Raw genomic sequence first — 57,671 nt, 5'->3', positions numbered from 1 at the left:
ATGAAAACATATCCCTTTCAAACCTCCACACCCAACATCACTTCGTCAACTTTCTTAAAGAATTCAATCTGCTCACACAGCTGGAATTACTTGGCTGCCTCATTGCCACGCGTACTATCGAGCTTATCCATAACTCACCGGATGAGCAGGAACTTTTACAACGCAGCCCAGTTCCGGCTGATGCGCTTTCAGCTTATCACCAGATAGTTGAACAACTTCGCAAATCGCAAACGCCAGAAGAGGGATTGGTTAAACTGGAGCAGGATGCACGCGGCGCACTTCTTTACTTAAGTCTCAACTTTACACCGAGCCAGCATTCCATCGCCTCCATCCCGGAAAAGCTATTCACCTCGATAAGTAGTATCCGCAAGTCATTCAAAAAATACATGGATGAACATATGCCGCAAACATTCATTACATACAGTAGGGAAAAGTATGTGCATACGCTCACCATCATGGACAACATCGCATACGGTCACATCAAACTCGATAATGCAGGTGCTGAAGAGCGCGTTCAGCGACACATGAACCAGTTACTCATTATTGAAGGTGTACTGGAGCCAATCTTGGAAATTGGTCTGGACCACAACGTCGGCAACATGGGTGAGGATCTCTCCGGTGGTCAACGCCAAAAAGTCGCCCTTGCACGTGCCTTCCTCAAACAACCACCTATTTATATCTTCGATGAAGCCACATCAGCACTCGACAACGCGTCACAGACACGTATCCAGAATATTATGGAACGAATGCTGAAAGGCAAAGCGACCATACTCTCTGTGGTACACCGTCTCGACACCTTGCCGGGGTATGACAGTGTGGCTGTGCTGCGCAGTGGCAAGCTTGTCGAAAAGGGTACCTACGAAGAACTTATGGAGAAAAAAGGATCCCTTTATGAACTTGTGCATGGAGCGTCTTAACTGTTCATCACTCTTATGCTTACGTTCATTGTAAACTGACTGATACATAATTCAGGAGATAGTATGGATACCACCCAAAAGCCCCCGTCCTGCGAATATGATCGAAATTTAGAATTGCTGCTTAAGGCAGAAATTTTTTCAAAATTTCCAATCGAACGTCTTCGTTCGTATGCCTTGCTCGTAAAGCGCATGAATTATCAAGCCGGTGGATACGTGTTCCATCAGGGAGATACAGACAATAAAGCCTACTTGCTCGTGCAAGGTTCACTTTCTATCACTCATACCTACTCAGACAAATCCAGCACACACGGCACAATCACCCAAGGACGTGTATTCGGTACATTGGCATTACTTGCAGATACAGAACGTCTTTTTTCTGTCGAAGCCGTTGTCCCTTCAACCTGTCTTATTCTGCCACGTCCCAAAGCGTTAAGTGAGCTTGATAAAGACCCTGAAAATGCAAAAACGTTCATAAAAATTATCACAGATCGATTGAGCCATTGGGAAAAGAATTGTTTAGTAGAAGCAGCAACAATTGAAAGTTGCCCGTGCAAATATGGAGTAAGTTTGATTTAAAAAAAGGCAGCACTGCTATTTTGTATGAATTGACAGTCAAAATTTTACACCACGCTTTTTTTCAAATTCATACATAACCAGCAGTAACAATTCAGTATCCCATAGGCATCACTGTCTTTTGAACAACTGACACTGCTATTTTAACTTGCAACCTGCATTGATTGAGTATACAACCTAATCAAGCTATCTAATGTAGCTAAAAATTTCTCTCTGCAGCACCTTCGGGTGCGCTCATTGCCACTCCAGTCTGTCATCGACTAGCCCGCGTTTGACAGACTGCTTACCGAGAGAACAGCGGTCTTCCCTCTGTCTTTAAATATATGCCTGCAACATATATGGTATCTCTCGGTCGGCGAACCGACTAGCCCACACCTTGTCGGTTCGCCAACCCTTTTCCCCAATAGTTCCCTAGTGGACAAAAAAAGCCGTATGCATTGCATACGGCTTTTTTTATATCTCATGTAACTTACGCAGTTATGTTATCGACATGCAGCTGCACATTTTTGAACAAGACTTCTCAGGGCACTTCCAACTCGCATACCCAAAACCTGAGGTTTTGATAACGGCTTCCGTATTGTTTTTTCTAACACTACCCCGTTACGCTCTGCTATAATCATACGTGCTGCAAGCTCAGTCACATTACCAGTAAGCATTGTACACTGCGCAAAATGCTTTGCCGGATCATCTTTGAGGTGACGCGTGAGACTGCGACAACAGGTGGATTTATGATTTCTCACAAACGCATCATGTAATTCTTTTCCGCAGTCCCGTGCGTGTGCATTGCTTGTGGCAATACGTCCTTTTCCGGTAAACATACCTACAGAAGCAAGTCCCCCAGCAAGAGCACCACACATACAGCCAGCATTACCTACCCCCATACAGAAGGTTGAACCAAGGTTGATTGCTTCCTCTTCAGAAAGGGAGCCATCAAACGCATCGTTCAGGGTAAACAATACGGCTTCGGCACACAGCAGAGCTCGTGTCTCAAAGAGATTCTCCGCCTGAAGTTTCAGCTTACCAACAGTAGCTTCAACTTCAGGAGATAGTTCAGCGTCAGCAAATGACGCATCAGTGTACTTATTTAATTTCATCTACAGGGTATCCTGCTTCTTTCCATGCTTTAATACCACCCGGGTGACGGTATACATTGGTGTAGCCAAGTTTGCGTGCCCACATTGCACCGTTATGAGAACGGGTACACTTCACAAAGCCGCAGTAGAAAACAAGCATGCGATCTTTATCTGCACCAAGAAGTGCTTCAAAATCAGCCTGAGTTTTGCCTGCGGTTTCGTTAGTATCCCAGCTAGTCATATCTGGAATAGGAAATAAAAATTGTTCTGCAGCAGGAATGTGGTTCTTTTTGTAAGAAGCTTCGTACGGCATTGTGTCAATAACAAGTAAGTTGCCTTTATCCAATGCATCTTTCAATTCCTCTGTAGAGATTACATTGTAATCACCACGCTGAACTTCCTTAGCAAGCTTAATGGACTTAGTTTCGAGGTCCATTTCAGATTCACCAATACCCATGAATCCGCTTAACATAACAACCCCAACCAACAACACACAGCATACAAAAATCTTACGCACAGCATACTCCAGTTTGAAATATCTTTTTAGTAACAGCGACTACGAAATTTTAGCAGTCTGTTTTCTTCGCATGGAAGAAAAAAATAAAAAACAACAGGCAGCCAACAGACCCACATCCCGTATGAATGCCTCTCGCAATGCACTGCCATCATCATAGCCAGCAGGAACTTCACCCGCAGCAAAACAACCGCAGTCTGCAATAACAAGTCCTTCGTACATGGCGTAGCTAAGCACTGCCATAAACACTACGGTCATGGCAGTGATCGCAGTCAAACTCCCGCGCACATTCCAGACAAGCCCAGCACCTGCCAGAATTTCAAGCACAGGAAGTCCAACTGCTACATATGGAAGCAGTTCCAGTGGAACCACGCCAAATTCTTCTATGATGATCGCAAACCCACGTAAATTCCAAAGCTTTCCGGCTCCCGCATATACAAAAACGGCACCGAGAAAAATGCGCACAACCAACATAATGGTAGTGCGTTTTACAATACGTGGAAAAAATTTATCGAGCAGATACATACTCATTGTTTTATCATCCTGAAGTTTTTAATCAAATCGATAATCCTCATTACAATCACCACATTGGATCAGTTTTATCTATGATAGCGGTAGTATTTGCAGATAGTATGGCAGACTAATGTTTTTGCAATTTCGCTCACACAGCAGTATACATTGAAAATGGCTGAAAAGAGACTACGAGAAGGATACACAACTGGCTCATCAGCATCGGCTGCTGCCGGTGCAGCGCTCCGTTTACTGCTCAAACAGCAGACGGTTACAGCGCTTGAAATAGCCCTTCCACCGTTTTTACGAGAAAACGGGGCTACAGATGCGCCTAAAGAACGACTGACAATCCCTGTTTATGCAGTTCACCTTGAAGAAGGTGGCGCTGTCGGCAGTGTTATAAAAGACGGTGGCGACGATCCTGATGCAACCAATGGGTTACACATTGAAGCACATGTTTCGTTACTTCCTGACAATGCAGAGATCATTCTTGAAGGCGGGAAAGGGGTTGGCAAAGTGACACTCCCCGGATTACCCGTACCGGCAGGAAATCCTGCAATTAATCCCGAACCACAGGAACAAATAAAAGCAGCAGTACGAGAAGCATGTGCCGAGGCCAACTACACTGGCGGCGTGCGTGTACGTATAGAAGTGCCGCGCGGTGAAGAGCGGTCCAAGAACACCATGAACTCACGATTGGGAATCCTCGGTGGAATTTCTATTCTTGGAACCCGCGGAACCGTAAAGCCGTTTAGTCACAGCTCATGGAAGGCAACCATCCTGCAAGGGATGGATGTTTCACTGGCAGCCGGTGTCGATTACATAGGCTTTTCTACAGGCAGACGCAGCGAGCGGCTGCTTATGGAAACTCTGCCGGAGTGGAAAGAACTCGCCTTTGTACAGGCAGCAGACTTTGTTCAGTTCTCACTGGAGTCAGCGGCAAACAAAAAGTTCAAGCGCGCAGCGTGGTCTTGTTTCTTCGGAAAACTGGTCAAATTGGCGCAAGGACACGCATACACCCACGCCAAAACTGCACCTGTTGATTTTCTACTACTCGCCCAATGGTGTCGCGAAGCAGGTATCGCCGATTTATTGCTTCCTGAAATTGAGGGAGCCAACACGGCACGGCAAGTACTCGACATCATCAAGGACGATCCAAACAGGGAAACAGCTCTGCGCCACGTAGCCACCATAGCACGTGACATTGCGCAGGCATGGGCTAAAAACTCCGTAGAAATTACTGTCTATTTATTTGATTTTGATGGCACACTGCTCACAGTTGTGTAATGTTACCAGAGCATTGCAACCGGAAACCTGCTGGAGGGATTATGGCTATTCACGTTGTAGGTCTTGGAATTGATCCTGACACGCTTCCTGAAATTCATGAACAGATTATCACAACCGCTGATGTGCTCGTGGGCGGAAAACGCCAACTGGCTGCCTTTGACGAACTTGATGTGGAAACCATTCCCATTACAGCACCATTGTCCAATGTTTTTGATGCCATGTCCGCCAGCTACAATGCTCGTAAAGAAGTTGTTGTTATTGCGGATGGCGATCCGCTATTCTATGGAATTGGTGACAGAATAATCAAAGAGTTCGGTTCAGAAAACGTCGTTGTTCACCCTAATACAGCAACCGTACAAGCCATTGCATCCAGAGCCAACGTTTCTTGGCAGAACATGCGAATGGTGTCGTTACACGGGCGCAACGACTTCACCCCGCTATTCACATCACTCATGCAGTGTGACCATGTCACTGTACTTACAGATGATACAAACATCCCAGCCTTTATTGCCCAAAGACTGCTCGACAGGGGCATCTCGTGGTTTCACATGAGTGTCTTTGAGAACATGGGGACTAGCGAAGAAAAATTTTCCAATTACACTCTGGAAGAAGCAAGCAATCTCAGTTTTTCCAGACTTAATGCTATTCTGTTAGAACGCGTCGGGTCTCCTGCCCAGCCATTGAGATTAGGTATTCCAGACGCAGAATTTGCGACTGAGCGAAAGCTTATTACCAAACGTCCCGTCCGCGCAGCATCGCTCGGCATGCTTGAATTGGAACCACATAACATCATGTGGGACATTGGAGCAGGGAGTGGTTCTGTCAGTATCGAAGCCGCACACCTTTTAGCGAAAGGTGCAGTCTTTGCTATTGAACGCAAAAGTGAACGGATTGATCTTATCCGAGAAAACCGTACACGTTTCGGTGCCATCAATGTGGACGTACGGCATGGCGATGCACAGGCAACCATTGAAGACTTACCGACACCGGATAGAATTTTTATTGGCGGCGGATTAGGTTCCGAGAACACCCTCCTCGCGCCACTTTGCGAACGACTGAAAGACGGCGGAGTTATCGTGGTTAACTGTGCTCTGCTCTCAAGCCTTGAAGCTGCAAAAAATCATTTTAAAGCCGCAGACTGGAAATACGATGTGACCATGATTCAAGCAGCCGCATCAAGCCCGCTCGCTGGAGACGTCCGCCTCGACAGCATGAATCCGATATTTATCATCAGCGCACACAAACCTGTGCCTGAAAAACAATCAGACTAGAATCAAGCGACACGGAATATTTATGACGACCACACGTTCTGAATGGAAGACAGCGCCAGTATGGTTCATTGGTGCAGGCCCCGGTGATCCTGAACTTATCACCCTAAAAGGTGCCCGCATGATTGCAGAGGCAGACCTTGTACTCTACGCCGGTTCATTAGTACCGACAGTCATAATTGAAGGTGCAAAAGAATCTGCAAAGATCATGGATTCTGCACCGATGAATCTGGATGAAACGCACGCAGCAGTTATGGAAACTGTACACAAAGGCGGCACTGTTGCCCGTGTTCATACCGGCGATCCAAGCCTCTACGGTGCCATCCGCGAACAGATGCGTTTACTGGATAAAGAAGACGTCGGCTACGGAACCATACCGGGAGTGACTGCAAGTTTTGCAGCCGCGGCAGCATCCGCAACCTCCCTCACCGTACCGGAAGAATCACAATCAGTGATCATTACCCGCCTCGAGGGTCGCACCCCTGTTCCGGAAACGGAAAAGCTGCGCGACATGGCAAAACATCGCTGTGCAATGGCAGTCTACCTTTCCGCAGCACATCCGGAGCGTCTTGTTGAAGAACTGCGTGCCGGTGGGCTAGAAGATGAAATCGTAGTAGTGATCGCCTACCGTGTCGGCTGGCCTGAACAGAAAATTGTACGCACCAACATTGGCAACATCTGCGCCACTGTTGCAGAGCACAACCTCACACGTCAGACAGTTTTCCTTGTACTCCCCGGCGAAGACAACAAAGAACATTTCTCTAAGCTCTATGATGCAGGCTTCCTGCATGGCTTCAGAAGCTAAAAAAACAACGGGCAGGGTAACCTGCCCGAAAAAATAATCCTTCCGACAGTTTTTTCTAAAAAACGGTCAAGAAACACAAATTGCTTCGTGGTAAAGGGAACCAGATGAACACGAAGAAAGTACATATCCGCGACCAAATAGCGCAATCACAACGGTATATTGAGAAACATCTCGATTCAACCATTCCACTCGAATATCTAGCAACTTCATGTGGATATTCTGCCCTCTATTTCCACTCTATTTTTACAGGAATAGTCGGAGAAGGAGTTAAGGAATACCAACGCCGTCTGCGCCTACAACGTGCCGCGAACCAGTTACTTTTTACTGAAACATCCCTAATAGATATAGCTCTGGATGCCGGATATGAATCCCAAGAAGGATTCTCACGTGCATTCAAAAAGCGGTTCTCCTTTTCACCACTCAAATTCAGAAAATTGCAGTCTGACTACAATTTTCTAGCTGGAGGCAAAGTCATGGATACCCCCATTCAGCAATCCGACCCAACCGTTACAATCAAAAATTTCGCCCCAATAACCGTAGCCGCCGTTCGTCACACCGGCCCATACGCAGAATGCGCCAAAGCCTTCACCACTCTCTGCAAATGGACACGCGAACAAGGTCTCTACGGCACCTACCGGCAAGTAATCGGCATTTCGCACGATGATCCACGGACAACTCCAGCAGAAAAGCTACGCTACGATGCTTGCATGGAGATTCCTGAAGATTTTAACGTCACAGGTGATGCGCAAAAATACACCATTCATGGTGGGCGCTACGCCTGTTGTGTGCATAAAGGATCCTACCGCAACATTCCCGAAACTTTTGTAGCCATGCTCGGCAGCTGGTTCCCCGAGTCCGACGAAGAGCTCACAAACCACCCCCCACTTGAAGTCTATCTCAATTGCCCATCCATTACTCCAGAAGCTGAGCTGCTCACCGAGCTACGGATTCCGCTTAAATAAATTGTTAAAGAAAGAGAAGAAGAAAAAGATTGCCTTTGGCGAGTCTTCGACGAGCCTCCGGCGGCTTAAGACCCCTTTAAAAAGGGCTTCTTAAGAATCTCCTAAACTTTTTAACTGCGATTTTAGCTCGTTGCTTTAGTAGCCTCGCGGCTATGCCCCACTAACTTTCCTTGCAACTAACTTTTGTACCACACTAAAAGCTCAGCCCTTCTCTTTAAGAATGGGTAATAAAGATTTTACCCCTCCTCAGTAAATGTACAAAAAAAGGCTGCCTTACATGTAAGACAGCCTTTTCGTTATCAGAAAGGTAATGTGGATAAGCCGCGAGGTAGTGTAAAAAACGTGCTAACCTCGCAGGAAAAAGTCTTTGGAGATTTTTAAGAATCCTTTCTACAGAAGCGGTAGCTGTTCTCAAAGAATGAGAGATTACAGATAGCGACAGTGTAACAGGTTCTTAAAGCCCCGCTGGCAAGCGCCGCCGGAGGCATAAAAAACGCAGAAGACTCATCAAAGCCATCTCACTTGCTATCAGCACTGATGCGAATAAAATTCAAGCTCCGGTGCTGAGGGAATTTCTTTTGCTTCAGCGAGTCTCTTGAAGAACAGGCGTAGGCCTTTTTGTTCTTCTTCACCCAGATCAAAAACGAGACTTTGGAAATACTGTGTAAGCCCTTCAATATCCATGTATCCGGCTTTTTCTGCGAGTTCGATGACGTGCTGAATATTTTCATCACCCCAGTTCTTTGCATTTCTGAAAAGTTCTGCTGGATCTTGTGTAAAACAGCCGGTTTCTACTGATTGGCGAGAAACAATCCAAACACCGAAAATAAACGGAAGTCCTGTCCACTCGCGCCATGCTTCACCGAGATCGAGCCGGTATGGGTAACGATCATCATTTCTGAGGCGAAGTGCTTCGTCACCGATACAGAGCGCGGCTGTCGGCAGCTCACCTTGCTCGATGTGATCTGACACAGACCCTGTTTTATAGGACACATTAAGCTTGAGGCAATCGCGAAAGAGCATACGTAACAGTGCTGCTGATGTATGCGACTGCGCAGTTGTGAGAATTTCTTCCCCACCGAGTTCTGAGATAGGCTTTTTACTAATAAGAAGCACACTCATAACTGGCCCAGCACTACCTATGGCAATGTCGGGCAGCAGGAAATATTTTTCAGGATGCCTTGCGTACTCGAATGAGGAACACGAGGACACATCAAGCTTTCCTGCTTCCATCTGTTCATTCAATTCTGCCGGAGTACCGTATACGAGGTCAAAATTTTCACCAAGTATGCCGGTTTCCAGTGGATGATAGATTGGAAGCACGTTTAAATAACGAATGCGACCGACTTGCAATTTTTTTGCAGATTTCTGCACGAGCTAGACTTCCTTGTCCTCAATGAGGGAATAATCCATTGTGCGCTGCTTTGGAGTAAATCCTGCTGCTTCAACAATAGTATGAATTTCCTCACGAGTAAGCTGGAAAGAGGTACCTGCCGCTGCAACAACGTTTTCTTCGATCATTAATGAACCGAAATCGTTTGCACCGTAGGAAAGAGAAAGCTGGGCAATCTCTGGTCCCATTGTTACCCATGATGCCTGAATGTTGTCGATGTTATCGAGAACAATACGAGACATAGCAAGCACACGAAGATAACCGGCGCTTGGCTCAGGACGGCAAGAAATGTTGGTATTACCCGGCTGGAATGTCCAAGGGATGAAAGCTGTAAAACCGTTCGTTCTATCCTGTACTTCACGTACAGCAAAGAGATGCTCAATACGATCTTCAGGCTTTTCTTCGTGCCCGAACATCATAGTCGCGGTTGTATTCAAGCCTTGGTAATGAGCTTCTTCCATCACAGCAAGCCAGCGGGTTGCGCTACACTTGTTAGGAGAAACATGCTTACGAACTTCATCCACGAGAATCTCAGCACCACCACCTGGAATAGAATCGAGACCTGCAGCACGAAGCCGCGCGATTACGTCTTTTACGAGTAATTTTTCGTTCTCAGCAAAGAAAACGATTTCAGGCGGGGAGAATGCATGAACGTGAATGGAAGGATATGTCTTCTTGATCCAGCGGATCATGTCTTCGTAGAATTCCATGGTCAGGTCAGGGTTATGTCCACCCTGCATAAGAATCTGTGTACCACCGAGTGCAATGGTTTCTTCGATTTTCTGACCAAGTTCTTCACGAGAAATTACGTAGCCGCCGTCTGTGTCTGCTTTTTCAGGAGCAACATAGAAAGCGCAAAAACGACAGGCACAGCTGCAAATATTGGAGTAATTAATATTACGGTCTGCAACATATGTAACCATGCGTTCAGGATGTTTTGCAAAACGTACATTGTTCGCAAGGTATGCAAGGGTATGCAAGCTTGCTTCATTGTACAGAACATTCGCTTCGCCCTGATCGATTCGATCACCGCGAAGTACTTTCTTAGAAACTTCGACTACGGCGTCGTTTTCATGAAATGGACTATGAACAAACATGGTTACGACTCCTGCTCTGCGTTAACTGGCTTAAAGAAACTGTTGCGACGTACCGAATTAAAGCCGGAACGAACAATCATCTCTTCAAGCTGCGGAATTGTCATAGCCTGATCAGAAGCAGCACCTGCATCGTGACCAATTTTTTCTTCAACAATAGTTCCGTCCAAATCATCAGCACCAAAGTGCAATGCAGCTTGCGCAAGCTTTACGCCAAGCATAACCCAGTATGCTTTAATATGCGGAATGTTATCCAGCATAAGGCGGCAAATAGCGATAGTACGGAGCTTATCAAGCCCTGTATGTTTACCTTTGCGCTCTTCAGGCAATTCAAGCATGCTGTTTTCTGTAAGGAACGGAAGCGGAATAAAACAGGAGAAGCCGTTGGTTTCATCCTGAAGCTTACGCAGTTTATCAAGGTGATCTAAACGATCATCAATTGATTCAAGGTGCCCGAAAAGCATTGTACAGTTTGATGTAATACCGAGTGTATGCGCCTCGCGCGCCACATTCAGCCACTCATCACCTGTTGCTTTTCGTGGACAAATTTTTTCGCGTACTTCAGGTGCAAAAATTTCTGCGCCGCCGCCCGGCATGGCTTCTAAGCCAGCAGCTTTTAAACGCTCTAACACTTCCTGAGTAGAAATATTTTCAAGCTCAGCAAAGTGTGCAATTTCTACAGCGGTAAATGCTTTTACAACAATACCGGGGTAGGTTTCCTTAATGCGTCCAATGGCTTCTTCAAAAAAGCTCAAAGGAAGCTTAGGGTGACAGCCGCCGACGATATGTACTTCATCATACGGAAGACCATCTTTAGGATCGAGCTTAGCTACAATGTCATCTAGACTCAGACAAAATGCGCCCTCTTGCTCGTCTTCTTCTTTCTGGTAGGCACAGAATAGACAGGCATTTACACAAACGTTTGTGTAATTGACGTGACGGTTAAGAACATAATACGTGGAATCCCCATGCATACGTGTACGCGCATGATGCGCCAACGCGCCAAGGGCGTTTATGTCTTCACAGGCAAACAGTTTTCTTCCGTCTTCAATGGACAGACGATCACCGTTCATGACCTTTTCAAATACACTGCCCAATCCAAGACGGGCATAGTAATCAGCATCTAACATAATCACGGTCTCCAGATGTCTACTAAAAACAACCACGCACCATGCGTTATCGAAAGACAGTATCGCGATGTACTGTTGTTACCGCAGTGTGAAAAGTAAATTAAAACGTTCCAATTTACCTAACAAACAAAGCACAGTATAAAAAACGTGCGGCAACTTGTGTGTGTGGTCTTCGGCGGGCTGAGTATCTGCTTGCATGCGAGCTATGTCAACCGTAAGAATACACACAAACAAACCCCACTAAGTGCGTTACCTTTAGAACAATAAGCTCCTATATATCGGAGGTTTTTATGCAGTTGGAACTCGGCATCTCCCCTTGCCCTAACGACACATGGATTTTTTACGCCCTCGCGAACAACAAAATCGATCTGCCCTTCGACATCACAATGTACATGGCAGATGTTGAAGATTTAAATATCCGAGCACGCAAAGGCGATATCGCCGTAACAAAACTTTCCGTCGCAGCCATGACTGACTGTCTCGACGACTACATTTTGCTCCGCACCGGTGGCGCTCTCGGCAGAGGCTGCGGTCCGATCATCGTTACCAAAAAAGACGCATGCTTCCAGTCCGCAAGAGAACCAGACAAAAAGGTTGCCATACCAGGCAAGCTCACCACTGCAAATATGCTCCTATCGCTCAATAATTCACTCAAAGGTGAACGAGTAGAAATGCTCTTCGATGAAGTCATGCCAGCAGTGCAAGCAGGATCAGTAGACGCAGGTGTTGTCATCCACGAAGGACGCTTCACTTACGAAAAATTCGGGCTCAAAAAAGTTCTAGATCTCGGTCAATGGTGGGAAAACACAACAGACCTTCCTCTGCCGCTTGGCGCAATCGCCGTACGCCGTGACCTCGGTATGGACGTAGCACGTCAGCTCGAAAAAGCTATTCGTGCAAGCCTCGCTTACGTGCAACAGAACCCCGAAGAAGCTACCGCATACATTAAAGAACATGCACAAGAAATGGACGACAGCGTTATCAAAGAGCACATAGCGACCTTCGTTAACGAGTTCTCAATGGAACTCGGAGCGGACGGCGAATACGCCATACAGCTTATGCTTGAAAAAGCATTTGAAATCGCTGGCAAACCAATGCCAGATCTTCCTGTTTTTGTGACTGACTAGCCTGTCGTGTGTTAACAGCAAATTATGATGAACTACCTGTATACATGCCTCTTCCCACTTGTTAATGCGTACAGTGAGTGAAACAATTTGCTAAGTTCTTTAAGTGAAACTGGAGATGATAATGGTGAGCAATGAATTTCTTTTAACAACATTACTTGTTGTATTAATGCCTGGTACTGGAGTTATCTATACAGTATCAAACGGCCTTTTCGGGGGAAGACGATCCGCACTGGCAGCAGCGTTAGGTTGCACCGCCGGTATTATTCCCCACCTGCTTGCAAGCATTTCTGGACTTTCTTTACTTCTTCATACGAGCGCCCTTGCTTTCCAAACGATAAAGATAATCGGAGCAGGTTATCTACTGTATATGGCGTGGGTAATGTGGCGTGACCCCAATGCCCTTAAATTTGAGAGTGCTGGTAAAGAGCAAGGTGTATGGAGAATCGCAGTAAGAGCGATGCTCATTAATATTTTAAACCCTAAACTGTCGCTTTTCTTTTTGGCTTTTCTCCCACTCTTTATTTCCGCGGAGGAAACCTCGCCAACAGTGCAGATGTTTGTCTTGAGTGGAATTTTTATGGGGCTTACGCTGTGTATTTTTGCACTCTACGGACTGTTTGCTCACAGTGTTCGTTCTTACGTTATTAATTCTCCGAACATTATCCGTATGCTACAACGATCTTTTGCATTCGCTTTTGCTATGTTTGGTGTAAGACTAGCAATGGCAGAGAGATAAAAGCTCGCCGGATTTCTTCCCAAATCGAGAAGTGAGCATTTATATTATTCTCTGTAGTGACTAAGAAACAAGTCAAGAGGAACTAAAAGAAGCCAACTCCTTAAGCATAATCGTAAAAAAAACATAGCCCTTGTTATCTAAATGATAACAAGGGCTTTTTTCATAGCAAAAATTTTAAAAAAATAAGTTGCTGATAAAACTGTACGTTAGATCAATAATTACTCGTTGTTTTTGGCTACAGCTTGCTGCCCATATATGCCCATACCGATGGCAAAAAGGACAAGCGCCACACCAACGAGACCGTAGGCGCCTGTTGGACGGCTGAAAAGCACGACATCCCATACGAACGCCAACGCTGGTTGCAGAAGCATGAGAAGCCCTGCGATTGCTGCTGGCAGATTCGGGAGCCCTTTGGATATGAACGCCCAGCCAATACCTTGGCAGAATACACCGTAGATGATGAGATAAAACCAGTCACTTGAAGTTGGAATGACAAACGAGTCGCCTGTTACATTCATTGATATGCCGACACTCAGGGCTGTAAGCAAAGAAATGATGCCCATGTTGGCGAATAGCGGCAGCTTTTTTTCTGTGGATTGCGACTGACGCAAACATATTATGTAGCTAGAGTATGATATGGCTGTAAGGATACCGAATAAAAGCCCCCAGAGGATATCTGATGATATTTCATTCAGATCGAGACCTATGAGAAGGAATAGACCTATTACAGCAAGAGGCAACGCAACTATAAGCCGTTTGGAGATTACTTCTTTAAACAGAAGTGCCCCGAATGCTGCTGTTGCGAATACTTGCAAATTGCCGAGAATGGTTGCTAACCCGGGACCGACGTATCCAATAGCTCTGTGCCAGCATTGAAGGTCTATGGCAAAAAAAAGTGCCGTCAGTATGACGAGTCCCCAGATTTTTAGGGGAACAGAAAACCTCTCACGTCTAATGACGGAAAAGATCATGAGAGTTATTCCACCAAAAAACACGCGATAAAAAGCTGAGCTATCTGGTGACACACTGGAAAGCCGTACAAGTACCGGCGAAAAACTGATTATGAAGGCACCTATTGGCACCGCAATATATGGCGAAGAAAAAAACGTCTTCAACTGCTGAAGCACTACAACTCCCCTGCTTTCACAAGCGCCTGATGCGCATCCTGTTTCTTACCGCACGCCTCTAACGCACGGGCAAGCTGGAGCCATGCTCCTTTAAAGTCCGGTCGCAATGCTGCTGCCTGTCTGGCAAGCACTTCTGCAATTTCCGGATCTTCTCCCCCATCCAGATAAATACGCGCCATTAATTCCAGCGCTACCGCATCCTGTGGATTGTAAAGCAATGCCTGATGAAGATGTTCACGGGCTTTATCCGGATTTTCTTCCTTCATGCATAGCCGCGCAAAGTTACGCTCCACAAGAGGTTTGTTTTCTTCCAAAGCACGTGCACGTTCAAAGAACGTACGCGCTGTGGCAAAGTCGCTCTCCATTTCGTTCACCTGCCCAAGGCGAATAAGGGAGAAAAAGTGTTTCTCATCATGCAGGAGACAATCATCGTAATAGTCACGGGCAGCTGAAAAGTTGCCGATTGTCTGCGATATGTGCCCTAGGTTATACAAGGCCATCACATCATCTTCATCACGATCTAGTGCACCTTCAAAGTGCTTGCGCGCCTCTTCTGGTCGCCCTAATCCGGCGTAGCACACTCCAAGGGAGTTCCACGCCATAGTGTTATCTTCATCTGCAAGCAGCGCGCGTTTATATTCTTCGATGGCACCGAAGGAATCATTCTTGGAATAAAGCTTGTCAGCGCTGATATTAAGCGCGAGAGAATCGAGAATACCAACCCGTGGAGCCGGAAGCAGCATGGCGTATTCAAGTGCTTTTAAACAACATTCCAAGGCATCACCTTTACGGTAATCTAAATATGGGTAGCAGAAAACACCCACTGCGGCTTCAATCCCAAGATTCGTCAAAAGGCGTTCACACAGTTCATTAAAAAGAATCTGTACAAACTCCGGCTTACCTTCTGGATAAAAGCAAATAAGTGAGTTGAGACCGTATCTACCACCGATCATTTCGCTACCAAGAATGTCACGGCATTGCTGCGTGGCTTCCGCTAAAATTTGCTCTCCTGCCCCACCCTGTACGTGCGGGATACGGGAAAGACGAATAAGCGCAAGGGCAAAGGAGTCTGTCTTTTCACGCTCTTTGGTGAAGCGACCAATGAAGTCTCTGTGTTTGTAAAGACCGGTGAGCGAATCCAGCTGCTCTGCTGCTTCGTTCTTTTCTACCGCTACGCCGATGCCCTTTTCTTCCGGCAACAACTTAATGGCGTCAGTCGGCTCCACAGCCCATGTGGGATCACCCATATGCATAATTTCAGCTATGGAGTCAGCTTCACGCACTTCCATAAGCACAAGCTCCCCTTTATACAAAGGGTGCCTGTTGATAAGAGAATTTGCGGGAACACCATTGGCGTAGGTGGAATCATAACTACATGACCATACGGAGAATCGCTGCCCTTCACGTGCGCCCATAGACATACCCACATCAACCACAACGCGGCTGACGGGAAGCACTTCACGGACAGTTCCGCCTTCATGGAGCAGACGGTTAAAACCGAGCACATGCGGAATGGTGAGGGAATCGCTTAGGCGCTTTGCAACGCTAGCACCGATACGCGCTTTGCGGAGCAGTAAACGGCTCTGTTCATCGCTTCTCAACTCAAACTGTGCTCCCTCGAAATCCTGAGGAAACGCAGCATAACCTGCGGCAATATCAACGCCTACGCGATGTTCTGTAACAGCATGAACTTTTTGGATGGACCGGAGAGTTCGAACTGCTTCCGCAGCAATTTTTCTGCATGCACTTGATGTTCCGGCAGGAACAAGGATAGCGTATTCATAATCACCGCTGTTACACACAAGAGCCTGCTCCGGTGCGACAGCCGCAAGTGCGTCTGCAAACTGTACAGCCAAATCTTCAGCGAACAGGTGACCAAATTCTGTTTCAACAGAGCGAAGTCCTGAAAGGTCGAGGAGTACGACACCAACAGTGGCGCGATACTCTTCACTCCCTGCGGTACGGGGTTCTCCGGAAAGATGAAAGCCTTCGCGGATCATACGCAGTTCGCGGTTAGCTGCATGGTGCAGGTAATCACGGGTAAACAAACCATTCTGCGCATTCGTGATGCTGGACTTCATACCTTGAACTTTTTCAAGCGCCAGCGTTGCCACCGCGGGAAGCATGGACATAAGGGTCTTAGGCGCGCGAATGCTTACGCCTCTAGCCACAAATTGCCCATAAAATTTATTGTTCATCACAAGGGGTAACAAAAGTTTTTTCTCTTTTGCGTCCCAAACAGCTTCAAGACTTTGTATCTTTCGGGGAAAATACAAACTGTATGATGAATAGTTGAGAATAGATTTAATCGATTCAGCGAGTAGATGCTCATAAGTTATGAGATCGAATCTGCTTAACTGTGTCCGCTCTGAATTCAGAATATCTATTTGCGCTTTCATAACCATTTTTTATACATAGGTTACACCACAATGAAAAGCATCGGTTGCTTTTTGCTTTATTTTCCAGAAGGCTACGCCTACTGTTTGGCCTGCTTCACCTTGTGATATTAAATAAAAAAATACGCTACCAAAATAAAAAAACGCCATAACAACCTCTAGTATAACATAAAAACGAGGAGACCGCATGTCCAATCCTGTTCTTGCTGCTTTACAAGAGCGCCGCAGCATACGAAAATATACTGATCGTGAAGTTACCCGTGAAGAAATCACTGCTATGCTGGAAGCCGGTCGCTGGGCACCAAGTGGAAAAAACAATCAGCCTTTCCGTTTCATTGCGCTTCGCCCAAATGATCCACGGATTGACGGATTAGCAGATTGCACGATTTACTCACATATCGTACACAATGCAGCTCTGATGATTGGCGTTTTTCTCGACAAAAATTGCCTGTACCACGAATTAAAAGATCATCAGTCCGCTGGCGGTTGTATTCAGAATATCATGCTCGCGGCACATTCTCTCGGTCTTGGCTCTGTATGGCTTGGACAGATGATGAACAATGCCGAGCAGGTTCTTGACGTTCTGTCCCTTGATACTGACAAATATGAATTCATCACATTTATTGCCATCGGCGAACCTGCACAGGAGGGAACCTCCTCACGCAAGCCGCTGGAAGATATTATGCTGGAGCAATTTTAATGCAAGTAAAAACATTCCCTTTAGGCCCGCTTGAAACAAATTGCTACGTTCTTTTCCACGAAGGAAAAGCTGTTGCAGTTGATCCTGGCGGCGAACCAACTACTGTTGTCGAGTTTTTGAAAGAAGAAGGCCTGACCCTTACTCATATTCTTGTTACTCATTTTCACTTTGACCATTTGTACGGAATTAAAGCACTGCAAGAAGCAACAGGTGCAGTTGTCATCAGTGGCACTGAAGATACTTTCCTTCTCGATTCCGAAGTTGGTCAGGGCGGCATGTGGGGATTCCCTAAGGTACCTCCATTCACCTTTACCTCAATTGCAGAAGGCGACCACACCTTTATGGATTTAGACTGTAAAGTACTCGCCACACCGGGTCATTCCCCTGGCAGTCTTTCCTTTTTCTTCCCTGCTGCAAAGGCAGTATTTGTAGGCGATGTATTATTCTACCGCGCCATTGGTCGTACAGACCTGCCGGGTGGTGATTTTGATGTTCTGAAAAAGTCAGTAACAGAAAAAATCTTCGCACTCCCACCTGAAACCGTAGTATATTCAGGTCACGGACCACATTCGTCCGTGAACGACGAGCAAATTAACAACCCGTATTTTTCTGACTTCCAGCGCTAAAAATTTTGTTCAGGCACTATGTTAGTGCCTGAACAAACAATAATATCAGACTGTTGATCAATTACCCTGTACAAACACAGTACGCTTGTTTTGCAGAACATTGGTCATGAGCAGATGGTACGCTAGCGTAAGGCAGGCGCACAAACTTTAATACGGGGTTTTCATCGATCTGGAGTTATCATGACAACACACAATGAAGACACCGACACAACTGTAGCTGATTTACGAAATGCATGTTGAGGCTTGGGACTCGAGATAAGTTTTTATCTCGGCTTTCAGAAGAAGAACAGAGTACTTCTTCTGCTTCCTGCTAAGGCACATGCTCCGCTGGAGTATGCACTGGAGAAATATCCTCAGTGGCAATGTGAAATCCAAACAGATGATGACACAGAGCTTTCAGCTTTGTGCAAGCGTGCTGCAAAGAAATAATTCTGCAGCTGCTGGAAGGAGAGATGATGAACGCACAACAATCTTTTGCCAATGCTCTTCAGATACTAGGTTGCAGCGCCCGTAAAGGTGGCAACACAGACAATGCAGCAAGAGTCTTTGCCCAAGGGTACGAGGCAGCTGGTGGACAAACACAGACGCGTTTTATGCGCGACTATACTGTGCGGCACTGTACAGCATGTGAAGCGTGCGCAGTTCCCGGTAATAAAAAATGTGTGCAGGAGGGTAAAGACGACAGCTCAGAACTCTACTCTATGCTGATGGAAGCACCATCGCTGTTTATAAGCTCGCCGATCTATTTTTACCATCTGCCGTCCATCTTTAAAACGTTCATAGACCGTTGTCAGTGCTTCTGGTTCCGCCAACATAATCGTGATCCATTTGTACTTTCTCTTCCACCGAGAAAGGCATACATCTGCCTTGTTGCAGCACGTCCTGTCGGCGATCAGCTCTTTCACGGTTCATTGCTGACACTAAAATATTTCCTGTCTCCGTTTAATATCAGCCTTGTTGAACCACTGCTTATTTACGGAAAAGATGGTCCTGATGAACTGGCAAGCGATCCGGAAACGATAGAGCGGATTAAGGACTATGCAACGGCAGCGTACAACGACACTGTACCCCGTTTTTCAACTCAAAAATAACGCACGGAAACCAGAGCATGCATAGTGTTTTTGCTTTACTCAAGAGTACTGCCGCGTTTCTGGGATTAGATGAAACCCGATGCGTTTCATGCTTTGCGCCCTATAGTCCGGTGAAGGATACATCATTTCGTTCACTGTACGAGAAAGAGAGCGCTCTGCCTGATAAAACTGAATACACAAAAAGGCTCCATCACGAATGGAGCCTTTCACCACAACTTTGCCCAGATTGCCTGCACCACTTGGCGCCCCGTTCTCAAGGGTATTGTCCAGATTGCGGCATGTTATACGCAAAAGCCATCGGAGCTCCGTCCCGCTGCTCTGCCTGTATGATTACTCCACCACCGTGGACACACATAACACTCTACGGTGCCTATGAAGGCATCCTGCGTGAGCTGCTTCTTAAACATAAATTCCACGGCAGACTTGATGCAGGGCTCACACTTGCCCGCTTGCTCGCAGCTATATATTCACCTCGAGAAACCTCTCCTGCCACAGTTGTACCAATCCCGCTCCATGATTCCCGTCTTCTCCATCGTGGTCATAACCAAAGCATGTTGTCAGCAAAACTCATCGCGCAAAAAATTGAAGCTCCACTTTTGCCGGACTTGCTTCGCCGAAATCGTGAAACTGCTCCACAGGCAACCTTAAGTAAAAAAGAACGCAACAAGAACCTATCCGGCGCGTTCACAGCAACTATCCCCACCTCATTCCAAAATGCTCACATTCTGCTTGTGGACGACATTGCCACAACAGGCTCGACCTTACGACAGGCCGCGAGAACTCTTCTTGAAGGCGGCGCAGGCTCTGTTGAGGTTGCCATCATGGCTCGAACACCTGAGCCTGAAAATGTGATCAAAAAATAGAATCAAGTAACACACCAAAGTTACAAGCTAATTGTAAAAACTCACTGCTTCCTTCCTATCTTCTGTCAGACAGGTGACACATATTTCGTCTTTTTATTTTAGTAATGACACGAATATCCAATTCGTGTAACCACGACATAGGTGTTCACTTATATCTATTTTCCCAAAGTAATAGGAGCAGTTATGCGCACTACCATTCTTACCTTTATTGCCTTTATGCTTGTTGCCAGTCCGGCTTTTGCCCACTTCGGCATGGTGATTCCTGATTCGAATGTTGCCACTCAGGAAACACGTAGCACCAATTTAACAGTTTCATTCTCCCACCCGTTTGAAGGCGCAGGCATGAAGCTTGAAAAGCCGAAACAATTTTTTGCTTTCGCAAACGGTAAAAAAATCGACCTGCTTCCTACTCTCTCCACAGCAAAAGTTATGGATCAAGAAGCATGGAAAACTGCATTCCGCTTCAAGCGCCCGGGCGTATACCAGTTTATTTTGGAACCAACACCATACTGGGAACCGGAAGAAGACTGCTTCATCATCCATTACACAAAAACATATGTTGCGGCATTCGGCTCCGAAGAAGACTGGGATGCTCCGGCAGGACTGCCTACAGAAATTATTCCGCTCACTCGTCCTTACGGGTTATACGCAGGCAGCAGCTTTACCGGTCAGGTTCTGTCAAACGGCAAGCCCGTGGCAAATGCAGAAGTTGAATACGAGCTCTACAACAAAGATGGCTTTACAGCACCAACCGAACATCACGTAACCATGGTTACCAAAACAGACAGCAACGGCGTATTCACTGTTACCTGTCCAAAAGCCGGATGGTGGGGATTTGCAGCACTTACCACAGCAGATTATACTCTTACTGCACCTTCAGGAGAAGAAAAGCCTGTAGAATTAGGTGCAGTTACATGGATAAAGTTCGACAACTTTCAAAAATAAGACTTTTTTTGGAGCACCTCTGCTCTTGACTCATGCCTTATTATCGTTACATGGTACGGGATATCTATTTACATGGAGAATTGTATGAAAATGATCCGCCTAATTGCCTTACTCCTAATCCCAGTCATAGCCGCCGTTTTTGTTTTCGGCATGGCAGACTTCGCAGAAGCCAAGCGTTTTGGCGGGGGTAGGTCATTCGGCAGTAAGCCGATGTTCAGCAAAAGCTTTTCTAAGCCCGTACCTAAGGCTCCGCTGAACCAAAACAAATCCGCACTTTCCAGCTCCGCGCAACCGCGCAGAGGTCTCTTCGGTGGCATGGGCGGCATGTTCGGCGGTCTTCTCGCCGGTACATTGCTTGGCTCTATGCTCTCCGGTGGAGGGTTTGGCGGCATTGGTTTCTTTGATATTATCTTGTTTGGATTGGCGTTCCTATTTCTCCGCAAAATGTTCCGGTCTCGAAGGATGGAATCGCAACAATCTGCCTACCAAGGCGGAGGGTCAGCGAATTACAATCAGCAGCAATCATATGCACCACCTGAAGACAATTATTCAAACATGCAACGACAATCTCAGGATGCATGGTCAAATCTACGAAGCACACCTGCGGGTGGCAGTCATGCACAGGACGTGCAGCCAGAGGTAACTACTCCGGCCGGATTTGATACTGACGACTTCCTTAAAGGTGCTAAGGTGGTATTCAACCGCCTGCAGCAGAGCTGGGACAGCCGAGATCTTGATGACATTAAGCAGTTTACAACCCCTGAAGTCTACGAGTCTATTAAACAGCAGGTTAAAGAAGACCCTGAACCATCCCGTACTGAGGTTCTTATGTCTAACGCCCGCTTGCTCGAAGTTAAAGACGAGACAGACGGCCTTCTTGCCACTGTCTACTTTGATGTTCTCATGCGCGAAGATAAATCAGCGCAGAACCCTGAGCAGGTACGCGAAGTATGGCATTTCTTTAAAGCCCACAAAGACGACTCCATGTGGCTTCTCGACGGTATTCAGCAATTAGAAAACTAGTCGACATCCACTGACAATACGAGAAAAGGGGAAGCATATGCTTCCCCTTTTTGTTTTCTATACTGCTACTATGCAGTTAGCTCGGGCTTTTTAAAAATCACGCCCTGCTGTGCAGCAAATTCTCTAAGTTCCGCTGCGGAATGTACACATAGCTTATTCATAAGGTTAGAACGGTGCTTTTCAACTGTTTTAATACTTACCACAAGCATATCTGCAATCTCTCTACTCTTATAGCCTTCCGCCACAAGCTGGAAGATCTCTTCTTCACGCGGGGTCAACTCAGCCAGAGCAGATCCACCTTCGTTGCTCGCCCCTCCGCTCAAGTATCCCCGAATGACATTATTTGCCACTCCCGGAGAGATATAGGTCTTTCCGTCTAATACGCTTGTGACCGCAAGTAGAAATTCTTCACTTGTAGCATCTTTAAGAATGTAGCCATCGGCTCCGGCAGATAAGGCAGAATGAACATAATCGTTAGCATCATACTGTGTGATGACGAGAATTTTGATGTCAGGAAGAGTACGCTTAATTATTTTAGTTGCCTTTAAGCCATCCAGCTTCGGCATTGACAAGTCCATCAATACCAAATCTACGGTCAAGGTTTCACATAGTTCTACAGCTTGATACCCGTCGCCTGCTTCTCCTACCACAACAAAGTTTTCAAATGTCTGTAATAATGATTTCAGCCCTTCACGCAACAACACATGATCTTCAGCTAAAACAACATGATACAACGATTCCATTAAAACGCCTGCCTTTAGGTTTTACCCCCAATATACACACACAAATAGCCTAAGCACATGTCTATTCCATGCGCTAACTATCTTCAGTTGCTACCCTTATATGAGTAGTAATCAGACTATACCCTACCATAAAAATACGGACACTCTCAACACAAAAATACAGCATGCGCCTAATTCACGCATCTCGAACTATATGGTCTATTTTATATCAGAGTAGGAGAGTATCCGCGGGATCTCACAACGACTGCGGATATATGGTAATTCGTCTAACTTTCGATAGTAAGGATGGCTTTATGAGAGAAACTGTAACTCGCGTGACACAAAACATGGTTCTAGGCGCAAGACAATCTAAATGGGTAGCAGAGCAAATCGGTAAACCTTACCCTACAATGATGCGTGAATTAAATCCGTATGACCAAAGTGCTAAACTTGGCGCGGATACTCTACTCGACATCATGCGTGCAACCAAAGACATTACAGCCCTTGAATTTATGGCAAAAGAGCTTGGTTACGAACTTAGTCCGGTACAGCTTGAATTAGATCACCCCTTCACCGACGAGTAATCAACACATTTTTCATGTTCTACTGCCAGACGATTTGATACAATCGTCTGGCAGTTTCTTTTGATAGGCTCACACAAACGCTTACGTATCGGAGTGGTTATGCAAAAAACAATTCTTATTGCAGATGATCGTCCTGAAATAAGAACGCTTGTACGAATCACTCTTGCCAGTGACGGATTTAACGTTGCCGAATGTAAAAGTGCACCGGAAGCCATCTCATTAGCAAAGGAGTTGGCTCCACATCTTATCCTTATGGATATTGATATGCCGGGCGAGTTCAACGGTATTGTTGCAACAAAAATGCTCGCCGCAAACCCTGAAACGGTAAATTGTCCGGTGATCATGCTTACAGCATCGCGGGACGCAATTAAAGCCTGCATCGAATCCGGCGCAGTCGCCTACCTCACAAAGCCCTTCAGCCCCATCGATTTATTAAAACACGTACAGCAATTTGCGCGCAATAGTTAATACTATAACAGCAACGCATTCTTCGTATCCACTTCCTTGGCGGTAAAATACCCGCTATACCTGCTATTCTCATAGTACATATCCTAGAGTGGCGCATATTATTAGAAGACAGCCTTCTCTTTTTTCAAAGCTGTTCTGCAATCATGTGCCCCTGCAAATTTTCTTTGAAGGATACACGCTATGTCTAAAAACAACACCTGCGAGCTGGAAGTAAAAGAAGCATATGCTCAGCTTATTAAATATGCTGAAGACTTGCATACGACCATCAACCTGCTCAAAGACTCTCATCTTGATCTGGAGATGGCATACGTAGATACCGTAAACAGGTTGGCACAAGCAGTTGAGTACAAGGATGAAGCAACCGGTCATCATGTATTACGTATATGTTTTTTCAGCGCCATTCTTGCCCATTCACTCGGGCTTTCAAACGAAAAAGTGCTTAGAATTTACAATTCAGCAGCGATGCATGATGTAGGTAAAATCAGCATACCGGATTCCATCCTTCTAAAACCGGGGCCATTAACTACAGAAGAATTTGAAATAATGAAGACCCACACCACCGTGGGGGCAAAACTGCTTGCAAATTCAAAGTCCAGCCTCTTGGAAACCGGACATATTATTGCGCTGAATCATCATGAACGATGGGACGGAACGGGATATCCAAATGGGCTTACAGGGGCAAATACTCCGATTGAAGGCCGTATTGTCGGATTAGTTGATGTGTATGATGCACTACGCTCCGAGAGGCCGTATAAGAAACCATACTCTATGGAGAAAACTACAGCCATCATCCGCAACAGTTCCGGAAAACATTTTGATCCAAAACTTGTTAAAGCATTTTTTGAAAACCTGTCACGTTTTGCGCATGTTGATGAAATTTTACGCAACCCAGAACAGCAAGATATTGAAATTTTATTCAAGGAAGTACTCCCCGATTGTACGCTAACCCACAGCTCCTCAATTACAACCATTTTATGACGTCGGGCAACGCTGTATGCAGACAGAACCAAAACAATACATACTGATTGCTGTATCTGAAACAAAAGCAGCAGCGCAGCTAAAAGAAGGTATAGAATCAACATGCGGCATACCCTGCCTCGTTGCGACAACCTCTTCCGAAGCCTTCAGTATGGCCTCCCGATATAGTGACCAGCTACCACTTGCTATTCTAGACACATCTCTGACCGGCATCTCTGAAAGTTTATTCTACGTAACTGCTGAACATAGCATCCCAACCCTGCTCCTTACTGACAACTACACCGAAGCATGTGCCTCCTGCGCATTGTCCCCGACAATTATCGATGCCGTTCTAAAAAGCAGCGATCTCGTCGCGAATGTGATTGAAGTCGTGCAGCGCCTGCATCAGAATAAAAATACAGAAGTTCTGATCGTCGACAGCTCAGCATCCGTACGGCACTACCTGTCATATGTTGTTTCCAACTATATGCTGAACCCTCGAACAGCAGCATCTGGAAAAGACGCACTGGCTCTGCTGGAACATGAAAAATTTCCGCTTATCCTCATCGACGCCCACCTTAGTGATATGCCCGGAGTTGAACTCACGCGGTTGATACGTAAAAAGCATCCGCCGGAACTTACATCCATCATAGGAATCTCAGGAAATTCTGATCTACATATCTCCGCCATGTTTCTCAAAAGCGGTGCCAGCGACTTCCTGAATAAGCCGTTCAAACGAGAAGAGCTCTACTGTCGCATGATACAGAATCTAAAAATGACGGAACTGCTCTATTATTTAGAACAACTGAATGCGCTTAAAAACAAAATGCTCGGCATGGCAGCCCATGATTTAGTCACACCGATCACTGGCGTGCAGGGGCTCTCTTCTATTCTTAAGGAAGGATACGCAGGTGAATTGACAAAACAGCAGAAAGAAATTGCTCAGGCAATATTCTCAGCCAGTAACGATATGCTCACCCTTGTTACCGACATTCTGGATGTTTCAACAATCGAAAGTGGCCTGCTTTCCATCAATAAAGAACCTATTCAACTGAATGACATTGTCGCTCGGAGACTCGCTCTTGCCGGACTCACTGCGGCTCGTAAATCAATTGCGCTTCATCACAACCTTGAACCACTTGCGGAAATCCACGGTGACCCTAAACGCATAGGACAACTACTCGATAATCTGCTGTCCAACGCCATTAAATTTTCTGACCGTGAAACAACAATCCACATCAGCACAAAAGAAATGGAGAAGAACATTCTGCTGATTGTAAAAGATGAAGGCCCCGGAATAGCAGAAGAAGAACTCAAACAATTGTTCACGCCATTCACTAAAGGCGCAGCCGCACCAACCGGAGACGAGCCAAGCCACGGTCTCGGGTTACACATAGTAAAGCGTATTGCTAGTGCCCATAATTGTAGTGTAGATGTAGCAAGCTCGCTGGGCAACGGCACACAATTTACCGTCAGCTTTCCTTTGGAAGCTGCTTCAAGCTAACTTTTTCCACCCAACATTATATGATACCTAATCTCTCAACAGTGACTGTTCCGGAAACGTTGAACAACACACGCCTTGATGGTGCTCTTTCCTTATTTCTTCCAGAATCCGGCATGCGCGTGCGCAGAAGAATTTTCGAAACCCATACGGTTCTCGTTAACGGTATTCCACGTTCAAAAGGGCATTCGGTCTCTACTGGTGATCAAATTCTGCTCGTTGAAAAAACAGTTCCGGAAGGCATAAAAAAAGAAACTTCCACAACTGGAGAGTGCGCTCCGGACGAGAGCGCAGAGCTTAAAAAACAGTTACATATAGTGCATGAAGATGCTCATTTTGCAGCAATCTACAAACCGGGCGGATTACATACCGCAGCTATATCAGGAAAGAGTTCCCCCAATCTTGAAGCGGAACTGCCAGCTCTATTTGCCCATCACACCACAGCTGAAGATCCGCTGCCCATCCTTGTAAACAGGCTCGATTGCCTGACATCAGGTATGGTCATGGCAGCAAAGTCAGAAGCCGCAGCAGCCATGTTCAAAGAAATTGAAAACGCTGGTGCTGTTGAAAAAATATATATTCTTCTCGTGCATGGCTCCGTGCCTGCTCCGCTGCATGTGACCAACAAGCTTGATATGGCAAAACGCAAAGTCACAAAGGTATTGCCGGAAGCAGATACCGACCCGCTTCGCCACACAATGTTTCTTCCCCTGCTGGAAACTACGATTCCGAATGATCCTTCAAGTTCAGCAACGCTCCTCATGGCTGCAATAAGCAAAGGCGCGCGCCACCAGATCCGTGCTCACATTGCCTCCCAAGGATTCCCCATCGTCGGAGACCCGCTCTACGGCCCCCCTCAACCATGTTCTGACTTAACACCCCAGACCATGTACCTTCATCACTACCAAATAGAACTTGGTTCCTTTTCCGCCATGTGTCCTCCAACATGGAACACATGGGAACAATGGAAAGGGTCAATTCCTACAAAATAATCAGCGTGTTATAAAAAAATATAGATTTATTGTATTTTTTAATTGAAAAAGATTTTCAATTTCAATATAAAGAAGTCAACCCGAACATAGTTGGCTGAAACAAATATGAAATTACACATCACCATTACTCCTTCACAGTCCACCGGACCGTCTCCCCAACGACGGTCCGGTCTGTATTCATCAAGAACTCCCAAAACATACGACGTCTACTGTAGATAGCTGTTGTATTTCCATGCAGCAGCATAACCAAACAGGAGACAAGATTATGGCATCAGTATTCATTACGTACGGTTCAACTACAGGCAACACAGAATACGTTGCAGAAAGCATTCAACGTACACTGGAACAAAGCGGTCACGAAGTAACCATCGCAGATGTTGCAGACATCAAAGTTACAGACCTGGCTAAAGCCTATGATCTTTGCTGCCTTGGATGTTCCACATGGGGTGATGACGAAATCGAACTACAGGATGATTTTATCCCTGTGTTCGAAGAAATCGAAGGCATTGACCTTGTTGGTAAAAATATCGCCTGCTTCGGTTGTGGCGACAGCAGCTACGAATATTATTGCGGCGCAGTGGATGCGATTGAAGAAGCATGCAAAGGCGCAGGCGCTTCCGTATTTGCCGAATCACTCAAAATCGACGGCGACCCTAAGGCCGAGCAGGCAGACATTGATGCATGGGTAAAAGACCTCATTGCTAAATTAAACGCATAGCATAAAGGGGTGTCCTATGAATCAATCGCTAAGCATCAGCTCTTGTCATCATGCGCAAGCAATCCGGAATTTCTTTAAGAAGACACGGATACTTAAAACTGAACGTCCTTCCCCATACACGGACAAAACCCCGCAGCATGATGACATTGAACAAAACCCATAAAAAAGGGGAACAGGTAATGCTACACCTGTTCCCCCCTTCTACAAAACAAGAGACATGATATGAGTAAGCGAAATATCTTTGAAACAATTGCCTTTGTCTCCACTATCGTAGCTTTGCAAATTGCAGCAGCAAATCTGATGCTGTAACAGCAAGCATATACAAATTTCTACGCTGGGCTTACCCCAGCCGGAGCTTCAGCTGGTGCATTAACTCGGTCTCTTCACTGATGCGCGCCAGCTCTCCGGCTACACAAGCTCAGCACTTTAGCACCCCTTGCTCCCGCGGGGGTGCTTTTCTTTTGCCTCCGGCGGGGCTTTTACGAGCCTCCGGCGACCGCCTATCAGCGGATGTCTTTAGCTACCCTGCGGGGCTTGCCTCCGGCGGCTTAAGAACCTCTTGCAAGAGGTTCTTAAGAATCTCCAGAAACCTTTATCTGCGAGGCAGCACGTTTCTTACCTACTTTTGCGGCTTATGCTCCACTACCTTTCAAATATTAAAAAAAGCTGTTCTACATATAGAGAACAGCTCTTTTATGTTTATCTAGTCAGTGAGGTTAAGCCGCGTGAAAACATCATCAACGAACTTTCATCGCATAATAAAAGTCTTTGGAAAGGGGTCTGGGGAAGAACCTTTCTACAGAAAGGTTTTCCCCAGCCGTCGGAGACAAAAAAAAGCGTCGCAGACAACAAGTAACAAGACACACGACAGACTTGGTCATAAAAAAACAGGCTGTGGAATTAACCACAGCCTGTTTCATTTTATTACGTAGAGAGCTTGCTAGCTCCAGATGTACGATGCACCGTAGACAACGACGAACACGCCGATGCCGAATTTAATGCTCATACCAAGAGACTTTCCGTAAAAGGCACCTTTTGAAGCGGTCATGGCTTCACTTAAGTTTCTGCCATGTGCTATTTCAAAAATAAGACACCCTGCGTATGAACCGCCTAGGGCACCGATAAGGGCACCGAATCCGAAAAAGAACGGAGCACCGATAATAGCGCCACAGATGGCACCGATGATACCGCCCAGGTTTCCTTTCTTTGATCCGCCATATTTTTTGGCTCCCACAAGCTGGGAAATAAACTCGAGTGCTTCACCAAGCAACACGAGCCCGCCGGTAATTACAAAGAACATGGTGTCCATATCCACAGATTGTGCGGGATACATGAACTTCCATAAAACAAGCATACCCATAATCAAAAAGTTTGCGGGCATACTCAAAAAATGCAGGCCGAGAAACGCGACCATCAGAGCTGTAAAAACAACTGCAAAAACTGTTTCCACTCAATATTCCTTATTCTCGTTTATCTACCACTCGCTGTGCCTTGCCTTCTGATTTTGGCAAACTATTATGCTGAACAATTTCAACACGCGGTGTGATAAGTATTTCACTACAAAGCCTTGAGGCAATTTTACGTTGCAACCCTTGCAGTACACGCATGTCATCTACAAAGTGTTCATCTTTAATTTCCACTTTTACGCGCAACTGGTCTATAAAATTCTCACGCTCAAGCTCAATTACATAGTTCTCACCCACTTCATCAAATTCCATAAGCACGCGTTCGATCTGCATAGGGTAAATATTAACCCCTTTAATAATAAGCATATCGTCTGCGCGGCCTAAAATTCTATCAATGCGTCTATGCAATCTGCCACAAGGACATTCGTCAGTAATAAATCGAGTAAGGTCTCTAGTACGGTAACGAATAATCGGCATGCCGTTACGGCACAAGGTTGTCATAAGCAACTCGCCAATTTCTCCGTCCGCCACTGGTTCTAATGTTTCGGGATTCACAATTTCAGGAAGAAAAGCATCTTCCCAAATGTGCATACCGTTCTGTTCTGTACATTCAAAAGCTACACCCGGTCCGTTCATTTCTGAAAGACCGTAGGAGTTGTATGCCTTTGCACCGAGTAATTCTTCAATACGCTGACGTGCTTCTTCCGTATGCGGTTCTGCACCTGTTACAATAATACCCAACGGTAGATCATCCGGCGTCATGCCCATGTCGCGCAGTGCTGCACCTAAGTAAAGGGCATAAGAAGGAATGATGTGCGCAGCATACGTGTTGAAATCTTTCATCAACTTGAACTGACGCTTTGTGTTACCCGGCCCAGAAGGCATAGTAAGACAACCTAACCGCTCTGAACCATAGTGCAGGCCTAGACCACCGGTGAACAGTCCGTACCCTGTCATATTCTGGAATACGTGCTCTGCACGGACGCCAACCATATGAAGACAGCGAGCTACGAGATCAGACCAGTTATCGAGATCACTCTGAGTGTAATGAATAACGGTCGGAGAACCTGTTGTACCGCTGGATGCATGCATGCGCACAATATCTTTAAGCGGAACAGTGTTCATTTTATCCGGATACTGGGCACGGAGATCATCTTTAGTGGTAACAGGCAATTTGCGCACATCTTCAACACACTGGATTGAATCAGGTGTAATCCCCATTTCATCGAATTTATTTCGATAAACTGGAGCCTTGCCAGCCTGAGCTATAGTTGTGCGTAAGCGGGCAACTTGTGCCTGTTCAATTTCTTCCCGTGACCAACCTTCTGCCGGATCAAAGTATACCATTCTACAACCCCTTATTCTCTAAATGAGGGGGGATTATACGTAGCTAACTGATGATGTCAATTTCGGCATTGTCGAAATTCAATTTTTATTCAATATTCTGTGATGCTTTAAGAAGACCGAAGCATCCTGCGAGCATCATATCACCACCGGGTGCGATCATAACGCCCTGCCCATCAAGGATCGAACGCTTTGGCCCAAGCAAGTATGTTGGGAAAAAGCCTTCAGCTTCATCCGGCAACTCAAGGTACATACACCCGTGACCACCAGCATCGCGCACCATCTCGTCAGTAAGCCAACCGCGACGGAATTCTTTCAAGTCATGGGTAAGCTCTTCTTTAGACAACATGCCTGTGTGGTGTTCATAAACACCGTAAATTTTTTCCTGATACACGAGGAAGGCAGAGATGTGGCTGTTGCCGACATTCACAATTGTAACGCCTGTACGCCAGCTGCGCTGCGCCACTTCCGGAACATACAATGCGCCGAGTACTGCTGCCGAAGCACTGTCAGCAACACATCCACCACCGGTTGCCTTCTGAATTGTGGCAAGACGGGTAAGCGCTGCGGTAGGCTTTCTATATAGTAAGGAATAAGGATTGCCTTCATGGCGGGTTAAAAGATCATTCCACATACGGAATCGACCGATTCTATTTCCTTCGTCCTCATGCACACCATGATCTTGAGCTGCTATGATCACTTCATCAGGATTCGGCAAGCCTGCCATTCCGAGATATGCACTCCACCAGCCAGCGTTGTAGTCGCAAAGCTCAACAGGAACATAGCCGGAAGGACAACTGTCACAAATAGTAACGCCAATTGCTGCCACACGTTTAGGATCATCGTTCAGCGCGTAGGCTGCATCAGGATGAATAGCCACATGAAGCCCTGCATCAAGATGCTTCTTCATTGCACCAAAGAAGCCGCCGCCCATATTGGAGCCGAACATATAAATGTCACGCTTGGCGTTGGTAAGCTCCATAATACGTTTTGCAATCATTTTTGCTGGAGACGGCAGAACAAATTTACTGCAATTTTCCAATTCAACATCATCACGGTAATACAAAACGTCCTGAGTTCCGCTACCAATATCAAGAAAGAGAGTCGATTTCATATAAATGCTCCAATGGAGTTATGTAACGTAGAATAAGTAATCTTGCCTCTTGCAAAAAACAGCATTTTTCACGATTCGACATGCAAGACCATTCAGGTATCTAATTTCATGCATCACAAAAAGCTAGAAATTTTGTTTACCCCTAAAAAGTGTTTCAGAGATGACGAACTACAAACATACTATTTAATCAACTACATATGCCAACAATATGTCTTTCAAGCTATAACTGGCTTTTAAAAAATCGTAAAAAAGGCAAAAAAACGCTTGCAAAGCACCGCCGTTCCACATAGACACATTTCCGCGCTGAGGAACAACACCTTAGCGCACCCCTCAGAACATCGCGCAAGCGAAGTTCAACTAAGTGCCCAGGTGGTGGAATTGGTAGACACGCTATCTTGAGGGGGTAGTGGGCTACGCCCGTGGGAGTTCGAGTCTCCCCCTGGGCACCATGCACTTAGGAAAAGATCATACGAAAGTATGATCTTTTTTTTTGCCCTTTTTTCTACTCAAGACTTCTCACAAAAATGCCGCTGACCATTCCTCGTCAAAAGATAGGCTCAACGTTATTTAACCGTTGCTATCACATATTTTCAGCTCTCTTTCCATTCTGGACACTCGTTTATTTTCAAAATTTGAAATCCATTCAACAATACATCCTCCTGTCTTTTATGGACAAGCCTCTCAAAGGCACTTTTTTTTCCACAAGCAGCGCTTATTTGTAACCGCATACACTGTTTAAAGTTTAATTATTCAAACAGTCGCACAACAAGAGAAATGGTTTTTTTTCACAATCAAAACAGACTGTTAGTCTTGCTTCCATTTTTGATTGATTGTGTTATTTTTTTCGAAATAAAAGCCAAAAAATTGAATTAAACGATTGACCAAGCCCTCCATCGCATATAGTGTTCCTAAATCGTATTTACATCGTGCTTCAGATTCCCTCGGGGTTGCAGCACACACGCCCCAAACAAAGCTTGCTTTGTGGTGGGGAGATAATCATTTCTGTTGGAGTTTTTGTTTTGAATAAGAATATTTATGTTGGCAACCTTTCCTGGGGCTGTACTGACCAAGACCTTCGCAACCTTTTTGCTGATTTCGGCGAAGTTGCTTCCGCTCGTGTAATCGAAGACCGTGAAACTGGTCGTTCCCGTGGTTTTGGCTTCGTGGAAATGGATGCTAACGGCGCGACTCAGGCTATTGAAGGCCTTAACGGAACTAGCTTCCAGGGCCGTGACCTTCGTGTAAACGAAGCTCAGCCTCGTGAACGTCGCCCTCGCTACTAAGCAATTATAGTTCGACGATCAGAGCCCACCTATTTGGTGGGCTTTTTTTTGGGCTTTTTTTACCCTCTTTTTTACACCACGCCCTCTTCACCACACCTCTCCTTTTTTCCTCTATCCATCCAAGGCACACCACAAGCCTTAGGACAAATACTTTTGCTTCGTATATGCAAGTTTACAATCCACAACGCACAAGCACTGCAACAATCACAGCTAGTTACTAACTTAAAACAGTCAAAAATGAAAAACAGTTGTTGACTTCTTTTCAATCATGAAGGAATCAAACAGCGTCCGCAGACGGACAGGCTGCCAAACATTATCTGACAAACTTCTTGTAACGGAAGAAGCAGATTCAAACTGGCTGCCAAAACGTGTGCGGCGTTCCGCATGCGACCCCCACGAATCAAGTGTGGAATGATTCTGACAAAACTACACACGAGGCAACAATATGGCAGACTTTGGATATTTTCGAAGCAGCCCTGCCTCTTTTCTTGTAAGCATCATTAAAATGCCAGCAAACATGGTGGCAGTAGAAAGGAACGCACAATGAGCGATATCAAACGTATGGAAATCGGCACCCGCATGAGCAAAATCGTCATCAACAACGGCGTGATTTACCTTGCCGGTCAGGTTGCTGAAGACGCAACTAAAGACATTAAAGAGCAGACAAAAACCATGCTCGCTAAAGTTGAAACCCTGTTAGCAGAAGCTGGCAGTGACCTTGAGCACATGCTCTCCGCAACTCTGTACATTCGTGACATGAAAGATTTTGCTCAGATGAACGAAGTTTGGGACGCATGGGTTCCAGAAGGCCATGCTCCAGCACGCGCCTGTGTGGAAGCACGTCTTGCTCGTCCAGAACTTCTTATTGAAGTATCCATCGTAGCAGCACAGAAATAAGTAAAAAGCAGGAGGGCAAAGCCAATACGCTCCGCCCTCCTGCTTCTCATTTTCCAGCACTTCCATCGCAAAACCTACATACATCCCCTCGAAAGCCCTCCTTCTATCATTATATATAGCGCCCGCTAGTGAGAGCTCTTCTAAAAACACAAACGGCACCACATGCTATTGAAACATATAACTATGCCGATGCCTTTACATACTCCCCTCCGATAAATTTGCGTGTATCTGACATATCTTCAACACGCAGCAGCAATGCTCCGATAAAAAAACAAACGCCGCCGAACGTCAGGTACTCACTGGCCATGACGGGAGCAAAAACATCTCCGGTTTGCGGCAAATAAAACGCAACCGTGCTCGAAATCTGAAATGCAATTGATCCTGCTATATTCACCCACACAATCCACCATTCTTCCGATCGAAACGCTTTTATGGAAGGATCTCGATAGATTTCCAACCACGCAAAAAAACAAGATACTAAAAAACAGATACTACCCAGCATTCCAGTAAGCCATATGGCGATGTTCATTTGCAAGGGGGTGACTGCAAGCAACGCTGACGCGCAGTTAACATTGAAAAACAACGTACCCACAAACTGCACGATGGATGACAAGTACCCCAGATTTTTTGGTCGCCATGCCATTCGAATCCAGTGACATCGCTGGGTCCTAAATAAATCCGGATTCGTAATATCTTTATTTATAGACTCCACAAGCTGTAAATATGCGGCTGATGTGAAAAAAATGGACCCGCAAAAGAATATTATGTTGAATGATGCCGAACATGAATCCGGAAGAAAGCCGGGTAGAGAAAACAACGAAGCACCGATCATAAACAACACCGCCACCCAATAGTTAATCTGCTTAGCGCAGACTACATATTTGGCCTGATCCTCTTTACTCAACTGCATTGGCTGTATCCATCGCACCCCTTTCCGCACCGGCCGCGCCGTATATTCATTGCTACCATCTTTATGGTGCAACTTTACGTGGGTCACAAATGGGCCAAGAGTCTTATACTCGAGCCTGTGTTGTCCTAATCCAGCCATGCCCCTTCCTGTTTCTATTTTACTTCACACGCACAACGCCTTCAAAGTGCTACTGTTAGCAACCAGTAAGCGAAAGTCACATTCGGCAACTCCTTCACATTCTTCATTCTCTTGCAGGTTGCTCTTTTTTGCATTGAGAACTTACAAAAATTCTGTTCAAAAACGACTGTAAATATTGCATGTTATATTTCAGATGGGGAAAAAAGGCATACACAGCCACATGTTGAACGCCTTTTTTCTGCATTTTTTTTGAAAAAACACTTGCCAAATGCTCGTAATACACATAATTACTTTTTCCGCGTTAAGGGAAAAAACTTTAACGCACCCCTCAGAACAACGCGCAAGCGACGTTCAAATAAGTGCCCAGGTGGTGGAATTGGTAGACACGCTATCTTGAGGGGGTAGTGGGCTACGCCCGTGGGAGTTCGAGTCTCCCCCTGGGCACCATGCACTTAGGAAAAGATCATACGAAAGTATGATCTTTTTTTTTGCCTTTTTTCTATTTTTACAGAAAATATTATTTAAAACCAGAATGTTATAACAACAAAACATACGGCAGTGTATCAAAAAAAAAGATCAAATGCCTCAACTCATAACAAGACTTCGGCTAAAATTATGAGAGATCAAGAAAGAATTAACACTCAATACACCATTCCAAAAGAGTGTATATCAACACACTCTATTGCTCCACCACGCCACCTAAGAAAAGCCATTGCTATCCCCCCAACACTCCCTACAAGGCAATCAACTCCACTTCTTCCCACACACACCTTCACTACCCCAATTGATGCAAGGCTAATCGACTCCGACTCCCAGTACAACTGTACTCAACGCAATAATGCAGAGCATACCGCCCTCCAACCTTTTCCATTCATTCACGATTGTGCGAAACAATTTTTTTTTAACCACCTATCAATACTGATTAATTACTCATTTCAGGCTTTCGTTATTTTATTCACAAAATATTTTCACGGATTTTATTGAAAAAATTTATATCATACTGTTTTTAAAGTGAAATTTTAAAAAGCCTATTTATTCCCGTGTTAGCACCTACTAACTTACCCCTTTCCAACCCCGTTTTATGGTGGTACTTCTTAGTCAGGCGCTTGAGTAATTATTCACAATCGCATTTAGAAAATGTGATTTACATGCTTCTCGACCTTTGATTGCTTGCTGCACTATTCTAGCATGATCAACAGATTGTGAACCTCAGCGTGACTTACTTTCGTCAAGATAGAGAATAATGCAGTTTGCTGAAGGAAAGTTTTTGGAATGCTAGCCAATCTTTTCCCATTTATGAACTGGATTAAGGACTACAACACGGAGACACTCCGGTCGGATACTATCGCGGGGTTAACTGTAGCTTTAGTTCTCATTCCTCAGTCTATGGCATACGCACAGCTTGCAGGGCTCCCTGCGTACTACGGGCTTTATGCTTCTTTTCTTACTCCTTTAATCGCTGCCCTATTCGGTTCCAGCCGTCAGTTGGCTACTGGCCCTGTCGCCGTTGTGTCTTTGATGACAGCAGCATCTCTTGAACCTCTTGCCACTATGGGAAGCGAAGGCTACATCGCCTACGCTATCCTCCTTGCTCTTATGGTAGGCGGTTTCCAGTTTCTACTTGGAATCTTGAGACTCGGTCTTGTAGTTAACTTTCTCTCTCATCCGGTTATCAACGGCTTTACCAATGCTGCTGCTATCATTATTGCCACCTCTCAGGTGTCTAAACTGGCAGGCGTATCCGTAGACAAAGCAAGTCATCATTACGAGACTCTTATTAGAGTGGCGCAAAGTGCATTTAACTACACACACCTGCCCACACTTGCCATGGGACTACTCGCGTTTGCTATCATGATCGGATGCAAGCGGTTTATTCCTAAGATACCAAATGTATTAGCAGCTGTGCTTATTACTACCTGCCTTTCATGGGCAATAGGATTCAATCATGACGTAACTATCCCTGTATCGTCTATCGAATCCTCCCGCGTACAGAGCACCATAGCTGTGTTCAACGGCACTCTGGCTTCAGCTGAAAAACTGGCAATGCAACGTACCGAACTCAGCAAAGAACTTTCAGCAGCAAACGCGATTGGGGAATCTCTGCGTGCGCTGAATATTCAGCATGAACTTAGCACTATCGAATTGCGACTGGCAGGCGTAAAAGACCAAAGCCATCAGCTTCGTAAATCGCTTCGTAACATGCTCTTTAGTGGTGTTGAGCAGTCTGACGGCACCATGGCGTTCTATCTTAAAAATGGAACACCACCTACCATGCATACAGATGGCAGGACATGGCGACTACGTGTAGGCAACTCACAAATCAGCTCAACAGCCCTTACAATGATGGGTGGCGGCGCAGTTGTAGGAACAATTCCATCCGGACTCCCTACTATTGCTGCTCCGACATTCGACCTTTCCGCCGTACTGCACCTTATCCCGTTCGCAGTAATAATTTCTCTGCTCGGCTTTATGGAAGCAATTTCCATTGCGAAAGCCATGGCAGCGAAAACAGGACAGCGAATTGATCCGGATCAGGAACTTATCGGGCAGGGACTTGCCAACATGATCGGTGCCTTTGGCAGAAGTTATCCGGTTTCCGGTTCGTTCTCCCGTTCAGCAGTCAATCTTCAAGCAGGTGCCGTAACTGGCATGTCCAGTGTATTCGCCTCCATAATGGTTGTGCTTACACTGCAGTTCTGTACCCCACTGCTCTATCATTTGCCGCAGGCAGTTTTAGCGGCAATCATTATGATGGCAGTGTTCGGGTTGTTAAACGTCTCAAGCTTTGTGCATGCATGGAAAATTAAGTGGTACGATGGAGCTATCTCCGTCATTTCCTTCATCACAACGCTCGCCTACGCTCCACACTTGGACAAAGGCATCATGCTCGGCGTTGCGCTTTCGTTAGGTATGTTCCTGTACAAAAGTATGCGCCCGAATGTTTCTTTTCTCTCCCGCTCTCAGACTCCGTCACATCGGGATACCACCCTCACGGGACTCGAAAACTGTAAAAACATCTCCGTAATCCAGTTTGAAGGTCCGCTCTTTTTCGCCAACGCAAGTTTCTTAGAGGATATCGTTACGGAAAAGATTTTAGAGAATGATTCGCTTAAGCACATTGTTCTCTCTGCTGGTGGCATCAACGACGTAGACTGTTCCGGTGCGGAAGCATTAGAGCTTATTATTGAAAAAGTTCAGGCTAAGAACATCGAATTTTCAATATGCTCTGCAAACAAAACGGTTCTTGCCGTATTGCAGAAAGCTCATTTGTTAGAAAAGATCGGTACAGACCACATCTACGCCACTGCCGAGGAAGCTCTGCGTAATGATTGCAGGGTTACACGTGCAGCAAAGGAGACTACAGACGGTCCCCTGCCAGCTGCATGTCTTCGCGCTAGTTAGGCGTTCTCGGAAACAGTCTCAACTGCTTGAACTAAAGCGCTTTTTACGTTCAGGCAATTGAGACTGTTCACGAGTTAAAAAATTCCTACACTCTTCTTCAATATTATTGATTGCTATTTCAAGGCATTCGATTGACTTCCTCATGAATCTTCCTTAATTCTCCCTTCCGCCTTAGAATTGAGCACATGCTCAATACGTATCGGCAGCTATTTTTTTATACAGATACAAATCGTTCAGTCGCAATGCAGGCAAGACGCTATGTCTTGTCTTTTTTATTGTGCGCCGCACATCTGCTCAATGTATCCATATGTTTTTTCAGTCGGAAAACGGCTGCCTCTCTATGCTGGACAGATACAAACGTCTGGATTCAGCCTCATATAAAAAGGAAATTTTAATGGAATCTAACCACTCCATGGTACCAAGCTCTCAGGGGAGCATTCAGGCAGACATTTTTTCAGGACTCACCGTTGCGTTAGCGTTGGTTCCAGAAGCTGTAGCTTTTTCTTTTGTCGCTGGAATCTCACCGATTGTCGGCCTGTACGGTGCATTCATGATGTGCCTTATCACGTCTATTCTTGGTGGTAGACCGGGAATGATCTCCGGTGCAACCGGCGCAATGGCTGTAGTTATGGTTCACCTTGTGGCAGAAGGTAATGCGCTCGGCACACCGGGTTCCTATGCCGGTTTACAGTACCTGTTCATCACCTTGCTGCTTGTGGGTCTTCTTCAGATTCTTGCCGGTACATTCAGACTCGGCAAGCTTATTCGCATGGTTCCACGTTCCGTTATGATGGGCTTCGTAAACGGTCTTGCCATTGTAATCTTCCTGTCCCAGCTCAAAATGTTCAAAGTCGGCGGCGAAATGCTGCAGGGCGACGCGATGCTCACCATGTGCGGACTTGTTGTTCTCACCATGGCAATTCTGTTGTTCGTACCTAAACTCTGGTCAAAAGCTCCGGGCGCTCTCATCGCAATTATTTCAGTATCTTTGCTGGTTACTCTTGCAAATATTGACACCCAGACAGTGCTTTCTTTCATTCAGTCAAACGGCGGCACCGGCATTAAAGCAGGTCTGCCAACCTTTGCAATTCCTCAGGTACCTTTGACTTTGGATACGTTAATCTTCATTGCACCATATGCATGCATCCTTGCAGCAATCGGTCTTATTGAATCACTCATGACCCTTAACCTTATTGACGAACTGACCGACACACACGGTCGCGGCAATAAGGAATGTGTCGCGCAGGGCATTGCCAACATTGCTAACGGATTTTTCGGCGGCATGGGCGGCTGTGCCATGATCGGGCAGAGCATCATCAACATCACCTCCGGCGGTCGCGGTCGTCTTTCCGGTATCACTGCTGCAATGGCGCTGCTCTTCTTCATCCTTTTCACTTCCCAGTACATTGAAATTGTACCTATCGCAGCACTCGTAGGGGTTATGTTTATTGTTGTAATCAAAACCTTTGCGTGGAGCACATTCAAGATCATGAACAAAGTTCCTAAATGGGACGTTGTCGTTATCATTACAGTGACTTTCCTCACCGTAAAATATGATCTCGCAATCGCAGTACTCTGCGGTGTTGTTATCTCCGCTCTTATCTTTGCATGGGAAAACGCACTTCGTATTCGTGCAAGAAAATTTGTTGATGATCACGGCATCAAACACTACCAAATCTACGGACCTCTTTTCTTTGGTTCCACCTCACTCTTCATGAGCAAGTTTGATGTGAAAAACGACCCACAGGAAGTTGTTATCGACTTCGAAGAATCCCGTATTATGGATCAGTCAGCTATTGAAATTATCAACAAGCTTGCTGCCCAGTACCAGCGTGCAGGTAAAACAGTATACTTCTGGCACTTAAGCAAAGATTGTGTACGGTTGATTGAAAAAGCTGAAAAAATCTGTGTAGTAAACGTGCTTGAAGATCCAGACTATTTTGTTGCGATCGACAAATACCACGAACTGCAGACAGCCACGATTTCCCAAGCAGCATAGATCTTTATTCGATCCTAAAAAGTCTTTAAAAAAAGAGTTAGCTACGTACGTAGCTAACTCTTTTTTTTATCTTTCTTCATACTGTCAACGAAACCTGCACGCACCCCACCATTCAATAACCCACTGTTTTAGTACATCAAACATTCTGCCTACAAAATTCAATCTAAGCGTTAACCAAAAATTGACGCGTTTCTTGCTAAACAAAATGCTTATCCAGTTACACATGCACAAGTGTACATATGATATTGCAAATGTTTTATGAGGAAACATAGATGGACACACAAAACACAGTAGGCACACACAGATTCCGCGCGGTTCTGTTGGCCTTTATTATAGCTATCACCCTATGGACGCTCGTGCGTCTGGGACTTCTACTCTTTTCATGGAACGATGCATCACCGTCGTTTGCCGAATTCTTACAAATTTTTTCAGTCGGTTTTCTTTACGACCTCTGCTTTTTCGCATTCGCGACTCTTCTTCCCTGCCTGTACATCACATTTACTCCAAATTTCATCTGGCATTCCAAGCCAAATAAAATATTCATGTACGGCGCGTTCTTTCTAACTATTTTTATTCTAATTTTTGGAGCAACTGCAGAGTTCTTCTTCTGGGAAGAATTCAATGTTCGCTTCAATTTTATCTCTGTAGACTATCTCATCTACCGCAGAGAAGTGATCGATAACATCTTAGAGTCATACCCTCTTTTTGTTATCCTACCTGTAATTGCGGCAATTTCTGCTGCTATTACCTACCTACTTCGTTCATCACTTACAGGAATCCTTGCTGCAAAAAACTCCTTCGTTTCGAACCTGATTCCTTTCGCAGGGATCTTACTTGTTGCAGCAACTGGCGGCCTTTTCCTTACCAGCGAAATGCGAGATTTCTCCGACAACACATATCAGAAAGAACTTGCTGCTAACGGTCCCTATCAGTTCGTGTCAGCCTTTAAGAACAATGAACTAGACTACTACCAGTTCTATCCCTCTCTGGACGAGGAAATCTCAAGCCGCACAGTCCGCACCGATCTTGCAGACACAACAGGTAAGTTTTTGTCTAAGAACGAACACAGTCTATTTAGATCCATCAAACGTTTCGGTGAAGAGAAAAAATACAACGTAATCCTCGTTACCATAGAAAGTCTTACCCCTAAGTACCTCTCCCGTTACGGTGCAAAAAAAGAAGTTACACCAAACTTGAATGCTCTTGCCGCAGAAGGACAATTCTATACACAGCTATTTGCAACCGGCACCCGTACAACTCGTGGTCTTGAAGCATTGGCGCTCTCAATTCCTCCAACCCCCGGACGATCTATTGTAAAAAGAATCGGCAACGAAAAAGGTTACCTTTCTTTAGGACGAATCTTTGAATCAAAAGGCTATGACAGCTACTACATTTACGGTGGTCGAGGCTATTTTGATAACATGAATGAGTTTTTCAGCGGCAACGGCTACACAGTTGTTGACCAGTCTTCAGTACCGGATAAAGACATTGGATTTGAAAATGCGTGGGGCATGGCGGATGAATACCTGTTCAATCAGGTACTCAAAACAGCAGATAGTTCTCTCAGTGCTAACACTCCGTTCTTCCTCCACGTCATGACAACATCAAATCATCGTCCATACACCTACCCTGACAATCGCGTTGCTATTCCTTCAGGTGATGGCCGAACTGGTGCTGTTCAGTACACGGATTGGGCTATTGGAGACTTCCTTAAAAAAGCAAAACAAAAGCCGTGGTTTGATAACACAATATTTATATTTGTTACAGATCATCAGGCTAGCAGCGCAGGACGTGAAAACTTACCTGTTCGTCGCTATAGAATCCCAATGTGGGTGTATGCACCAAAAATTGTACAACCGAAGTTGGTAGACACACTTTCGAGCCAGATTGATGTTGCTCCTACAATTCTTGGCTTACTCAACTGGTCATATTCGTCGTTCTTTTACGGAAGAGATATTGCTCAGATGAAGCCGGGAGAAGGCAGAGCCTTTATCGGCAACTATCAGTATCTTGGGCTATTTGACGGGAAACGGATGGCGGTTCTTGGACCTAAGAAAAGCATTGAAATCCAGACCATTGAAAATGAAACTGCTATTAAGACTGTAAAAGGTACAAAAGATGACAGCCTCGTAAAACGAGCTATCTCTTACTACCAGAACGCAGCGTGGGTGTATAAAAACAAATTGAATACCGACTCACTACTACCTAATAACATAATTAATAACTAAGCACTGTTGCCGTGCTTGGCTTGCGATGATTCTGCCAAGTCTCGTAAAATAAGCACATCAAGTTGTTTAGACATGCCCCCCAAGTAGTGACTCCCGTATTCCGCAACCGGCCGGTGACTCGTTGGTTGCGGAACTAAAAAAAGCCCCGTTTCCTATTGGAAACGGGGTTTATTATTAGAATAAAGTTTCTTCTTACAATTCGCAGCAGTTACCAGCTATGTACTGTGATGCAACCTCAGTGAATTCTGCAAGCTGTGCATCAATCCACGCTGTTGCTTCTTCTCCGGTAAGGCCAAGTTCAGCAGCCATCAGGCGTGCCACTTCAGGGGCGACTTCCACGGTTGCTGCGGCATCCAAAAGAAGTGCACGGGTACGCAAAGCAAGTACACCGTACAGTGTTTGTGCCATTTCAGAGCGCACAGCCCACACAACTTCAACCTTACGATACGGAAGACGAGGATGCAGCAATTCTACAAGTGTTTCATCTTCATCCATCATTTCATATAAATACTGAACGTCACTACCGTATGCACGGAATGGATCATCTTTTTCGAAATCACGCGTCCAGCCATGGAGAGGCATGTTGCTAGTACGGCACTGCACTTCTGGGAGATGCGCAGTTTTCGCACATGTGTTCACAACATCTTCTGCCATTTTACGGTAGGTAGTCCATTTACCACCGGCAATGGTCACCAGACCGGAATCAGACACGGTAAGATAATGGTCACGTGACAATGCAGACGTTCCGTCAGCGCCGTCTGCTTTAATGAGAGGACGGATACCGTTGAACACACTGCGCACATCTTTACGCTGCGGTTTACGAGCAAGGAAACGGCCTACGTGCTCAAGCAAGAAGTCCACTTCATCATTCGTTGCCTTAGGTTCCATCTGAGGGCCGGAAACTTCTGTGTCCGTGGTTCCAATAATTAATTTGTCATGCCACGGAAGAACAAATACAACGCGACCATCGTCTGTTTTAGGAATCAAAATACCTGCATCGCCCGGGCAGAATGCTCTGTCGAGCATAAGGTGAATACCCTGGCTAGGCTGAAGAATCGCCTTTGCAGCCGGATTATCCATCTGTCGGATATCGTCCGTAAAAATGCCTGTAGCGTTGACGACGGACCGTGCATAGATCTCATGCTCTTTACCTGTCAGCAAATCAACAGCCACAACACCACGAACTTTTCCATCCTCTTTAATAAGAGAACGAACTTGCATGTGGTTTACAGGAGATCCACCCAGCTCTTCCATGCTCAACGCAAGCGTCATTGCGTAGCGGGCATCATCAAACTGTCCATCATGATAACGGACACCAGCTTTTACGCCCACAGGGTTTAGCCCCGGTACATGGTGGAAGGCACTATTGCGAACCATCGGGTAGGAACGGCCAAAACTGAACGGACCTGAAAGAAGGTCGTACATCACCAGACCGATTCCATAATAGAATGTTTCCCACCAGCTGTATGTCGGAACGATAAAGGATTGATCGTCCACAAGATGCGGTGCGTTACGGCGCATACGGCCGCGTTCATGCAATGCATCATATACTAATGAAAAGTTCATTTGTTGCAGATACCGTACGCCGCCATGAACAAGCTTTGTGCTGCGGCTGGAAGTGGCCTGACAAAAATCCGCTGATTCAAGCAGAACAGTTGAATATCCTCTGGATGCTGCGTCTACACCGGTACCAAGACCAGTTGCACCACCGCCGATGATAAGAACATCCCACACATCCTGACTTTCAATTTTTTCTATAGATTCTGAACGTTGCACACTCATCTCCTAGTATTTAGTTCCTACCGGATTGGCGGTGGTAGAAACGCCCCATAAAATATGTTTCAGAAGCACTTCACAAGTTACTTCTGCTCAACAGCAAATTAGGTAAACCCTCTATTTTTCATACTACCGTGACAGATGCTCTGCTCAAGTTATTTTTTGTCAAAGCAAATGATACGTTATTCAAGCTTGTTAAAACGGTTACACGACGTTTTTTACCCTATGTAAACGTTTCATTTTTACAGCATTTAACCCTTTTTTACATCATTTACGTATCAAATATAGATCATTTCAATACATCCAAGCCAGTAACTCTGTCTTTTTCAAATAAGTATTACTTTCTACATTGTAAAGATATTAGTTATCGCTACTATTATCGTTACATTCTAATCAATTTGGTGACTGAGTATTTACAAACTAGATCCATCTCACGGCCTTCACTCAGACTTTTTCATAGCGAGACCTCTCTTCACCGCACATTGCTCCATCCTACCTCTCACCGCACACTACTCCATCCTACTTCTCACACCGTACACTGCTCCACCCATAGTGCAGACAAAAAAACACCCCGCGATTGCGGGGTGTTTCTCATAAAAAAAGATGACTAACCGGAGGGCTATTTCATTTTCCCGCCGTTCATCATCATTGGTTTTTCCATAGGCATCATCATGCCGTCTTTCATCATCATAGGCATCATCATATTATCTTTCATCATCATAGGAACCATCATCATCATGCCGTTTTCCATCATAACCGGCATCATCATGCATTCCATGTTCATATCTTTCATCATCATGGATTTGTCTTTCATATCTTTCATCATCGGCATCATCATACCGTCTTTTGCCATCATAGGCATCTTCATCATGTGACCTTTGCACATCATCATAGGCATTTTCATGTCTTTCATTGTGCCGTCTTTCATCATCATAGGCGCCATTGCACCGTCTTTCATCATCATAGGCGTCATTGATCCATTAGGAGCCATCTTCATCATGATCATGCCATCTTTCATCATTGGGTGCTTCATCATCATATCTTGCTTCATTGCAAATGCTGATGCAGCAATTGTCACAACCATAGCGGTTAATAGAAAAATTCGTACCAATTTCATGAAATATCTCCTGATTCGTAGTTATGTTACTCTCCCGACGTTTCGCACCGTAGGGACGAAACAAAGTACATACTAACCTAATTGAGGGGGCTTACATCCATTATATCTTTTTTACGTGATACTTTATCCAAAAAAATGCAAAAAACGCTTGCCAAACTCCCTCAATCCACATAGACACATTTCCGCGCTGAGGAACAACACCTTAGCGCACCCCTCAGAACAACGCGCAAGCGAAGTTCAACTAAGTGCCCAGGTGGTGGAATTGGTAGACACGCTATCTTGAGGGGGTAGTGGGCTACGCCCGTGGGAGTTCGAGTCTCCCCCTGGGCACCATGCACTTAGGAAAAGATCATACGAAAGTATGATCTTTTTTTTTGCCTTTTTTCCTAGTCACACGATATCTAACGCAAAAAACACATTCTTCACCCTGCCTTAACAAGTCCGTAACGCTCGTGACCTATCAATCTCATCACATTGATAACACAAACAAAAGGACTGTTATACCATGCGGCTACGCACCAAACTGACTCTTTTCAGTATTTGCATCGGTCTCCTCCCGTTGCTTGCTATGGGCACATACAGTGTGCACACCGCAGCAGTCAGCCTTGAAGAAAGCTCCTTCTCCCAACTCCGATCTACTCAGGACGCGCAACGTCGACACATTCAAGCGCTGTTCGACACGTGGAAGCGGGAGACAATCATCTTTTCCAAAGTTAAAGAAGTGTACAACGCCATCGGCATGCTCCGTGACGCGACATACACTGCTGTAAAAGGTGAACCACTGGAGCTGGATGAGGAGTACGAAAACATCTATCAATATGTTGCCCCCTCATTCCTTCCCTTTGTAGAAGAAATGGGCTTTGAAGATGCCTTACTTATGGATGATTACGGAAGAATCATTTTTTCAGTAAAACGCGGCAAAGAACTTGGTGGCGACTTCCAGCACGGAGCGCACAGCGGTTCACCACTCTCAGCCGCATGGGCAAAGGCAATGGAGGGGCAAGTTTGCTTTACTGATATCGCCCCGTTTGCACTGGACAACAACACCCCCGCTGCTTTCATTACCGCCCCTGTTTACAGCTACACACAAGAAATCTTAGGCGTTGCCGTACTGAGACTGCCGGTCAAACAACTTTCAGCCCTTATTAATGATAAAGACAGCTCGAGCAAAAGTGACTCCTACCTCGTAGGAGCTGACAACCTTATGCGCTCCGACCTTGCACGTGCTTCAGCGACCCATAGCCTAAAGAATTCGTTTGCAAATCCATCCACAGGTCGCGCCACACAAAAAGCTATCACTATCGCACTTTCCGGAAAAAGCGGAACTCTGATTGACAAAAGCTTTGATGGAAACGAATACGCAACAGCATACTCCCCCATTCAGTTCGGATCGAACACATGGGCGATAATCAGCGAATTACCCACATCTATTGCATTCGCGGCTGTACAAGAACTACGCTATGCAACTCTCATTCTGGGAATAGTCAGCACTCTGACCATACTGATTGCAACGTTCAGCATGATTCACCTATCACTGGTCAAACCATTTCAACGCATTCTCACCTTTGCCAAAGAAATTTCAGACGGAAATCTTTCTGCCAGACTCGATTACAAATTCACGGGAGAAATAGCAGAGCTGGCAGCAGGAATGCTCCACATGGTCAATCAGCTGAAAGAAAAACTCGGCTTCTCAGAAAGCATTCTTGCCGGCCTCACACATCCGTGCATCATTACTGACAACGAGAACAAAATTGTCTTTACCAACACACAATTCACTTCCCTTGTTGATTCCACGAAAGAGCCATCATTCTTTATAGGAAAGCCTGCAGCCGCATTGTTAGAAAACAGTGACAAATCCACCCAACATGTCCTTCGAAATCAGCAGGCTGTACTCAATGTCGAACAACAGTGGACGACTATGGCCAACATAACGCGCATAGTGCGTGTCGATTGTGCACCACTGTATGACATGGACAAACAACTCATCGGCTCCATTGTCCTTGCCAGCGACCTCACAGACATACGAACCAAAGAACAACGAATTCAACACCAGCACACTAAAATGCTTGAGGTTGCTGAACAGGCGGAGAACATTGCTTCAAACGTGTCTACAGAAGCCATCACATTATCAGGACAGGTTGAACAGATTGGTGTTGGTTCACGTTTGCAGATTTCAAAACTTAAAGAAGCAACAGACATTGTGGATGATATGAACACAGTGCTTGAACACTCTGCGTCCTTCGCTGAAGACGCAGTAAAGAACGCCAAAAGCGCCAAAGCAAAAGCAGAGCACGGTGCAGGAGTTATGGAACAGACAGCATCCGCCATGCAAAAGGTACAAACCCTTTCCAGCGAACTGAAAGAGAGTATGCACGAGTTTGGATCACAGACTGCGGGGATTGGAAACTTAATAGGTGTCATCAGTGAAATTGCAGATCAAACAAACCTGCTGGCGCTGAACGCTGCAATTGAAGCAGCACGGGCGGGAGATTCCGGACGAGGCTTCGCAGTTGTAGCAGACGAAGTTCGCAAACTGGCAGAACGCACTATGGACGCTACAACCACTGTAAATAAAAGTATCGACACCATCCGCACACAAATAACAAACAACATAAGCAGTACAAACGCTGCCGTAGAAGCTGTCGCTGAAAGCACAAGACTTGTTGAGGCATCATCAGAGGCACTTCAGGACATAACATCCCTGTCTACATCAATGGGTGATCACATTGAACGCATCGCACAATTCTCCAGAACCCATTCGGACCAGCAGTCAACAATCCTCACAAGCGTTACCGCCATCAATGAAGTTGCCACAGAAACAGGTCAAGGAATGGGAGAATCTGAAAAGGTGATCAAAGCCCTTGCCTCAAACTCAAGCGAACTAAGCAAACTCATCGGCACCTTACGCGGATAATACATCACAACTTCAGACTATCAGTCCCGACCCCCATCAGACCAATCAAGCCACGTAAAAAACGCAAAAAGCCTGATCATGTTCATGTCATGATCAGGCTTCTCTACCGGCCCACAGTCCGGCATCATACATTATATAAATCCATTGCTGTAATTTTCGAGCATATGTTTAATTTGGCGCTGAACATATGAAAGATAATGCGGTGTGCCTTGCATTTCTGTTCGAAAACGTAAATTCTTCTTTCATGTGAAAACTATCACATAGCTTTCCGAGTTAGCAACACTTTTCCCACGATATTAGTATGATAATACGAATTCTATAGTACTTTTTTTTATTTTATTAATACTTTTCAAGTAGTTACCTGTTTTCACTTTTTATCTACTTTGAAATTCAATCTTGTAACACACTGAAATACAGCACTATTAATAATATTTATAAGATTGTGACATTTATCACTATGTATCAAATCTTATACATTTTTTGTTTACATCTTTTTGACCGTTGCCAACTATCCACTGTGAGGAAATTTAGTTCGCATATTGCTTTTTGCTTTTTTCTTTTTAGACTCAAACAATTTTAATAAGCTTTTTTGCGCTCATTTTTTATATTTTTATCAGCAAAATTTTTTTTCTACATCTTTTTTTTACTGTAACTTTTAAAAGAAAAAGTAATTTTTATAGCACTACACTCTTTTTTCTCGCATTTAAGATTTTTTGCAATGCATCATTTTCTTAAATAAGCTGTTTTCATACACAGATACTGCTCTGAGATATTTTTTTGCATTCACCTTTTCGCACCTCAGCCAACAGACATCATTAGCTTTTTTTATTCAACAGTCTTGCCCATAAGTAGGCACTAACAGGATAACCCCCTTATTTCTAGAGACTTATAGCGAAACACTCTGCAAAAAAGAAAGATTGTGCGAACAAACAAAAAAAGCTATAGATTCACTGCATGATCAAACAATGGAAATACATCAATCCACTAATTCGTAAGACTAACACCCCATAAGTAAATGGGTACAAACATTGTTTTGCAGAAGCACTCCTTCACAGTAATCATACATTCTGCATACAAAGCCTTAGATTACAGCAAGTTATACAGGCAAGTGTCACTTTGCTCTTTTCGAAAGCAGACCAAAATACTCAGAAAAGAGCAAAATGGTCACTAAATTGTTTATTTGATTACCCATTCAGTTGTAAAGAAGTGTAAAAGAACTATGTCGCCAGTTAGATTTGTGTTTATGAAATATCTCACAATCACATCTATGGGCTCAATTTTCTTTTCCTTCTTCGAAGAAGGTAGTCACCAAACAAAAGAACTTACGAGCTGTCAGTTTCTTCAGGATACGATTTAGATTTGCAGGAGTGCCGACCAGCACAATCTGAAAAAGTGTCATACGTCCGACTGTTTCCTCCGCACATAAAGGGCAAAGTGCAGATGAACAGTTCGACATACAGGAAGTACTGCGCCGTGTTGCGACGGCGAACTGGATTCGGATTGAAAGAACAACAACGCAGAATGAACATAGCCGCGCTATGAACAGGGAAATGGGGTTTCCTCTGTGTTGTATTGGAAGGATACCGTGGATTCATCTGCCATAGGTGCGTCTGGGCAATCGGTATGGTCTTCTTTCATAAGGAGCAAGAATTGCATGTTACTTGAAGTTACCACTTCTCACTTCTCAGTCTACTTTGGGTGTTTGATTCTTCTGCTTGCTCAGTTTTGGGCATTTAAGCAGTCTAACAAATTAACAACCGTTCTCCTTTTTTCCAGTATTGCGGAAATCGGAGCTGTCCTTGCAGGGTTTGGGACAGGAACAATCTCCGGTAATGCAGGCGCTGCGTTACATCTTTTTTATCAGATCTCTATTAGAGCTCTGGCTATGTTTGCACTTTTCGGACTGGCAAAACAGTTCGGCTCACTCGATCTCACCAACCTGCGCGGCGCGTTTAAACGCTCTCCGCTTTTCGCAGGAACATTCGGGTTTGCCATGTTTTCCGCCATTGGATTTACTCCATTCAAAGGTGCAGTTAGCAAACTCGCGCTGACATACGGGCTTGTCAGTGCAGAAATGTACTTCCCTGCAATTATGCTGCTCGCGGGCAACTGTATTGCTTTGTGGTACACCATCAAAATTGTTCAAAGCATCTGTTTTGAAGCGCCTGAAAACGCAGACAGTAAACCAGCTACCTCAACCATTCTTGGTGGTATTACCATCCTGTTGGCTGCGGCAGTTGCGCTCTCTCACGTTTTTCCGGAACAGCTTATTCATGCAGTCCTAGCAACATTCGGCGCTGAGGCAACTATTCCTCAGTTCGAAGTGCATTGGCCGCTTGCAGCAGCTCTTCCATATGTCGGCGCTTTCCTGCTATTTATTCCGTCCAAATACATTCCAGCAGCGCTTAAGCGTTATGACTGGCGATTTGTACTGGCAACTACATTATCTGTAGCCGCACTTGTACTTACCGCTTCTGCTGATGTTCCGGCTCTCTCCAAGCTCTTTGCCTGCATTATGGCTGGCATCGGACTTGTTGTGACCGTGTACTCCGGTGGATACATTCATAAAGAAAACGCTACTCGCTACTGGTTCTTCCTGCTTCTCATGCAGGGTTCTCTCATCGGTCTCACCCTTACACAGCACCTCGGCGCTCTGTACGGTTTCTGGGAACTGATGACCTTTAGCTCTTATTTCCTCGTTATCCACGAAGAAACAACGGACGCGTTTAAAGCAGGCTTTAAATACTTCTTTATGTGTGCAGCAGGTGCATATGCACTGCTGTTCGGCATCTTCCTTATTCACAGTGCAACTGGCAGCTTTGAATTTGCTGCTATTGCTCAGGCAACAGGAAACATGAATCCTACCCTCGCTGGTATGGCTGCCTTACTCTGTTTCTTGGGTTTTGCTGTTAAGGCTGGTCTTGTACCATTCCACAGCTGGCTCCCTGCTGCCCACCCTGTGGCACCTTCCTCCATCTCCGGTCCGCTCTCCGGTATTCTTACCAAAACCGGCATCTACGGCATGCTCATGGTATGCTTTGCCCTTTTCGGAGCTGGATACTTCAATCAGGAAGGCGCGTTTGATGTCACAACACTGATCACCGTGCTTGGCGCAACAACCTTTTTGTTTGCAGAAGTCTTGGGACTTATGCAGAAAAACGTTAAGCGCATGCTCGCATATTCCACCATGGCGCAAGTCGGTGAAATTGCGATGGTGCTCAGCCTTGGCACATACCTTTCTCTTACTGGTTCCATGGCGCACGTTGTGAACCATGCAATCATGAAAAACCTGCTGTTCCTTGGCGTGGGTATGTTTATCCTCCGTTCAGGAACATACACCATCAGCAAGCTTAAAGGTCTGGGACGCGCAATGCCGCTTACCGGTCTTTGCATGTTTATCGGTATCATGGGAATTATCGGCCTTCCGCCTTTCGGTGGCTTCGTAAGTAAATTCTTCATGGTATACGCAGCAATTGAAGCAGGACAGCCTCTTTTAGCAGCTATGATCCTTGCAGGTGGTTTGATGGCGGTTGTGTACTACACTCGCCTTGCACGAATCCTCTTCTTTGAAAAATACGAAGGTGAGCCGGTTGCAGAAGCTCCGCTTACCTGTCTTATTCCAATGGGTGTCCTTGCAACAGCCAGTCTCTTGCTCGGCGTATTCCCTCAGCTGAACATTATTATTGTTGCTCCTGTTATGCAGTCCCTGCTTGCAGCCGGCAAAATAGCAGTTCAGCCTTTGCCTAACCTAGCCATCGGCTGGCCTCTCTACGTAGCAATTCCAATGGTCGGCGCAATTGTTCCATACATTATGCGCAAAAATCTGGAAAAAGCTGCATGGGGCACCGTAGGCGTTCTGGTTCTTGCATTTATCGGCCTTGGTTTCTCATGGGGTTCTCTGGACGCACTGAGCATCAGCTTCAGTCTCCTTATTATCCTCATGGCTATTCTCAACGTTGTATACTCTGCAAACTACATGGATCACAGCCACACACAGTGGCGTTTCTTCACCCTGTTCCTGCTGATGATCGGCGGACTGCTGGGTGTTGCAACCAGTTCCAACATTTTCACGTTCTTCCTCTTCTGGGAGATCATGTCCAGTTGGCCGTTGTACTCCATCATTATTCATGAAGAATCCAAGAGTGCTCTTAACGAAGGCTTTAAGTACTTCCTCTTCAACATTCTTGGCGCATCCTTCATGTTCTTTGGCGTTGCAATGCTCACAGCAAAATCCGGCGTGTTCGGATTCGGTGAACTTGCACAGGCGCTTAGCACCCTGCCTGGTTCCACAGGTATGTACGCAATGGCATTTATCGCTCTTGGCTTTGCCATGAAAGCGGCAATGCTTCCGCTGCGTATTGATATGTGGATGCACCCTGCAACCGCACCGACTCCGGTTTCCGGTTACATCTCCTCCGTACTGCTGAAGACTGGTCCTTTCGGACTTATGAAGCTCTTCTTCGTTATCGGGGGCGCAGGATTCTTTGCAGGCAAATCCGGCTACTGGGCGCAGCCAGCAATCATGTACACTCTTGCATGGGTTGCAGGCATCACCATCTTCTACGCTGCACTTAAAGCAGTCATGCAGACATCTATTAAACGTGTGCTGATTTACTCCACCGTTTCTCAGATGGCATACGTTCTGCTCGGTATCTGTATAGCTACCCCGTTGACCGTATCCGGTGGTTTGATGCACTTTGTTAACCACATGTTCTTTAAAAACCTCCTGTTCCTCGCAGCAGGCGCAATCATGTACCGCACCCATGCTGATACGCTCGACGAGCTTTCCGGCATCGGTAGAAAAATGCCGTTTACGCTTACCGTATTTGCCATTGCAGCATTCTCTGCTGTAGGTGTTCCGCCACTTAGCGGCTTCACCTCCAAGTGGATGCTCTACCACGGTCTTATGGATCAGGGCGAAGTGCTTCTTGCACTGCTCGCACTCTCCGGCTCCGTGTTAACTCTCGCGTACATGATCAAGTTCCTGCACTCTGCATTCTTCGGTCAGCTTAATGCAAGCCTCGAAGGTGTAACCGAGGTAGGCAAGCTTATGCGTATGCCAATGGGCATTCTCGCTGGCGCGTCCGTTTTCTTCGGCGTGTTCCCGGGTCTGCTTCTGGCACCAGTTAATTCCATCCTCGAATCTACCGGCTTTGCTCCGCTCGACATTAACCTCGGCGGTATCGCAACTGGTTCCGGTTCATGGGACGCAATTTCCTGCGCTCTAGTGATGGCAATTTCCTACGGTGTGGCTCGTTTGATCCTATCCTTCATGAACAAGTCCGAGCGCATCTGTCACACTCACGGTTGTGGTGTAACAGATATCAGTCCGGAAAAATCTCATGTTAGCGGCTCAAACTTCTACGAACCTGCACTGACCGTTCTGGAACAGTGGCTGAACCTTCCGGCCGAATTCCTTTCCGGTAGAAGGAAAAAATAGTCATGTTAGATATGCTTACACATAGCTTTCACTTACTCATATTCCCTGGCGGGCTGTTCGCTCTGCTTCTGGGACTTATTCTAAAAGGTTTTGACCGTAAGATCTGCGCGCGCCTCCAGCGCCGCGTGGGTCCTCCGATCCTTCAGCCTTTCTACGACATCATTAAGTTGAGTCAAAAAGAGACAATCATCCCTGATACCGCAAACAAAGCAATCTTCAAGTTTGCACCTGTATTCGGCTTCATGGGTATGATGGTAGCAGCAATGCTTATCCCTGTTCCAGGTGTATGGGACGGTGCTTCCGGTCTTGGCGATATGCTGATGCTTCTGTACTTGCTGCCGATTCCTGCGATTGCTTTCATGCTCGCAGGTTCCGCGTCCAGCTCTCCGTACGGTGCAATCGGTACTTCCCGTGAAATGGTACTCATGTTCGCGTATGAAATCCCTCTGCTTGTTGTGCTCCTCACAGTTGCACTCAAAGCAGGCGGCGCAGACGGTTCTGAGTTCTCCCTTGCACAGGTTGTGTCATACCAGCACGCAAACGGCTCCTTCGGCTTTAACCTGAGCATGATTCCAGCTTTCATCGCATTCCTCTGCTTCATTCCGGGCACAATGGGCGTAGTACCATTTGACCTTCCTGAAGCTGAGCCGGAACTGCTTGAAGGCCCGCTGCTTGAGTACTCTGGTCCGTTACTTGCCATGTTCAACCTCGCGAGCGCGCTCAAGTTGGTTGTTGTGATGGGTCTCGGCGTGACACTCTTCTTCCCGGGCACAATCCCTGGCGGCGCTCTGGCCAACCTTGCATGGTTCATTTTCAAATGCTTCATGCTCATGCTCGTGTCCGTAACCATTGTTCGCTCTGCGACCGGACGCCTGCGTACTGACCAGACTTTTAAGTTCTACCTCAAGTACCCGTCAGTGCTGGCATACGTGAGTCTTGGACTGACTCTTCTGCTCAAATAAGGAAAGCTGATATGTCTATTCTCGATGCAATTAAAAGCAAAGCTGTCCGTTCTCCGTGGCTGTACCGTATTAATGCGGGATCATGTAACGGTTGTGACGTTGAACTTGCTACTACAGCGCTTATTCCGCGCTACGACGTTGAACGCCTCGGCTGCAAATACTGCGGCAGTCCGAAGCATGCAGATATTGTTCTTATCACCGGCCCTGTTACCTCTATGGTTAGAGACAAGGTGCTGCGTGTATACGAAGAGATTCCAGATCCAAAGGTAACCGTTGCTGTGGGTGTCTGCCCAATTTCCGGCGGCGTGTTCCGCGGCAGCTACTCTGTACCTATTATGTTGGATGAGATTATTCCTGTTGATGTGAACGTAGCTGGTTGTCCTCCCCGCCCTCAGGCAATTCTTGAAGGCGTAGCGATGGCACTGGATATTTGGAAAACACGGATCTAAGGGGGTAATGGTGCTTAGTATCTTTAAAGTTCTTTGGAACAACCTGAGGCAAGGCCCTTCCACCGACCCGTTTCCGTTCGGTGAAACCTTCACCCCAGCCCGCCTTCGCGGCAAGGTCACTGTTGACCCTGATTCCTGTGTTGGCTGCGGTGTCTGTGCAACTGTTTGTGCAGGTAACGCAATCAAACATGTGGAACGTGAAGACGGCTCCGGTAAAGACTTTTACGTATGGCATAACACCTGCACTTTTTGCGGGCTGTGCCAGCATTACTGTCCGACTGACGCGATTAGCCTGACCAACGACTGGTCAACCGCGCATCGCAACGAAGACAAATACAAGATGAAAATACACGAGTTTATTGCATATGCTCGTTGTCCTGAGTGTGATCAGACCATGCCGAATATGCCGCATGCAATGCTTGACCACATCTACGGTACACCAACCGAAGAACTCGAAAACATCTACAGTCTTTGTCCTGAATGCAGACGACAGAAAGCCGCTCAACAGTTTGGAGCTCATATCCATGATTAATACAATGAAACAGCGAGTTATTAACCTCGTTGATACAATGCCAAAGGGTGCAGAACTTAGCTGGACTGCCGACCTTAAAGAGAACCAGTTCGCCTGGGTTACTCTTAACGAAGTTGAAGACCTTCCTCTGTTTGCAGAAAAAATTCTGCCTGAGGGGCGTCTTGTAACCATTTCCGCATGTAACGCTAAAGCAGAAGACAAAAAAGCCTTCCATGAAGTGTGCTACCACTTTGTCATGAAAGGTATGTCTGTCACTGTTACCGTGTTACCTACCGGTGTTGAGCCGACTGTGCCTTCCATTACTCAATGGCATAAGTCTGCTGACTGGACTGAACGCGAAATGGCGGAAAGCTACGGTATTACCGTACGCAACCACCCTAACCCGCGTCCTTTGTTCCTGCACGAGACTGTACAGTCCGAAGCAATGGAACGACTTGTTCCTCTTTCCACCATGACCAACAGTGCGTCCACCAACTCACTGTGGGAAAAAATTATGGGTGAGAAAGGAGAGGAGAGCTAGCATGTCTAAAACTTACACTATTCCGGTTGGTCCACTGCACGTTGCGCTCGAAGAGCCAATGTACTTTCAGGTAGACGTTAAAGGTGAAGTTGTTCAGTCCATCGAAATGTTCGCAGGACACGCTCACCGCGGTATGGAAAGCCTTGCGCTTGAAAGAAACTTTTTCCAGAACATCGTGCTCACAGAGCGCGTATGTTCACTCTGCTCCAACAACCACCCGCTGACATACTGCATGTCGCTTGAGAACATCGCACAAATTCAGGTTCCTGAACGCGGTCAGTACCTTCGCGTCATTGCAGACGAAGTAAAACGTATTGCTTCTCACATGTTCAACGTGGGTATCGGCCTGCACGTTATCGGTTTCAACACACTTTTCATGCATGCCATGGAAGTTCGTGAAACCATGCAGGATCTTAAAGAGTCCATCTGGGGCAACCGCATGGACATCTCCGCCAACACAATTGGTGGCGCCAAGTACGATCTTGATGACGAGCTTGTAGCGTACCTTCGCAAGACTCTTGAAGAATTGAAAAAACCTATTGAAGAGTTCAGACACATGTATGCAACTCATCCGCAGGTTAAAGCACGCACACAGGGCGTAGGTATCCTTCCTCCGGAAGCTGCCATTGAATACGGCCTTGGCGGTCCAGTAGCTCGTGGCTCCGGCATCGATAACGATGTTCGTAAAGAAAGCCCGTACGCTGCTTACGACATGCTTAACTTCAATGTTGTTCTTGGCGATGGCTGCGACGTTCGTTCCCGTGCCCTTGTACGCCTTGGTGAAATTTTCGAATCCATCAGCCTTATCGAACAGTGTCTCGATCAGATGCCTAAAGGGCCTATCTGCTGCGATCCACTTCCAGATATCCCTGCCGGGCAGGCTGTGGCTCGTTCCGAAGCACCACGTGGAGAACTTATCTACTACATGCGTACCAACGGCACCATGTACCCTGAACGCTTGAAATGGCGCGTACCGACCTATGTAAACTGGGAAGGTCTTCGCGTAATGCTGGATAAAGCGAAAGTTGCGGATATTGCGCTTATCGTAAACAGCATCGATCCTTGCCTCTCTTGTACAGAGCGCTAGCGATTGATTTTTAAGGGTATTCTGTTTGTTTGCCGCCTGTAGATGAAGGGG

General features: G+C 45.8%; 48 protein-coding genes and 3 tRNA genes (1 of these 51 cut by a window edge). 35 read left to right on the top strand and 16 right to left on the bottom strand.

All coding sequences use genetic code 11. The annotated features are described in order from the left end of the window. Both ACZ5V1_RS00730 and ACZ5V1_RS00725 read left to right on the top strand, forming a co-directional pair. A protein-coding gene (locus ACZ5V1_RS00730; protein WP_464390152.1) for an ABC transporter transmembrane domain-containing protein crosses the window boundary here: on the top strand, positions 1–917 show its end. The gene continues 1,612 nt to the left of window position 1, outside the view; the window shows 917 of its 2,529 coding nt (coding positions 1,613–2,529); its start codon lies off the left edge, out of view; the stop codon is at positions 915–917. Between the two features lie 63 nt (positions 918–980). Next, entirely contained in the window at positions 981–1,493 is a 513-nt protein-coding gene (locus tag ACZ5V1_RS00725; protein ID WP_464390151.1) for a cyclic nucleotide-binding domain-containing protein, read from the top strand. A 479-nt stretch (positions 1,494–1,972) separates the two neighbouring features. Here the strand turns inward: ACZ5V1_RS00725 and ACZ5V1_RS00720 are convergent, their stop codons facing one another. From ACZ5V1_RS00720 to ACZ5V1_RS00710, 3 genes are read right to left on the bottom strand one after another with little or no spacing between them, the layout of a single operon-like run. Further along, positions 1,973–2,584, bottom strand: coding sequence for a C-GCAxxG-C-C family protein (locus ACZ5V1_RS00720; RefSeq protein ID WP_464390150.1), 612 nt, complete (start codon positions 2,582–2,584; stop codon positions 1,973–1,975). Then, positions 2,571–3,080, bottom strand: a complete 510-nt coding sequence (locus ACZ5V1_RS00715; protein WP_464390149.1) for a rhodanese-like domain-containing protein — start codon at positions 3,078–3,080, stop codon at positions 2,571–2,573. Before ACZ5V1_RS00715 ends, ACZ5V1_RS00720 begins: the two co-directional genes overlap by 14 nt. A 39-nt stretch (positions 3,081–3,119) precedes the next feature. Further along, on the bottom strand, positions 3,120–3,608 hold the full coding sequence (locus ACZ5V1_RS00710; protein ID WP_464390148.1) for a MauE/DoxX family redox-associated membrane protein: 489 nt from the start codon (positions 3,606–3,608) through the stop codon (positions 3,120–3,122). Positions 3,609–3,761: 153 nt separating this feature from the next. Between ACZ5V1_RS00710 and cbiD the strand changes: the two genes are divergently transcribed. The 4 genes from cbiD to ACZ5V1_RS00690 all read left to right on the top strand — a co-directional run bounded on the left by cbiD (position 3,762) and on the right by ACZ5V1_RS00690 (position 7,909). Then, complete coding sequence (gene cbiD, locus ACZ5V1_RS00705) at positions 3,762–4,874, top strand: cobalt-precorrin-5B (C(1))-methyltransferase CbiD (protein WP_464390147.1); 1,113 nt, start codon at positions 3,762–3,764, stop codon at positions 4,872–4,874. A gap of 41 nt (positions 4,875–4,915) precedes the next feature. Beyond that, positions 4,916–6,145 (top strand): precorrin-6y C5,15-methyltransferase (decarboxylating) subunit CbiE, encoded by a 1,230-nt coding sequence (cbiE, locus tag ACZ5V1_RS00700; protein WP_464390146.1) that lies wholly within the window; start codon positions 4,916–4,918, stop codon positions 6,143–6,145. A 22-nt stretch (positions 6,146–6,167) separates the two neighbouring features. After that, positions 6,168–6,947: a precorrin-4 C(11)-methyltransferase gene (cobM, locus tag ACZ5V1_RS00695; protein WP_464390145.1), complete on the top strand. Its 780-nt coding sequence runs from the start codon at positions 6,168–6,170 to the stop codon at positions 6,945–6,947. Positions 6,948–7,051: 104 nt separating this feature from the next. Then, entirely contained in the window at positions 7,052–7,909 is an 858-nt protein-coding gene (locus tag ACZ5V1_RS00690) for an AraC family transcriptional regulator (RefSeq protein ID WP_464390144.1), read from the top strand. A 528-nt stretch (positions 7,910–8,437) separates the two neighbouring features. Here the strand turns inward: ACZ5V1_RS00690 and ACZ5V1_RS00685 are convergent. The 3 genes from ACZ5V1_RS00685 to mqnE are packed head-to-tail and all read right to left on the bottom strand — an operon-like array spanning position 8,438 to position 11,526. Next, complete coding sequence (locus ACZ5V1_RS00685; protein ID WP_464390143.1) at positions 8,438–9,283, bottom strand: menaquinone biosynthetic enzyme MqnA/MqnD family protein; 846 nt, start codon at positions 9,281–9,283, stop codon at positions 8,438–8,440. A gap of 3 nt (positions 9,284–9,286) precedes the next feature. Beyond that, positions 9,287–10,399, bottom strand: coding sequence for a cyclic dehypoxanthinyl futalosine synthase (mqnC, locus tag ACZ5V1_RS00680; RefSeq protein ID WP_464390142.1), 1,113 nt, complete (start codon positions 10,397–10,399; stop codon positions 9,287–9,289). Positions 10,400–10,401: 2 nt separating this feature from the next. Beyond that, positions 10,402–11,526 carry an aminofutalosine synthase MqnE gene (mqnE, locus tag ACZ5V1_RS00675; protein WP_464390141.1) on the bottom strand — a complete coding sequence of 375 codons (1,125 nt, stop codon included), beginning with the start codon at positions 11,524–11,526 and terminating at the stop codon, positions 10,402–10,404. Positions 11,527–11,816: 290 nt separating this feature from the next. Between mqnE and ACZ5V1_RS00670 the strand changes: the two genes are divergently transcribed. Next, on the top strand, positions 11,817–12,653 hold the full coding sequence (locus tag ACZ5V1_RS00670) for a 1,4-dihydroxy-6-naphthoate synthase (protein ID WP_464390140.1): 837 nt from the start codon (positions 11,817–11,819) through the stop codon (positions 12,651–12,653). A 121-nt stretch (positions 12,654–12,774) separates the two neighbouring features. Continuing rightward, complete coding sequence (locus tag ACZ5V1_RS00665) at positions 12,775–13,389, top strand: LysE family translocator (protein ID WP_464390139.1); 615 nt, start codon at positions 12,775–12,777, stop codon at positions 13,387–13,389. Between the two features lie 218 nt (positions 13,390–13,607). Here ACZ5V1_RS00665 and ACZ5V1_RS00660 read toward each other — a convergent pair whose 3' ends face one another. From ACZ5V1_RS00660 to ACZ5V1_RS00650, 3 genes are all read right to left on the bottom strand, one after another. Next, positions 13,608–14,471 carry a DMT family transporter gene (locus ACZ5V1_RS00660; protein WP_464391594.1) on the bottom strand — a complete coding sequence of 288 codons (864 nt, stop codon included), beginning with the start codon at positions 14,469–14,471 and terminating at the stop codon, positions 13,608–13,610. Positions 14,472–14,515: 44 nt separating this feature from the next. Further along, a complete protein-coding gene (locus tag ACZ5V1_RS00655) occupies positions 14,516–16,687 on the bottom strand; it encodes a tetratricopeptide repeat-containing diguanylate cyclase (RefSeq protein ID WP_464390138.1) in 2,172 nt (723 codons plus the stop codon). A gap of 237 nt (positions 16,688–16,924) precedes the next feature. Beyond that, a complete protein-coding gene (locus ACZ5V1_RS00650; RefSeq protein ID WP_464390137.1) occupies positions 16,925–17,101 on the bottom strand; it encodes a hypothetical protein in 177 nt (58 codons plus the stop codon). On the opposite strand from ACZ5V1_RS00650, the gene ACZ5V1_RS00645 reads away from it, so the two are divergent. The 6 genes from ACZ5V1_RS00645 (at position 17,100) to ACZ5V1_RS00620 (ending at position 22,160) form a co-directional block, all read left to right on the top strand. Beyond that, positions 17,100–17,612, top strand: a complete 513-nt coding sequence (locus tag ACZ5V1_RS00645; RefSeq protein ID WP_464385367.1) for a nitroreductase family protein — start codon at positions 17,100–17,102, stop codon at positions 17,610–17,612. The genes ACZ5V1_RS00650 and ACZ5V1_RS00645 overlap by 2 nt on opposite strands. After that, complete coding sequence (locus tag ACZ5V1_RS00640; RefSeq protein ID WP_464390136.1) at positions 17,612–18,238, top strand: MBL fold metallo-hydrolase; 627 nt, start codon at positions 17,612–17,614, stop codon at positions 18,236–18,238. Before ACZ5V1_RS00645 ends, ACZ5V1_RS00640 begins: the two co-directional genes overlap by 1 nt. Positions 18,239–18,693: 455 nt before the next feature. Next, positions 18,694–19,329, top strand: coding sequence for a flavodoxin family protein (locus tag ACZ5V1_RS00635; RefSeq protein ID WP_464390135.1), 636 nt, complete (start codon positions 18,694–18,696; stop codon positions 19,327–19,329). A gap of 278 nt (positions 19,330–19,607) precedes the next feature. Continuing rightward, positions 19,608–20,192 (top strand): ComF family protein, encoded by a 585-nt coding sequence (locus ACZ5V1_RS00630; RefSeq protein WP_464390134.1) that lies wholly within the window; start codon positions 19,608–19,610, stop codon positions 20,190–20,192. Between the two features lie 183 nt (positions 20,193–20,375). Then, positions 20,376–21,137 (top strand): DUF4198 domain-containing protein, encoded by a 762-nt coding sequence (locus ACZ5V1_RS00625; protein WP_464390133.1) that lies wholly within the window; start codon positions 20,376–20,378, stop codon positions 21,135–21,137. Between the two features lie 84 nt (positions 21,138–21,221). Then, the gene (locus ACZ5V1_RS00620) at positions 21,222–22,160 is read left to right on the top strand and encodes a Tim44 domain-containing protein (protein ID WP_464390132.1); all 939 of its coding nucleotides are present in this window, start codon (positions 21,222–21,224) and stop codon (positions 22,158–22,160) included. Between the two features lie 68 nt (positions 22,161–22,228). On the opposite strand, the gene ACZ5V1_RS00615 is transcribed toward ACZ5V1_RS00620, so the two are convergent. Next, on the bottom strand, positions 22,229–22,903 hold the full coding sequence (locus ACZ5V1_RS00615) for a response regulator (protein WP_464390131.1): 675 nt from the start codon (positions 22,901–22,903) through the stop codon (positions 22,229–22,231). 293 nt (positions 22,904–23,196) lie between these two features. Between ACZ5V1_RS00615 and ACZ5V1_RS00610 the strand changes: the two genes are divergently transcribed. The 6 genes from ACZ5V1_RS00610 (at position 23,197) to ACZ5V1_RS00585 (ending at position 28,102) form a co-directional block, all read left to right on the top strand. Continuing rightward, complete coding sequence (locus ACZ5V1_RS00610; protein WP_160715012.1) at positions 23,197–23,466, top strand: phage regulatory CII family protein; 270 nt, start codon at positions 23,197–23,199, stop codon at positions 23,464–23,466. 99 nt (positions 23,467–23,565) lie between these two features. After that, a complete protein-coding gene (locus tag ACZ5V1_RS00605; RefSeq protein ID WP_464390130.1) occupies positions 23,566–23,934 on the top strand; it encodes a response regulator in 369 nt (122 codons plus the stop codon). Between the two features lie 180 nt (positions 23,935–24,114). After that, on the top strand, positions 24,115–24,912 hold the full coding sequence (locus ACZ5V1_RS00600; protein WP_464390129.1) for an HD-GYP domain-containing protein: 798 nt from the start codon (positions 24,115–24,117) through the stop codon (positions 24,910–24,912). A gap of 16 nt (positions 24,913–24,928) precedes the next feature. Then, positions 24,929–26,395, top strand: coding sequence for a hybrid sensor histidine kinase/response regulator (locus ACZ5V1_RS00595; protein WP_464390128.1), 1,467 nt, complete (start codon positions 24,929–24,931; stop codon positions 26,393–26,395). Positions 26,396–26,415: 20 nt separating this feature from the next. Further along, entirely contained in the window at positions 26,416–27,384 is a 969-nt protein-coding gene (locus ACZ5V1_RS00590; protein WP_464390127.1) for a pseudouridine synthase family protein, read from the top strand. Positions 27,385–27,649: 265 nt separating this feature from the next. After that, on the top strand, positions 27,650–28,102 hold the full coding sequence (locus ACZ5V1_RS00585) for a flavodoxin (RefSeq protein WP_464390126.1): 453 nt from the start codon (positions 27,650–27,652) through the stop codon (positions 28,100–28,102). Positions 28,103–29,042: 940 nt separating this feature from the next. Here the strand turns inward: ACZ5V1_RS00585 and ACZ5V1_RS00580 are convergent. From ACZ5V1_RS00580 to ACZ5V1_RS00570, 3 genes are all read right to left on the bottom strand, one after another. Continuing rightward, positions 29,043–29,552, bottom strand: a complete 510-nt coding sequence (locus ACZ5V1_RS00580; RefSeq protein ID WP_464390125.1) for a DUF456 family protein — start codon at positions 29,550–29,552, stop codon at positions 29,043–29,045. A 10-nt stretch (positions 29,553–29,562) separates the two neighbouring features. Continuing rightward, positions 29,563–30,855: a phenylacetate--CoA ligase family protein gene (locus ACZ5V1_RS00575; protein WP_464390124.1), complete on the bottom strand. Its 1,293-nt coding sequence runs from the start codon at positions 30,853–30,855 to the stop codon at positions 29,563–29,565. 85 nt (positions 30,856–30,940) lie between these two features. Further along, a complete protein-coding gene (locus ACZ5V1_RS00570; protein WP_464390123.1) occupies positions 30,941–31,966 on the bottom strand; it encodes a DUF1786 domain-containing protein in 1,026 nt (341 codons plus the stop codon). A 363-nt stretch (positions 31,967–32,329) separates the two neighbouring features. On the opposite strand from ACZ5V1_RS00570, the gene ACZ5V1_RS00565 reads away from it, so the two are divergent. From ACZ5V1_RS00565 to ACZ5V1_RS00555, 3 genes are all read left to right on the top strand, one after another. After that, positions 32,330–32,415: transfer RNA gene (locus tag ACZ5V1_RS00565), tRNA-Leu, on the top strand. A 570-nt stretch (positions 32,416–32,985) separates the two neighbouring features. Next, positions 32,986–33,249, top strand: coding sequence for an RNA recognition motif domain-containing protein (locus tag ACZ5V1_RS00560; protein WP_464385352.1), 264 nt, complete (start codon positions 32,986–32,988; stop codon positions 33,247–33,249). A 543-nt stretch (positions 33,250–33,792) separates the two neighbouring features. Next, on the top strand, positions 33,793–34,146 hold the full coding sequence (locus tag ACZ5V1_RS00555; protein WP_464390122.1) for a RidA family protein: 354 nt from the start codon (positions 33,793–33,795) through the stop codon (positions 34,144–34,146). Positions 34,147–34,327: 181 nt separating this feature from the next. Here the strand turns inward: ACZ5V1_RS00555 and ACZ5V1_RS00550 are convergent, their stop codons facing one another. Further along, positions 34,328–35,194: a hypothetical protein gene (locus tag ACZ5V1_RS00550; protein ID WP_464390121.1), complete on the bottom strand. Its 867-nt coding sequence runs from the start codon at positions 35,192–35,194 to the stop codon at positions 34,328–34,330. A gap of 361 nt (positions 35,195–35,555) precedes the next feature. On the opposite strand from ACZ5V1_RS00550, the gene ACZ5V1_RS00545 reads away from it, so the two are divergent. The 4 genes from ACZ5V1_RS00545 to ACZ5V1_RS00530 all read left to right on the top strand — a co-directional run bounded on the left by ACZ5V1_RS00545 (position 35,556) and on the right by ACZ5V1_RS00530 (position 42,823). After that, positions 35,556–35,641: transfer RNA gene (locus ACZ5V1_RS00545), tRNA-Leu, on the top strand. 825 nt (positions 35,642–36,466) lie between these two features. Continuing rightward, positions 36,467–38,596 (top strand): SulP family inorganic anion transporter, encoded by a 2,130-nt coding sequence (locus tag ACZ5V1_RS00540; protein WP_464390120.1) that lies wholly within the window; start codon positions 36,467–36,469, stop codon positions 38,594–38,596. Positions 38,597–38,990: 394 nt separating this feature from the next. Beyond that, positions 38,991–40,595 carry a SulP family inorganic anion transporter gene (locus ACZ5V1_RS00535; protein WP_464390119.1) on the top strand — a complete coding sequence of 535 codons (1,605 nt, stop codon included), beginning with the start codon at positions 38,991–38,993 and terminating at the stop codon, positions 40,593–40,595. Positions 40,596–40,867: 272 nt separating this feature from the next. Beyond that, entirely contained in the window at positions 40,868–42,823 is a 1,956-nt protein-coding gene (locus ACZ5V1_RS00530) for an LTA synthase family protein (protein ID WP_464390118.1), read from the top strand. A gap of 192 nt (positions 42,824–43,015) precedes the next feature. Here the strand turns inward: ACZ5V1_RS00530 and ACZ5V1_RS00525 are convergent, their stop codons facing one another. Both ACZ5V1_RS00525 and ACZ5V1_RS00520 read right to left on the bottom strand, forming a co-directional pair. Then, positions 43,016–44,605, bottom strand: a complete 1,590-nt coding sequence (locus ACZ5V1_RS00525; protein ID WP_464390117.1) for a glycerol-3-phosphate dehydrogenase/oxidase — start codon at positions 44,603–44,605, stop codon at positions 43,016–43,018. A 613-nt stretch (positions 44,606–45,218) separates the two neighbouring features. Then, positions 45,219–45,716, bottom strand: a complete 498-nt coding sequence (locus ACZ5V1_RS00520) for a hypothetical protein (protein WP_464390116.1) — start codon at positions 45,714–45,716, stop codon at positions 45,219–45,221. A 247-nt stretch (positions 45,717–45,963) separates the two neighbouring features. Here ACZ5V1_RS00520 and ACZ5V1_RS00515 point away from each other — a divergent pair. From ACZ5V1_RS00515 to ACZ5V1_RS00480, 8 genes are all read left to right on the top strand, one after another. Continuing rightward, positions 45,964–46,049 (top strand) — tRNA-Leu (locus ACZ5V1_RS00515). A gap of 172 nt (positions 46,050–46,221) precedes the next feature. Beyond that, positions 46,222–48,630: a methyl-accepting chemotaxis protein gene (locus ACZ5V1_RS00510; protein ID WP_464390115.1), complete on the top strand. Its 2,409-nt coding sequence runs from the start codon at positions 46,222–46,224 to the stop codon at positions 48,628–48,630. 1,654 nt (positions 48,631–50,284) lie between these two features. Then, positions 50,285–54,070 carry a complex I subunit 5 family protein gene (locus ACZ5V1_RS00505; protein ID WP_464390114.1) on the top strand — a complete coding sequence of 1,262 codons (3,786 nt, stop codon included), beginning with the start codon at positions 50,285–50,287 and terminating at the stop codon, positions 54,068–54,070. 2 nt (positions 54,071–54,072) lie between these two features. Beyond that, complete coding sequence (locus tag ACZ5V1_RS00500; RefSeq protein ID WP_464385342.1) at positions 54,073–55,032, top strand: respiratory chain complex I subunit 1 family protein; 960 nt, start codon at positions 54,073–54,075, stop codon at positions 55,030–55,032. Positions 55,033–55,043: 11 nt separating this feature from the next. Next, positions 55,044–55,481, top strand: coding sequence for an NADH-quinone oxidoreductase subunit B family protein (locus ACZ5V1_RS00495; protein WP_464390113.1), 438 nt, complete (start codon positions 55,044–55,046; stop codon positions 55,479–55,481). 7 nt (positions 55,482–55,488) lie between these two features. Then, complete coding sequence (locus tag ACZ5V1_RS00490) at positions 55,489–56,013, top strand: 4Fe-4S dicluster domain-containing protein (RefSeq protein WP_464390112.1); 525 nt, start codon at positions 55,489–55,491, stop codon at positions 56,011–56,013. Next, positions 56,006–56,533 (top strand): NADH-quinone oxidoreductase subunit C, encoded by a 528-nt coding sequence (locus tag ACZ5V1_RS00485; protein ID WP_464390111.1) that lies wholly within the window; start codon positions 56,006–56,008, stop codon positions 56,531–56,533. Before ACZ5V1_RS00490 ends, ACZ5V1_RS00485 begins: the two co-directional genes overlap by 8 nt. Position 56,534: 1 nt before the next feature. Next, positions 56,535–57,620, top strand: a complete 1,086-nt coding sequence (locus ACZ5V1_RS00480; RefSeq protein ID WP_464390110.1) for a hydrogenase large subunit — start codon at positions 56,535–56,537, stop codon at positions 57,618–57,620. The last annotated feature ends 51 nt before the right edge of the window (positions 57,621–57,671 follow it).

The organism is Halodesulfovibrio oceani subsp. galateae, from assembly GCF_055397225.1.
This window is presented reverse-complemented; position numbering and strand designations above follow the sequence as displayed.

Coding starts and splice junctions, on each gene's coding strand:
- ACZ5V1_RS00725 (WP_464390151.1), top strand. CDS start 981: ATGGATACCACCCAAAAGCCCCCGTCCTGCGAATATGATCGAAATTTA.
- ACZ5V1_RS00720 (WP_464390150.1), bottom strand. CDS start 2,584: ATGAAATTAAATAAGTACACTGATGCGTCATTTGCTGACGCTGAACTA.
- ACZ5V1_RS00710 (WP_464390148.1), bottom strand. CDS start 3,608: ATGAGTATGTATCTGCTCGATAAATTTTTTCCACGTATTGTAAAACGC.
- cbiD (WP_464390147.1), top strand. CDS start 3,762: ATGGCTGAAAAGAGACTACGAGAAGGATACACAACTGGCTCATCAGCA.
- cbiE (WP_464390146.1), top strand. CDS start 4,916: ATGGCTATTCACGTTGTAGGTCTTGGAATTGATCCTGACACGCTTCCT.
- cobM (WP_464390145.1), top strand. CDS start 6,168: ATGACGACCACACGTTCTGAATGGAAGACAGCGCCAGTATGGTTCATT.
- ACZ5V1_RS00690 (WP_464390144.1), top strand. CDS start 7,052: ATGAACACGAAGAAAGTACATATCCGCGACCAAATAGCGCAATCACAA.
- mqnC (WP_464390142.1), bottom strand. CDS start 10,399: ATGTTTGTTCATAGTCCATTTCATGAAAACGACGCCGTAGTCGAAGTT.
- mqnE (WP_464390141.1), bottom strand. CDS start 11,526: ATGTTAGATGCTGATTACTATGCCCGTCTTGGATTGGGCAGTGTATTT.
- ACZ5V1_RS00670 (WP_464390140.1), top strand. CDS start 11,817: ATGCAGTTGGAACTCGGCATCTCCCCTTGCCCTAACGACACATGGATT.
- ACZ5V1_RS00665 (WP_464390139.1), top strand. CDS start 12,775: ATGGTGAGCAATGAATTTCTTTTAACAACATTACTTGTTGTATTAATG.
- ACZ5V1_RS00645 (WP_464385367.1), top strand. CDS start 17,100: ATGTCCAATCCTGTTCTTGCTGCTTTACAAGAGCGCCGCAGCATACGA.
- ACZ5V1_RS00650 (WP_464390137.1), bottom strand. CDS start 17,101: ATGCGGTCTCCTCGTTTTTATGTTATACTAGAGGTTGTTATGGCGTTT.
- ACZ5V1_RS00640 (WP_464390136.1), top strand. CDS start 17,612: ATGCAAGTAAAAACATTCCCTTTAGGCCCGCTTGAAACAAATTGCTAC.
- ACZ5V1_RS00635 (WP_464390135.1), top strand. CDS start 18,694: ATGAACGCACAACAATCTTTTGCCAATGCTCTTCAGATACTAGGTTGC.
- ACZ5V1_RS00630 (WP_464390134.1), top strand. CDS start 19,608: ATGTTATACGCAAAAGCCATCGGAGCTCCGTCCCGCTGCTCTGCCTGT.
- ACZ5V1_RS00625 (WP_464390133.1), top strand. CDS start 20,376: ATGCGCACTACCATTCTTACCTTTATTGCCTTTATGCTTGTTGCCAGT.
- ACZ5V1_RS00620 (WP_464390132.1), top strand. CDS start 21,222: ATGAAAATGATCCGCCTAATTGCCTTACTCCTAATCCCAGTCATAGCC.
- ACZ5V1_RS00615 (WP_464390131.1), bottom strand. CDS start 22,903: ATGGAATCGTTGTATCATGTTGTTTTAGCTGAAGATCATGTGTTGTTG.
- ACZ5V1_RS00610 (WP_160715012.1), top strand. CDS start 23,197: ATGAGAGAAACTGTAACTCGCGTGACACAAAACATGGTTCTAGGCGCA.
- ACZ5V1_RS00605 (WP_464390130.1), top strand. CDS start 23,566: ATGCAAAAAACAATTCTTATTGCAGATGATCGTCCTGAAATAAGAACG.
- ACZ5V1_RS00600 (WP_464390129.1), top strand. CDS start 24,115: ATGTCTAAAAACAACACCTGCGAGCTGGAAGTAAAAGAAGCATATGCT.
- ACZ5V1_RS00595 (WP_464390128.1), top strand. CDS start 24,929: ATGCAGACAGAACCAAAACAATACATACTGATTGCTGTATCTGAAACA.
- ACZ5V1_RS00590 (WP_464390127.1), top strand. CDS start 26,416: ATGATACCTAATCTCTCAACAGTGACTGTTCCGGAAACGTTGAACAAC.
- ACZ5V1_RS00585 (WP_464390126.1), top strand. CDS start 27,650: ATGGCATCAGTATTCATTACGTACGGTTCAACTACAGGCAACACAGAA.
- ACZ5V1_RS00575 (WP_464390124.1), bottom strand. CDS start 30,855: ATGGTATACTTTGATCCGGCAGAAGGTTGGTCACGGGAAGAAATTGAA.
- ACZ5V1_RS00570 (WP_464390123.1), bottom strand. CDS start 31,966: ATGAAATCGACTCTCTTTCTTGATATTGGTAGCGGAACTCAGGACGTT.
- ACZ5V1_RS00555 (WP_464390122.1), top strand. CDS start 33,793: ATGAGCGATATCAAACGTATGGAAATCGGCACCCGCATGAGCAAAATC.
- ACZ5V1_RS00550 (WP_464390121.1), bottom strand. CDS start 35,194: ATGGCTGGATTAGGACAACACAGGCTCGAGTATAAGACTCTTGGCCCA.
- ACZ5V1_RS00540 (WP_464390120.1), top strand. CDS start 36,467: ATGCTAGCCAATCTTTTCCCATTTATGAACTGGATTAAGGACTACAAC.
- ACZ5V1_RS00535 (WP_464390119.1), top strand. CDS start 38,991: ATGGAATCTAACCACTCCATGGTACCAAGCTCTCAGGGGAGCATTCAG.
- ACZ5V1_RS00530 (WP_464390118.1), top strand. CDS start 40,868: ATGGACACACAAAACACAGTAGGCACACACAGATTCCGCGCGGTTCTG.
- ACZ5V1_RS00525 (WP_464390117.1), bottom strand. CDS start 44,605: ATGAGTGTGCAACGTTCAGAATCTATAGAAAAAATTGAAAGTCAGGAT.
- ACZ5V1_RS00520 (WP_464390116.1), bottom strand. CDS start 45,716: ATGAAATTGGTACGAATTTTTCTATTAACCGCTATGGTTGTGACAATT.
- ACZ5V1_RS00510 (WP_464390115.1), top strand. CDS start 46,222: ATGCGGCTACGCACCAAACTGACTCTTTTCAGTATTTGCATCGGTCTC.
- ACZ5V1_RS00505 (WP_464390114.1), top strand. CDS start 50,285: ATGTTACTTGAAGTTACCACTTCTCACTTCTCAGTCTACTTTGGGTGT.
- ACZ5V1_RS00500 (WP_464385342.1), top strand. CDS start 54,073: ATGTTAGATATGCTTACACATAGCTTTCACTTACTCATATTCCCTGGC.
- ACZ5V1_RS00495 (WP_464390113.1), top strand. CDS start 55,044: ATGTCTATTCTCGATGCAATTAAAAGCAAAGCTGTCCGTTCTCCGTGG.
- ACZ5V1_RS00490 (WP_464390112.1), top strand. CDS start 55,489: ATGGTGCTTAGTATCTTTAAAGTTCTTTGGAACAACCTGAGGCAAGGC.
- ACZ5V1_RS00485 (WP_464390111.1), top strand. CDS start 56,006: ATGATTAATACAATGAAACAGCGAGTTATTAACCTCGTTGATACAATG.
- ACZ5V1_RS00480 (WP_464390110.1), top strand. CDS start 56,535: ATGTCTAAAACTTACACTATTCCGGTTGGTCCACTGCACGTTGCGCTC.